The following is a 56,662-nucleotide window of genomic DNA, read 5'->3' on the forward strand; positions in this document are numbered from 1 at the left end:
CGCACCACAAGTTCGAACCCTACGTCTATTTTCCTGGAGACGGGTTCCTCACCACGGATCAGCGTGAGCAGCATCTCGACCGCCTTCGCCGCGATTTCCGCCCTCGGCGGACGGATCGTGCTGATCGTCGGCACGCTTTGAGAGGAAAAAGGCAGATCGCCAAAGCCGCAGAGTTTGAGATCGCCCGGCACTCGGATGCCGCGTCGTTGACATTCGAAGAGCCCTCCGAGGGCCAACGCATCGTTTGAAAAGAACACCGCCTCCGTGTCCGGCTGAAGCCGCAACACTTCGCTAAGGCCTTCGGCACCACCTTCCGGGCTCGCGCGCCCGTTGGCCGTCACATCCAAAACGCCCGTCATTCGGAGTTCCAGTGCCGCTTGCCTGAAGGCGCTCGTCCTTTTTCCCGCGCGTGGATCGATATCGGCCGCGGAACCGACAACGGCCACCTTACGACACCCGATTCCGAAGAAATACCGCGCCACCTTTTCGCCGACCTCGCGATGGGAAAAGCCGACGGCACAGTCAATCGAGGCGTCTCGTTCCCAGGTCTCTATGACCGGGATATTGGCTGTCAGAAGTGAGGTTATGGTGGGCCGTGAATGCTGGTTTCCAACTAGGATCACGCCAGCAGGAGACCAGGACAGGAAGTTGACGACGATCCGTTCCTCTTCCGTGGAAGAATAATTGCTATGGCCGATGAGGGTATAGTAGCCTTGCCGGCTCAAGAGCTCCGTCACTTCCTCGACCATGACTGCAAACGCGGTGTTCCGCACTGAGGGAATAATAAGCCCAATGATCCGGCTCTGCGTTGCGGAGAGACCGCCGGCAAAAAAGTTCGGCACGTACGACAGCCGCTCCATGGCGGCGGCGACACGCTCCCGCACATCCTGCGAGACCATTTCGGGATTACGCAACACCCTAGAGACAGTCGTATTGGAAACGCCGGCCAGTTTGGCAACGTCAGCCATCTTGGCCCTAGTATTTTTCTGTTCTTGCCGCTTCCGCTGCACCTGACGGCTCCATCTGAATTCGAGCCGGATGATAGAGAGATCGCACGGGCAGGAAAAGCCAATACGTTCGACATACTTGGAAATCGCTTCCATCCGGACGAAGCCGTTTTATAGTCGGCAGCCTGCGAGTAAATTTGCCGACAATGTGAAAACGCTATCATTGGAGCGAGATATGAATATCCTGCAACTGTCACCCCTTCCTGAGACGGCGGAAGATGCCCTGCGGCGGCAGTTCAATGTCATCGGGCCCGCCTCCTGGCGCTCCCAGCCGAAAGACAGTATCGATGAAACCGTGTTCGGCATTGCCTCGAATGCAAAAGGGACGATCGACAAGGACCTCATGGACCGGCTTCCCAATCTTCGGGTCATCGCCTGTTTCGGCGCCGCCACCGACTATGTTGACAAGACCGAGGCAAACCGGCGGGGGATTCGGGTCTCGAATACGTCGAGGGCGCTGGCCGACGACGTTGCGGATTTCGCGATCGGCCAGATGCTCGGACTTGTTCGAGGAATCGCCGCTGGTCACCAACATGTGGCCAGCGGATCCTGGATGACGTCCCCTATGCGGATGACGCGCTCGCTGACCGGCCTCAACCTTGGCATCGTCGGCCTCGGTGCGATCGGCCTCGAGATATCGAGCCGTGCTTCCGCTTTCAAGATGCAGATCGGCTACCATAACCGGCGTCCCGCTGTCAGGACCGATGCCCGCTATTTCGGTTCTGTCCTCGAACTCGCTACCTGGGCCGATATCCTCGTCCTGTCCTGCCCGGGTGGTGCGGAGACGCAGGGCCTGGTCGACGGGACCATCCTCCAGGCACTCGGCCCGCGGGGTTTTCTCGTCAATATCGCAAGAGGCAGCGTGGTCAAGCAGACGGCACTTTTTCAAGCCTTGCAGTCTGGAGCCATTGCCGGCGCCGCGCTGGACGTGTTCGAAACCGAACCTTTCGCGCCGACGAAAGAGTTGCCGAATCTTCTTCTGACGCCGCACGCGGCAAGCAGCACCGAAGAATCGCGGCAGCGCATGGCCAACATGATGATCCAGTCGCTTATAGACGTCACCGAACAGATCCGTGGTTGAGCGCTATCGCGTAAAAGAAGACGGGCTCAATCCTGAACGTATCGAGCCCGTTGTGCAGAAGAACCGAACGCGTAACCGTCCTATTCTTCCTCCTCGAACGTCTCCTCGCGCTTGCGGCGCACCGAAGGCAGCACGATCACCAGGATGACCGAGAGCGTGACGATCAGCAGTCCAAGACTGATCGGGCGCTGCAGGAAGATCGACGGATCGCCGCGCGACATCAGCATGGCCCGACGCAGGTTTTCCTCGAAAAGCGGGCCAAGAATGAAGCCCAGCGCCAGCGGCGCCGGCTCGAACTGAAGTCGATAAAGGATATAGCCGAGCACGACGAAGAAGGCCGTCGTATAAAGGTCGAAGGTCGCATTCGAAATACTGAAAACACCGATCGCGCAGATGAGAAGGATTGCCGGGAACATCACGCGGTAAGGTACCCTTAGCAGCGACACCCACATCCCTATGAGGGGCAGGTTGATGACCAGCAGCATCAGGTTACCGATCCACATGGAGGCGATGAGGCCCCAAAACAGTTCCGGCTGCTGTGTAATGACCCGTGGGCCTGGAATGACGCCATGGATGGTTAGCGCTCCAATCATGACCGCCATGACAGCATTCGACGGAAGCCCAAGCGTCAACATCGGAATGAACGACGTCTGTGCCGCAGCGTTATTGGCGGCCTCCGGGCCTGCAACGCCAGCCGGCGCCCCGTGGCCAAAACGGCCCGGATTGCGCGACAGCTTCTTCTCGATCGCATAGGATGCATAAGAGGCCAAAACCCCGCCGCCACCCGGAAGCACGCCAAGGAGCGATCCGATCAGGGTGCCGCGCAAGGCCGGCATGGTCGACTCCTTGACCTCCTGCCGGTTCGGCAGCAGGCTGCCGATCTTGGCGATCGATCCGTGCTTCTCTTCGCCATCGAGATTGCGAATGATCTGCGAGATCCCGAACACGCCCATCGCGATCGGCACGAAACCCATTCCGTCAAAAAGTTCTGGAAGCCCGAAGGTGAAGCGCAGCACGGCCGTGCTGGTGTCGGTGCCAACCATGCCGAAGAGCATTCCAAGAAGGATCATGCCGATCGCGCGCAGGATCGAGCCATGCGCAAGAATGATCGCGCCGACCAAGCCAAGAAGAAGAAGTGAAAAATATTCCGGCGCTTGAAAGCGGATAGCGAGCGTTGCGAGTGGCGGGCTTGCGTAGGCTATCAAAATCGTGGCGATCGTGCCGGCAACGAAAGACGATATTGCCGCGATCGCCAGCGCAGCACCGGCACGTCCGAGCTGGGCCATCTTGTGTCCGTCGAGACATGTGACGACGGACGAAGACTCTCCGGGAATGTTGACCAGAATGGCCGTCGTGGAACCGCCGTACTGCGCACCGTAATAAATGCCCGCCAGCATGATGAGTGCCGCTTCAGGCGTCAGGTGGAAGGTGATGGGCAAAAGCATTGCCAGCGTCGCGACTGGTCCGAGGCCTGGTAGAACGCCGATCAGTGTTCCGATTAGGCAGCCGATCAGGCAAAACAGGATATTGTAGGGGGTGACCGCGACGGAAAGCCCTAGCCACAGATTGTCAATGATACTCATTAGAGGATCCAGTCAGGCAGAAGATGCATAGGCAGTCCCAGGCCGAGAATGAAGATCACGTAGGCGGCTGCTGTGAAACACACAGAGAGAATGGCTACTTCCCTGAGCCGGAAGTCACGTCCGCCGGCCGCAGCCAGGAATACGAGCACGACGCTAGCGACGATCAACCCGCCATGGGTGAGAAGCAACCCGAACGCGATCAGTGCAAACGGAAAGAGGATCAGTGGACGCCAGTTTATGGCGCCCAAAGAGTCGACTGCGGCGTTCGCACTCGTCACCATGATGAGAGTGCCGACAATAATCAGACCGCCACACAGCAGAAGGGGAAAATACGCTGGACCCATCCGTGCCGCCGTCCCGATCGGATAGGTGCTGGCGATGACTGCACCTGCCGCCCCGATGCAGAAAAGCAATAATCCAGACAAGGTCTCCCGATTGACCAACCTACTTGGCACAAGCCCCTCCATAAATTTCCTTGCCAAACCTGGAATCTGTGCTGATTACTCGCTCTTGGCGCCGCTCTCGACAATCAGCTTGTCCCAGTAGGTGATGCTGTCTTGCAGCTCCTTGTCGAAGGCGGCCGCGCTTTCGGTGCTGGAGATGAACCCGACCGCCGCAAGCTTGTCCCTGACGTCGGGCTCCATGACGATCTCGCTGATATCCTTGTTAAGCTTTTGCACGATATCGGCCGGCATTGCCTTCGGCCCCCAAAAGCCGAAGACCTGATTGGCTTCGAAGTCCTTGATACCTGCTTCGGCCATGGTCGGAGCATCAGGAAAATCCTTCAATCGCTGTCCGCTGGTGACGCCGATGGCCCGCAGCTGGCCACCCTCGATGAACGGCTTGACCAGCGGCACAGGCGCGATGAACATCGCGATATCGCCAGCCAGCAACGCGTTGACCGCCGGCGGCCCGCCAGTAAAGGTGACATGGATCATGTCGGCGCCGGTCTTGTACTTGAAGGCAGCACCAAAGATATGGCCGCCGCTTCCGATCCCTGCCGAACCGTAGCTGGCGGTGCCCTTGTTGTCCTTCGTCCATTTGACAAACTCGGCCACCGTTTTTGCCGGCGTGTTCGCGTTGATCGCCAGGATGGACGGCGCATCGGCGACCTTGGCGATCGTCGTCATGTCAGCGGGAAAGTTGAAGGGCGCCGTCTTCATCGCCGCGTTGAAAACCAGCGAGCTGCCGAGAAACAGGATGGTGTAACCGTCCGGCTTTGCCTGAACGACGTATTGCGCGCCGACATTGCCGCTTGCGCCCGGCCGGTTCACCACAGCGACGGTCTGGCCGTAACGCTGCTGCAACTTGTCTGCCACAAGTCTCGCCGGAATATCGTTCGAGCCGCCAGGCGGCTGGGCGACAATCATTTCAATGGTTTTGCTTGGGTAGGCTTGCTGAGCCAAAGCAGATGCCCCAGCGGCAAGTACTGCGATGGACGCAAGGGCGAAAGTGATCCCAATCTTCATCAGGCGGCTCCTCCAAACTATGATGATGATGCATTGGTAGCGTTTTCAGATGCTCTGTCAATCTTTTTCGCGAACCGCCCACTGAGGGCAGAATGGCCTATTAATGCCTTGTGGTAACGTTTTCATCAGATTACAAACTGCTGACGCGGACGGCGGGGCTGCACCCGCGAAAACTGGAATATTCAAGATTGAGGACGTGCGGATGACTTCAAAAAGCGAAACCTCCGGCAAGCCAAATGTGCTTCTGGTGACAGTCGATCAATGGGCCGGACACGCGCTTGGCTGCGCAGGACATCCAGTGATCGAGACACCGACACTCGATTTCCTGGCTCGCATCGGCCGCAGGTTCGAAATGGCGTTTGCAGAGTGCCCAGTCTGCATACCGAGCCGGCGCTCGCTGATGCTTGGTGCGACGTCGCGGGCCCATGGCGACAGAACATTCCAGCCGTCGCTTGAAATGCCATCTTCGATGCCCACCGTCGCCGACTGCTTTCGCGAAGCCGGTTATCAGAGTGCGGCCATTGGCAAGCTGCACGTCTATCCAAAGCGTGATCGCATCGGCTTTGACGAAGCGCTGATTGCCGAGGAAGGGCGCGGTAATCTCGGCGGGGACGATGACTACGAGATCTTCCTGACCGACAATGGCCATCCCGGCGAACAGTTTATGCACGGCATGGGCAATAACGAGTTCCTGACCCGGCCCTGGCATCTGCCGGAACGATTGCACGTCACCAACTGGATCACGCAGGCAGCCTGCCGGACGATCAAGCGACGCGATACCCGCAAGCCCGGCTTCTGGTATGTCTCATACACGCATCCCCACCCGCCGCTCGCACCACTTCAAGCATATTACGACCGCTATCCGGCCGATGCCATCGATATGCCGGCGACTGCGGATTGGGCGGACGCGGCAGATGCGCCCTTTGCCGTCAGGGCGAGTCGAAATCTTTTCAAGGATCTTGGTCCGAAACAGGTGCGCGACGCGAGGCGAGCCGCCTATGCGCTGTCGACCCATATCGACCACCAGATCCGGCTTTTGATCGGAACGCTACGTGAGGAACAGCTTCTGGCGAACACAATCATTCTGTTCTGTAGCGACCACGGCGACATGCTGGGCGATTTCGGCATGTTCGCGAAACGCCTCATGTATCGATCCTCAGTCTCTGTTCCAATGATCCTTGTTGGCCCGCAAACATCCTCAAGGGTGGAGCCTGGGGTCGATAGAAATCGACTTGTTGGCCTGCAGGACGTCATGCCCACGTTGCTCGACCTCGCCGGTATCCCTCTGCCGGAGACATGCGATGGTCTCTCGATGGTTGGAGACGCCAAACGGGATCTCTTCTACGGCGAGATCGGCGACAACGCCCGTGCTTCACGGATGATCGTCGACGGAAAATACAAGCTTATTTGGTACCCGGCCGGCAACAGACTTCAACTTTTTGACCTCGAAAACGATCCTAGGGAGCAGGCCGATCTTTCCGAAGCGCCCGACCTCATCGATACCCGATCGAAACTGGAAGCCGACCTCATCGATCGCCTTTATGGTATAGACCTGGACTGGCTGGAAGACGGCAAGCTCAAGGGCTTTGATGCGCCGCTCCATCTGCCGGAACCGGGACGCGGACTTTCAGGCCAACGGGGACTCCACTATCCGCAGATCCCGCAAACCGATCCGAGCATTGTCGTAGGGGCCGCGGCAGATTAGTCCACCGGGTTCACCGCGATGCGAAGGCTCGCCAAGAGGCGGTTCCGGACCTCAATCGCGCTGTCCCACAGATTTTCCGTCTCCAGCGGGTCGTTTTCGAGGTCGAAGAGCAAGCCGTTCTCGAAGACATCTGGCGTCAAGGTGCCAAATTGCAGGCTTTCCTGGAATATGTCGGTGCGAAACCCAACGAGCAGCTTGTATCGTCCGTCGGTGATTGCCCGCCAGCCCCCCAGTCCGGATGTGACCGTCCTGCCCCTCAACGGCTCCGCGCCATTCATGATACCGGTCAGATCGGAACCTTCATAGTCACTGGGGACGGCGAGGCCTGCCAAGGAAAGAAATGTTGCTGGCAAATCAAGGAGGTTTCCTAGCAGGTCAGGCTCATGTCCCCGCGCCGTTACTGCAGGCCCTGCGAGCACCAGAGGGATGCGCACCGACGGTTCGTACGGAACCTGCTTCTTCCACAGATTTCGGTCGCCCAGCATTTCGCCGTGATCGCTGGCGAAAACAATCAGCGTCTCGTCCAACTGTCCGAGTTCTCGCAAGGTCTCGACATAGACGCCGAGCCATCGATCAATGTTTTCCAGCATCGCGGCATAGCGACGGCGGATATTCTGCTGCAGTTCCGCATCTTCGTTATTGCGCAAGCAAGGAAGCGGAAAGATGACGTCCTTCCAGCGCTCCGCCATGTCGGCCGTCACGTCCATCGGCTCGTGCGGACCCGGGAAATTCACGATCAGGAACCATGGCTTCGATGGATCGAAATCGCGAATGATCCGATCTGCTGCCTGCCCGACGAAATTGTCGTTATAGGCACCTTCCGGCAAGTTGACCGGCGCCACATTGGCATAGGTGTCCGGTGGACGCTGAATGCGGCCTTCCATCCAGTCCGTCATCGGCGGCTTTTCCTTGCCGACCGAGCGATGGGCATAGTCGGCCATGAACCGGTCGATCAAGCCGCGGTGTTTCAACATATTGGTATAGGGTTCTGGAAACCCGTCGGCATAAGCCTTTTCCGCGGCCTTCTTGCCGGCACTATCGAAACCGTGGCTGAAGCCAAGTTGTGCAAGCTGATCGATGCCGTTGACTCTGTGGCGACCATCCACACCCCAGCTATGGGCGCCTTTCAAAAGGTCCGACTTTCCCGCATTGGCGACCTGATACCCGCCATCGCGCAGCCGCCCATAAAACGTTGGCGTGCTTGGCGGGTTGTCCATGAGGTTGTTGCCTACGGGCGCGCGGCCATACCCTTTGCCGGTGGCGAAGCAGGATCGTGCCGGTGCGCAAAGCGGGCTCGGTGTCCAGGCGCGGCCAAAGGAAATTCCTCGCGCGATGAGCGCGTCGATATTCGGGGTTCGAAGCGGGAGATGGCCGAACGCGCCGAGCCAGTCGGCGCGCCATTGGTCAGGGAAAAGCATCAGGATGTTCGGACGCATGAATCTCGCTTTCTCCGACGCTTCACGACTTCAGATCGCTGGTTTGTTACCCGGCATCACATCGTAGGCGATGCGGAAGCCGGTATTGCTGGATGCGCTATCGGGAGACAGACCCATGCGGGCTGCAATACGGTAACGGTAGCAATAGCTTTTGTGGCAGAGAAACGAACCGCCTTTCAGCACCTTGTCGGCATTCTTCTTGGCTTGTTCGTTGCGTATCTTCGCCTGGCGTGAAAGAGAGCGGATTCGGAAAGCGTCGCTCGTCCATTCCCAGACATTCCCGGAGAGATTGTAGAAACCATTTTCCGTCGGCTCAAAGCTACGCGCCGGTGAGGTGCCAAGGAAACCATCCGCCAGAGTGTTCTGATGCGGAAAGCGGCCCTGCCAGATATTGCAAAAAACCTCGTCATCGGTGGGTTCCGCCTCACCCCAGGGATAACGCCGGCGACGATTGCCGCCCCGAGCGGCATGCTCCCATTCGGTTTCCGTCGGCAGGCGCCCACCCACCCAGGTCGCAAAGGCCACCGCGTCGTTCCAGGAAACCTGGGTCACGGGATAGTCCATCCGGCTCTCGATCGAACTCCCCGGACCTTCCGGCATGGCCCAGACCGCGCCGTCGATGCGTGCCCACCACGGTGTGCGCGCGACATTTTCGGCGGCGAGCCCCTTGTCTTCTAGCAGGCCGAAGAACACGGCTGCACAGCCAAACTTTTCAGCTTCGCTGACATAACCGGTCGCGGCGACGAATTCCGCAAAGCGGGCGACCGTCACCGTTTCCGCTTCGAGGAAGAAGTCACTCACATTAACTTTGCGCTCCGGCCCCTCACCATCGGCGACCAGGACCGGTTCATGGGTCCCGACGAACGTCTCGCCGCCCTTGACCGCGACGACCTCGCCGGCCTTGCCGTGCGACGTCGTCTTCGCAGTTTCGGCCGGTCCTTCAGTTTCATTGTTTCGGCTGACCGCCGAACAGCATCCGCTCATCGTATCTTCCCGAAATCCTTATTGCCCACGGGCGCACCTTCAGGAACCTACCTGCCGCTGTCGAAAAGCATTTCGAGCTGGAACTTGTGTGATGCGCCTCGTGACGTTGGTGAAAGCGCCCCGCTCTCGCGCAACTCTTTTCGCGGCAGGCGATCGTGTGTCGCAGGTTCAATGCACAACACGTTTATCCCTTCCTGGGCGTTGCGCAAGGTCTGCAGAAAAGGCAATTTCCGTCCGTCATACTTCAGCAGGAACCGCGCGCCCGCATCGGCGCCGGCTGCCAGTTCGACTTCCGCCACGGCAGCGCCGGACGGACGCACTTTGATCGCGTTTTCGGACAGGCAATCCCGAGAAATATCGGCACCGTTGAGGTTCAAGGTACTCTTCGGCGTCACGGCCGGAAAACCGAGATTGATATGGTACATCGCCATGACCGGGAGGTCGCCGGAAAGGACTGTGGCGCGGTCGGAAACGACGAGCGAACGACCACCGAGCGGCACGTAGATATGCCGCTGCAGCCGGATGGCGCCATAGTTCAGGTTGAACTGCGTCACTTCCGCCTTCACCCGGAAGAGGCATTCGTCGCCGTCCCAGACCGTGTCGGTGGCGATGATCTTCGCCGGCATGTGCATCATATTGCCGTGCAGGGGAAAGGCGCAGCCCTCGTCGGTTTCCGGCTGGCGGATATGGTCGAAGCCGCAGGTCGCCATCAGACCAGATAGGGCGGTATTCGCACCAATCGCATGGGGTGCAGAGGTTCCCATCGGACTGATCCAGCCGAAGGGGATATTGTCGCACCAGACCTGGCCGATATCGCAGCAGCGATCCGGCAGCAGATCGACGCGCAGCCCGCCGCCGCTTTCTATCTGAAGGAGGCGCATGCCGCGGCCGGCGCCGTCATCAACCGTCAGCGACTTGAAGCCCGCCACATGCATGAGATCGGGAAAAACTCGTCCGAGCTCCTGCTTTGTGAAAGCCTGGCCGAACAACATCACCATCTCGACACCTCGCACATTTTTGTTCGGATCCTCATCCTGCCAGGAGACTGTCACCGCTGCGGGCATCGAACACATGCCAGCGGTCGGCAACCGGCCTGACCCGCAGGACGTCACCCGCCGCCGGCGCTGCCGCCATGCCCTCGGGCACGCGCACGCCGATTGGACCGAAGGACGACTGGCCGAAAATGAAGATCTCGTGCCCCAGCCATTCGGTGACATTGACCTTGATCTCCAGGGCACCGGCCGTCTCCGCCGGACCGATCTCGAAATGCTCCGGCCTAATGCCTACCTTCACCGGCCCGCCGGGTTTCATCGCCGCCGCGAGCCTGGACTGACGCTCCTGAGAAGCCTGCAGATGCATGCCGTCAGCGCCGCCAAGCCGGAAACCGCGGTCGGTAATGTCCACCTGACCTGGGAGGAGGTTCATTTCCGGCGTACCGATGAAGGTCGCGACAAACGTGTTCCTCGGGCGCAGATAAAGGTCCTGGGGCGACCCGATCTGCTGAAGCTTGCCGTCCTTCAATAGCGCAATGCGATCCGCCATCGTCATCGCCTCGACTTGATCGTGGGTGACGAAGATCGAGGTCGCATTTAGTCGTTCGTGCAGCCGGCGGATCTCGATACGAGTCTGCGCGCGAAGTTTGGCATCGAGGTTGGAGAGCGGCTCGTCGAACAGGAAGAGTTTTGGATTGCGCACGACGCAGCGTCCCATGGCGACACGCTGGCGCTGACCGCCGGACAATTGCCCTGGCTTGCGGTTTTCCAGCCCGCCGAGATCGAGCATGATAACCGCCTCCTTGACGCGCCGATCAATTTCCGCCGGATCCTCGCCGCGCATTCTCAGCGCAAAGGACATGTTGTCCTTGACTGTCATATGCGGGTAGAGCGCATAGGACTGGAAAACCATGGCCAGATCGCGCGCCGACGGGTCGAGATGGGTAATGTCTTCACCGTCAACGAGGATCTTGCCCGAGGTTGTTTCCTCGAGGCCGGCGATCATCTTGAGCAGGGTCGATTTGCCGCTGCCGGAAGGCCCGACCAGAACAAGGAATTCGCCGGAATTGATCTCGAAGTCGATGCCGGGGATGACCTCGACCGCGCCGTAGGATTTGCCGACTTTCTGAAGCTGCAAGTGTGCCATTGGTTTTCCTATTTGACGGCGCCGGCCAGCAGGCCACGCACGACGAAACGCTGCCCGAACATGATGAACGCCAGTGCCGGGATCATTGAGAGCATGGATGCTGCGGCCATCTGGCCATAGAGGATCTGGTGCTCCTGGGCGAAGGTCGCAATGGCGACGGGAGCAGTCATCGTATCCTTATTGGAGAGGTTAAGGGCGATCGCAAAGTCGCTCCAGGCGGAGATGAAGGACAGCGCACCAGCCGCCGCCATTCCCCCAAGCGAAAGCGGCAGAATGAGATGGCGGAACACCTGCGCATAGGTGCAACCGTCCAGGCGCGCCGCCTGAACGAGTTCCTTCGGGATATTCATCACGAAGCCGATCATCAGGAAAAGTGCCATTGGCAGTCCCTGCACCACCTGTGCCAGGATCAGGGCGGTATAGGTGCCGTGCAATCCAACCTGTGTGAACATCACATACCAGGAACCCACAAATGTCAGGGTCGGCAGCATATGGAAGACCAGCGCCCAGCCGAGAAGAATAAAGGTCACCCAGCGCGGCGGTTGTAACCGCGCTACCGTGAAGGCGGCGACCGTTGCTATGGCCAGCACCAGCAGCGTCGAAACGACCGACACGACGGCGCTGTTCCAGAGGTTCCACAGGAAGTGGGATTGCCGGGAATTAATGATCAGTTGATAGTTCACGAGGGTGAACGGCGCGATAGTCGTGCCCATCAGGATATCGATCTGCCGCTTGAACGAGTTGGACAGGATCCACACCATCGGACCGAGAATGATCAGGGCGTAGCCCCAGGCCATCAGGTTACCGCCGATACTGCCGAGGTTTCGTTTGGCGTTCATGCGGTTTCCCTCTGTTTGCGCCTGCGGCGGACGACGGTGTTCGCCAGAATGATCAACAGGGCGATACCGAATATCGTGACGAGCGACATGGCGGATCCCATCCCCACCCGGTCCTGCGCAAAGAAGACGCGATTGATCGAGAAATTGATGACTTCAGTCGCCGTCCCGGGGCCACCACCCGTCAGCAAGAAGACCTCGTCGAAGACCTTGAACGACAGAATCATGCGGAATGCCAGTGTGATGAGAATAGTCGGCATCATTAGCGGGATCGTCACGTAACGCAGTTCCTGCCAATTGCTTTTCACATCCAGTTTCGCTGCGTCGAACACTTCCTGATCGAGAGATTCAAGACCGGCAAGCGTCAGCAGGAAAACGAACGGCGTCCAGTGCCAGACGTCGACGATGATGACCGACATCAGCGCGAACCTCGGATCGCCGAGCCAGTCGACTTGCGGCAGGCTCAAGAACGAAAGCAGCGAATTGACGATGCCGAAATCGCGACCCAGGAGAAGCCGCCACATAGCGCCGATAACGATCGGCGGAATGACGATCGGCAACAGGAAGATCGCCGTCAGCATGCTGCGGCCGATCTTCGAGGCGCGGCGCACAGCCAGCGCCATGGTGAAGCCGAAAACCATCTGCAGGGATACGGCGCAGATCGCAAAAACGATGGTGTTACGCACGCCGGCCCAATAAACGGCTTCGCCCGTAAAAAGCTCGTGGAAATTCTGCAGCCCGACGAAGTCAACCACGGCCACGCCGGACACCCACTTGACGTCCGCGAGGCTCAGATAGGCGAGGTTGAAGACCGGCCAGATGGATAGAAGCGCCAGAACGATGATGGCTGGCGCAAGAGAACCGATTCTCCACCAGAGATTAGCGCGCTCGATTCTCGCCGCGTCTAGGGAACGTAACGCCATTGTAAGAGATTACTCCATGGATGGGGATGCCCGGGGCATTTGCCCCGGGCATCGTGCGGCTCACAGCATCTTGGGAGGAGTGAGTTTATAGCCGGCCGCTGTCAGGATCTGGTTCATCTCGGTCGCCGCTCCGTTCAGGGCGTCCTTGGCAGAGATCTCGCCGATGAGCGCCCGATTGAGGTAGAGCGAGATGACTTCCTTCAATCGCACGCCTTCCTTCAGCGGAGTGTTCATCTTGGCGACATCGGCATTGTCGGAAAACGCCTTGATGAAGCGATAGGCCGGATCGCCGGCAAGTTTGGTGTCGCCGAGATCCTTGCGGATCGGGATGCCCCCCGCTTCGGTGTAAGCGATCTGTGTATCCTTCTGCAGGAACCACTTGAGGAATTTCAGCGCTGCCTTCTGGTTGGGCTCCGGCACGTTCTTCGGGATGCCGGCCATCCAGTGCCCGGCGACGGAGGCGTGCTTGCCGCCCGGTCCGGCCGGCAGCAATGTGGTTTCGATCGTGTCTGTGACGATCGACTTGTTCGGATCCTGAAGATCGGCAACGGCGGCGATGACTGCCGTCCCTTGGGCTGCCTTCCCGGTGGAAAGAAGCTGGATCAGTTCCGCCTGCTCGAGCGCGCCGGCATTGCCAGCGCCAACTTCCTTGTTCAGCTTGATGAACATCTCCAGAGCCTGCAACCCCTGCGGGCTGTTGAGCGTAACCGAGTAGTCGCCATTCTCCGGATTGGCAAAGAAACTTCCGCCGTAGCTGAAGAGGGCCGGCGAGAAATCGAACAGGATCGACTCGCGGGTGCCGCGCGAGATAAAGCCGTAAGTCTTGGGCGGGTTGTGAAGTTTTTTGGCATTCGCCATCAGGTCGTCCCAAGTCTGCGGCACTTTCAGCCCGGCCTGCTTGTAGAGGTCGCTCCGGTAATACAACACCAGCACGTTGCCATTCGTCGGAACCCCATAGAACTCACCCTTGGGGTCGAAGCTGCTCGTCTTGGCATTCCAGTTTGTCGAACCGCCGAAATCCAGGACGCCTTCCGGCAGCGTGAAACTCGGATCGATCTCCTTCAGCGGCCGCAGGAAACCGCCGGCATACATCTCTGCCAGCCCCTGCGCGTTGATATTGATGAGATCGTAGGAGCCTTGCTGGGCCCGCACCGAATTGCGCATCTTATCGACCATGCCGCCGAAAGGAGTCACGTCAAGCTGAAACTTGGTGCCGGTTTCCTTCTGGTATTGATCGACCAGCGATACGAACGAGTTGAGCCACGGCGACTGGCTGATCAGGATCCTGATCGACGGAGTTTCCTGCGCGAATGCCGGAACCGCCAGGCTCGCCGCCAAGGACAGACCAACCAGCAACCGGCCGAAAGCTCTTCTGCTAAATCTACCAATTTTTCTATCGGGCATTTCAGTTTCTCCTCCCTGAATTGAAGTCTCGCTTACGAATTTTCTAACCCCATCCAGTCGAAGAATTCCGGCGTCGCGGAATGCCGCCTGAGGATCGTCGATATGGCGCCCTTGAGGCGCTCTTCCACGTCGGGCGCGTCCAGAGGGTTCAACTGGAACGGATCCGCCACATTATCGTAGAGCGCCGTCTTGAAGCTCTTGAAATGCCCGCGGTCGCCGCCAGGCGGGCGGCGGGCATCATTCAGCGCCCGGATGCTCAGCACCGGCACTCCCTTGGTGAAGGCCAACGGCTCGTGAAGTTCCGCCGTCTTCAACTCCTTGAGGTCGAAGAAATGATGCAGGTGCGTCGGCATCAGGGTGTATTCCCTGAGATTTTCATCGTCGAGGTCGGGCGGATAGAGGAAGCAGCTATGCCTGCCGTCCGTGACGCCGATCGCACCCCCGAACATCCCGAATATGACCGATCGATCCTGCACGTCGTTTTCGACCAGGTCGAGAATGGAGGTCCCCTGCACTTCCGGCGGAATTTCCTGACCGAACAGTTTGAGGATCGTAGGCATGAGGTCGGGTGTCTGCGTCACGACATTCGTACGGGTCCCCTTGCGCGCGCCAAGATCGGGGTGATGCACGATGAGAGGAATATGGGAAATTTCCTCGTAGTACGGCATCACGTTCTTGGCCCACCAGTCGTGCTCGGATAGCAGGTAACCGTGGTCCGTCGTGAGGATGATGCAGGTATCCTCCCAGAGATTGTTGGCATCGAAATAATCCAGCAGCTTGCCGAAATATTCGTCACACATCGCTACCAGCGCCGCATAGTTGGCGCGGATCTCGGCGATCTCGTCCTCGCTTTCGCTCACCGGCGCATATTTTGGCCAGTCGATGATCGGACCGTCGTAATTCGTCTTTAGCCCCTGGCGGAACCGCTCCGGCGTATAGAAGGGCTCGTGCGGATCGAAACATTCGAGATGCAGCATCCAGTTGTCGGCACCGCGATTGTTGTCGAGGAATTCGAATGCGCGTTCGAAACATTGAACGGCCGGGAAATCTTTCTCCTGCCTGATGAATTCCCTGTTGACCTGATGCTGCAGACGGTTCGCCTGGTTCGGTCCGTTATAATGCTGGCTGGAATATTCTTTCCTGAATTTTTCCAGCGGCGGCTGCACAAGCGCCTTCCAGGTGTCGTATTCCTGCCCCCGGACAAAGTCCCAGGTGGAATAGCGGGAATGATAGGTCGCGCCGCCATCCTCGAAATAATGGAAATGATCGGTCAGCAGATGCGTATAGACGCCGCCCTTCTTCAGCAGCTCCGGCATGGAGTTGTCGAAGGGCTCAAGTGGTCCCCAGGAGCGATGCATGAAATTGAGGCGACCCGTATGAAGGTCACGCCGCGCCGGCATGCACGGAAGGCTGCCGACATAGTGATTATCGAATGTCAAAGAACGGGCAGCGAACCGATCGAAATTCGGCGTGGGTACGGTCGTCCCGCCGTAACAGCCCAAAGCATGCCTGTTCAAAGAATCGAACAGCATAAAAACTGCGCGCATCAGCAATCCTCCATAAGCGGAAACTAGCGGCAGTCTCTGGGTTACGCTAATACCTCTCACATCAATGTCGATAACCGGGGGATATCGCAGATGTCGATGCACCATATATGGCGACTGCATCATTTCCTGAGTGTTGCAGATCATGGCAGCTTTCATGCGGCGGCCCGCGCGATCAATGTCAGCCAGCCGGCGCTCACCAAATCGATCCGTCTCCTTGAACAGGATCTCGGCTGCCCGCTGTTCCTACGGCTGCCTGGCGGCGTGCGCCTGACGGAGGCAGGCGAACTGTTCCGACATCGGGCGAGGGAAATCGAAGCAGCCTGGAATGCGTCGCTCGTCGAGTTGAAGGTTCAGACGAAGGGGCTCGGCGGCGAAATGCGGATTGGCGGCGGCCCGGTCTATTCGGCCGTTTATTTCCCCAACATGCTGGCTGACCTGCGCTCGAATTTCCCGAACCTGCGCATCTCGGTGTCGACCGGCGTGGGTGCCGACCTGATGCCGTTCCTGCAACGCGGCGATCTTAGGGCCTATGCGGGCGGCATTCCAACCGAGGTCGATGGCCTTGGGCGCGATTTCATCACCGACATCCTGTACGATCAGGATAATTCGATTTTCGCGTCCTATCAGCATCCGCTGTTTGCGGAAGGTGATGTCACTCCGCAGAGGCTCCTGGATTTCCCCTGGTTAAGCCTGTTCAGCGGCGGATTGGCGAATGGCAAGATTGACCGGTTTTTTGAAAGCAAGGGCCTTCCCGCCCCTCAGCTCGCACTTGAATCCCATTCACTCCAGATCGCCCTGAAAATGCTGGTGGAGCACAATTTCATCGCCTGCATGCCGGTGCCGCTCGCCCAGAGTTATTCGACCTTGCAGCTGAGGGAAATCAGGCTCGACGGATTCCGCTGGAGCATTCCGACCGGCATTACCTATCACAAGTCCTCCAAAGACTTTGCACCGATCAAGCTCATGTTGAAATCCCTGGAGAAGGCAACGGCGCTTTTCGCCGCCGCGGCCGGCTGAGTTCATAAAGAAAAGGCCCCGCATTCGGGGCCTTTCGGTATCATTGCGAAAGCCCGTACCAGCGGTAGACTTCCTGAGGCGTATCGTGCGCCCGGAGTTCCGCAATCAGCAATTCGACGAGGCGTGCCTGCTGGTCGGTATCTTGACGCTCTTTCTGCTGCTTCGGATCGTCCATGACATTATAGAGCCGTGTGCCGAGATCCTCGAAACCCTTCCCGTCATTGCCGGGCGGTCGGGGAGCTCCTCTCAGCGCGTCGAAAGCGAGGAGCGGCACGCCCTTGGTAAAGTCGAAGGGTGGTACCAGGCGGGCGGTGCGGAGTTCATTCACGTTGAAAGGCACGGTCATATGTGCAGGCGCCAGCGTGTATTCCGCCAGGCCTTCCGCCAGAACATCCGGTGGGTAATGATAGAGAACCCACTCCCCGTCGGTCACGCCGATCGGCCCTGAATACACGCCGAACACTGCCGCCTCGCGCTTCTTGACATCCTTCTCCATCAGCGGCAGCAGACTGTGCGACCTAACCTCAGCGGGAATAGGCAAGCCGTGCAGCTCCATGAAGGTCGGCATCAGGTCGCCGGCCTGTGTCAGGCTTTTCCGACGCTCACCTGCCCGATCCGTGAAGGCCGGGTGATGGATCATCAGCGGGATATGCGAGATTTCCTCAAAATACGGCATCCTGATCTTGCCCCACCAGCCATGTTCCGACAGCAAGAAACCATGGTCCGTCGAGAGCACGATGCAGGTATCCTCCCACATGCCATGCTCATCCATATAATCGAGCAGCTTGCCGAAATACTCGTCGCACATGGTGACGAGCGCCGCATAATTGGCTCGGATCTCCGCCATTTCCTCCGGGTTCTCGGCGACCCTGTCATAGTGCGGCCAGTCCAGAATACCCCCGTCGTAACCCGTTCTGTACATCTCCTTGAAGCGATCAGGCGCATGGAAAGGCTCATGCGGATCGAAACATTCCAGCATCAGGAACCAGTTATCCGCCTTGTTGTTCTTGTCGAGGAAATCGAAAGCCGAGGCAAAGCAGCGCGGGCCGGGCATGTCCCGCTCCTCGGTCATCTGCGTTCTGTTGATTGCGTGCTGCAGCCGCTTGTTCGGCTTCTTGACGTTATAGTGCCGCTGGTCGAATTGCGCGGCAATCGCCGCCAGCGGCGGATCGACCAAGGGAACCCAGGGATCGTATTCCTGGCCGCGAATATAGTCGTAGCTTGAGAACTTCGTATGGAAGCCATGACCGCCATCTTCGAAATAATGCAGATGGTCGGTTATCAGATGGGTGTAGACGCCATTCTGCTTCATCAGCTGGGCGAAAGAGTTGTCGTACGGCTCGAGCGGCCCCCAGGACCGATGCATGAAATTTAACCGTCCGGTGTGCAAATCGCGACGGGCCGGCATACAGGGAAGCGATCCTGCATAGTGCCGGTCGAACGTGACGCAACGCTGCGCAAACCGATCAAAATTCGGCGTCTCGATTCCGGTTCCGCCATAACAGCCGAGCGCATCGCGATTGAGCGAGTCGAAAAGAACAAAGATCGTTTTCATGGGGCCTCCGTTACGATGTTGTAGAGGCTCATGTTGCCAACGGATAATCGATCCGAGTTCGGGAGAGATAACAAAAAGTAATCGGCAATGACCACTCCGAGGTGGTTCCTTGCGCCTACCACGTCCATTCCAATTTCGAGCTGGCAGTTGCTACTTCAAAGAATGTCCGAAGTCGCGTCGATGATCTGCGTTGGCGACGAAGGTATTTGCCCACCTAATCGGCGGCACGTTCCATACGCGGCTCTTGAAGGGAGCCGAACCGGCGGCTGGCTTAAGTCTTTGTAAGGACTCGCTTCGAGGCGTAATGCCAATTTATGGAACCGAGGTTTTTTGGTTGACACACAACAGCAGCTTTCCGTTCGCGAGTAGCGCAGCCGCGGTAGCCGCTGAATTATCTATCGCTGAACGACAGCTGGTAGGGTCTTGGGCGACATGGAGCGATGGATATGCCTTAGCCCGAACAATAGGTTCTTAGCGGGCGTTTCCAAAGCGGTTGCGATGATGGCTCGTTAGTGAATGTCGCGCCAGCACCCCATCCCTGTACGATCGGGTGCTTCCTGATTGCCCCAGAGTTGTGCCGCAATTAACCTCTCAAGCGAAATGATCATGACCTCGCCCTAGTCGCCCTCCGCGAAAATAAGTTCCCGCCGCTTGCGGACGGACGAAAGTGCCGGCGCGGCAAGGAGCACAAGCGCGATCAGTAGCATTGTGGCGCTTATAGGCCGCTCAACGAAGACCGTCATGCTACCCCGTGAGAGCAACAGCGCACGACGAAGGTGTTCCTCCATCATCGGCCCGAGGATAAATCCGAGCAGCATCGGCGCAGGCTCGCACCGCAGCTTGACCAGAATGTATCCCATCATGCTGAAGAGCAGCAGCATCCAGACATCGAACATCGAATTGTTAAAGCTGAAGACGCCGATGCAGGTGATCACCACGATCGCCGGAAAGAGAAGATGATATGGAAAGGTGAGAAGCTTGACCCAGAGGCCGACCAAGGGAAGGTTGAGCACAACGAGCATCGTATTGCCAATCCACATGGAAGCTATCAATCCCCAGAACAAGGCTGGTTGCTCGGAAATAACGTTCGGCCCCGGCTGGATACCGTGGATCATCAAGGCCCCGATCATCAGCGCCATAACCGGATTGGATGGCAGCCCGAGGGTCAGCATAGGAATAAAGGAAGTTTGGGCTCCTGCGTTGTTAGCGGATTCAGGCCCGGCCAGTCCCTGCAAGACGCCGGTCCCAAACTTTTCAGGATGCCGTGAAATCTTCTTTTCGATGGCGTAGGAAGCGAACGAGGAGAGGGTCGCACCGCCGCCCGGCAAGATGCCGAGAACAGAGCCGATCGCGGTGCCGCGAAGGATTGACCCCAGCGCCTCCCAAAAACGCGACAGCCCCGCAGCGAGGCCGGTGACCTGGGTCACAGTCGTCTGCTGCTCGGATTGATCTTCAAGATTACGCAGCACTTCAGCGACGGAGAATAGCCCCATAGCGATTGCGACGATTGCGATCCCGTCATAAAGTTTCAGGGCGCCGAACGTATATCGTTGGACGCCCGACGTGACGTCGGTGCCAACCAGCCCGAGCAGCAGACCGAGAACGGCCATCGCAACCGCCTTGAGGACTGAACCATTCGCGAGCGCAATCGCTGCTATCAAGCCCAGCACCATAAGAGAGAAGTATTCTGCTGGACCAAACAAAAGCGCAGCCCTGGCGAGTGGTGGCGCGAGCAAAGCGATGATAATTGTTGCGATAGTGCCCGCGATAAACGAGCCCACTGCGGCCATCGCCAGGGCTTCGCCCGCCCTACCCTTCCGAGCCATCTGATAGCCATCGAGTGCTGTCACGACGGAAGAGGACTCGCCCGGGGTGTTGATCAAGATTGCTGTCGTCGAGCCACCATACTGCGCGCCATAGAATATGCCGGACAACATGATGAAGCCCGATACTGGTGGCAGCCCGAACGACAGCGGCAGAAGCATCGCCACAGTCGGTGCAGGGCCTAAGCCCGGCAGGACACCGATCAACGTCCCGATCAGCACACCCGCAAAACAGTAGAAGAGATTGATAGGCGAAAGGGCGGTTTCAAAACCTAGTGCCAGATGCGAGAGAAGCTCCATCTCAACCTCCAAACCAATAGCCGACGGCGTAGAACGGCAATCCGAGGCCGACACGGAAGATCAGATCGGAAAAGATAGTGGTGCCGACTGCAAGCAACACTGCTGATGTCCACCGGAATTTCGGGCTTGCGGATGCGGTGAGAACGACGACGACAGGCAGGATGAGGTAGCTGCCAACCGGCTGCATGAACCCTGCAAATATGGCGATAGCCGCGAGCACGCGTGTCATCGGCCCGAGCTTCGGCATGTGGAAACTATCGTCCGAGAGAAAGCTCCTGACGAATATTGCCACGCCGAAACCGATCAGTACTCCAGAGAGAATAACGGGAAAGAAGCCCGGGCCGATCCTCAACATCGACCCAAACCCGAAATCGAGCCCAAGCCACAGGAATGCAGCTCCCAGCACGATAAATGTCAGCCCAGCCAGCCGATCGATGCCAATTGAAATGCTCATTTCACATAAACTCCAAATCTGTCGCCTGGAATGCCGCCAAGGATTAAACACCGCCCACAATGACGGAGGGATCCTGCAGCGGCGGTGCGGGGAAATGGAGCCCGCGCTGGCCGGACAATCCCCGATTAGGAGCTACGGTGGTGACCGGAACTGGAAACCCAATGAAGTCTTGATCGTCTACGGCCTGTAAATCTTCGCCGTAAAGCTCCTCGCGCAGGCGCCGCTTCAAAATCGATAGGACATCGCCATAGGAGCTGTCATCACTCCGATCGACCATCTCCCTCGGGTCGGCTACCAGGTCAAACAGCTGGAAGCGGCTGCCAGCCGGATACCAGATGAGCTTGTGGCGGCCGTCATGCACCATGCGCATCGCCTTTGGTCCAAGCAGTGCTTCGCCATAGAGAAATTCGCGGCGTTCGTCAGACACCATGGATTTACCCTCGCAAGTTTCCGGAACCGGCAGCCCTGAAAGGGTCAATAGTGTCGGCATGATATCCTGCAAACCGACCAATCGGTTGTCTACGCGTCCGATCTGCACGCGGCTGTCGGACGCCGTTCCGACAAGGATCATCGGCACATTCGCCGATCCTTCGTACATCAATCGTTTTGCATAGAAGCCGTGGTTGCCGAGCATATCGCCATGGTCGCTGGTGATCAGGATGATCGTATTGTCGAGAACTTGCTCCTCGCGCAAGGTGCCGATCAGGATGCGGATCTGGTGGTCGATGTGGGTGCAGAGCGCATAGAACGCGCGACGCATATCAGCGAGTTGTTCGGGAGGCAGCTTCGCCCAATAGTCGCGCGTCAATTCCAAAGGATGGGGAAGCGCAGCATCGGCCCCAGCCCATGAACCTGTATATGGCGCATCCATCGTCCTCGCTCGGTACCGCTCCAGATAACCCGCTAGAGGAATGAGCGGCGGATGCGGCGGGGTGTAAGAGACATGCCATAAACCCGGTTTGGTTGGGTCACGACGCTTCATGCTGCGAGCGGCAGCCCAGGTAGTCCAGTTGGTCACGTGCAGTTCTTCCGGCAGGTGCCAGGTCCGCCAACTGTACTCATTGTTGCTCATGCCGTGCATGAACTGCTGGCCCGGATATCCCTTGTCGGCCAGGAACATCTCGTAATCGTCGGTCCCGCCGAGGGCTCCCCGCCCCTCCTCCGCAAGCAAAGCATCATCGAACCCGATCCGGTCCCTCTGCGGGTAAACGTGGAGCTTGCCGATCGCCTGCGTCTGGTACCCGTGGCGACCGAAGGTATCGGCCAACGTCGGAAGGTCCGGCGGCATCCTCAACGCGGGCTGGAACACCCGGTCGCCATGCCGGCGCGGGCTTGTGCCGGTCATGATGGTCCGCCTGGCGGGAATGCAGATCGGGCATTCCGAGTAGGCACGCGAAAACCGCGTTCCAACGGACGCGAGATGATCGAGCGTCGGTGTTTCGATCACCGGATGTCCTGCGCTTCCCAAGAGGCTGCCGGGCCATTGATCGACGGTGATGAAAAGAACATTCGGACGCGCGGCTTCGCCGCCAGGCAGTTTGTGCTTCATGGATGCTACTCGATCAATCCTGAGTGGCACCGGACGAAGCCACCAGATCCTTCATCTTTGCGTTTTCAGAGGCGATAAACTGCGCGAACTTGGCGGGGGAGCCACCCGCGACGCCGATATTGAGATCCGAGAATTTGTTCTTCACCTCGTCCTGGTGGATGATCTCGTCGACTGCCGCATTGACCTTGCTGACGATGTCATCGGGCACGCCCGCAGGATAGAAGATCCCGTGCCAGGAGTTGAAGGAGTAATCTTTCACCCCTGCTTCTGCCATGGTCGGCACGTCAGGCAGGGCTTTCGCGCGTTCGCTCCCGGTGACGGCGAGAGCTCGCAGGTTGCCGCTCTTCACCTGAGGAACGGCGGTTCCGTCGATCATCATCTGGACGTGGCCGCCAACGACGTCGGTCAGGGCTGGAGCAGAACCGTTGTAGGGGATGTGGACGGGTTTGATGCCAGCGAGCTTCTTGAAATACTCGAATGCCAGATGCTGCGGTGAACCGTTGCCGGACGAGGCGTAAGAGAGGCTGTCCGGTTGCGCCCTGGCGAGCGCAATCAGTTCTGCGACCGAATTGGCTTTGACTTGAGGGTTGACGACCAGAAGCAGGGGGACAGACGTGATCTGGATGACCGGCTTGAAGTCCTTGATCGAGTCATATGTCAGCTTCTTGTAGACATAAGGGCTGATCGCATGAGTGCTGATGTCACCAATCTGCATCGTATAGCCGTCGGCTGCGGCTGTTGCCAGTTGCGTCGTCGCGAGTGTCCCACCGGCCCCAGGCCGATTTTCGATAATGACGGATTTGCCCAGCTTTTCACCTAGCTTCGGCGCAATCGTGCGAGCGAGCAAGTCCGTATTGCCGCCCGGCGCGAATGGAACGATTAGAGTGATCGGCTTAGCGGGCCAGCCGTCTTGGGCAAAAGAGACGGATGTATGCAGGCCCAACGCGACAATGGCCGCGACAGCGGTGGATAAAATGGTTTTCATGATGCCTCCCTAGGATCGTGCGACCCTCCTCAAGAGCCGCATTGCATGGCTGTGCCACGCGTGGGATATAAGCTAGCGTACGAATACCTGATTTAGAAATTAGAGGTGCTAATAAGATCAAAATGGATCAACGGCTTCTCAATTCCTTTGTCGTGCTTGCTGAAGAGCTCCATTTCATTCGCGCCTCGGAGCGGTTGCGGATAACGCAATCGGCGCTCAGCCAGCAGATAGCGAAACTGGAACACGAGTTGGATGTCCAGTTGTTCGACCGCACCCGTCGACGTGTCGCGTTGACTGACGCCGGCCAAAGTCTACTTGAAGAAGGTAGCGTCGCCCTCAAACAACTGACTCTCGCCGTCGATATGGCGAAAAGAGCAGCACAGGGCCGTGTCGGACGGCTGACGATCGGTTTTGCCGATGCTGCGGCGCTGAACGTTCTGCCCACACTGACGTCAGAATTTGCGCGGCTTTTTCCGGAGGTCAACATCATCCTCCATGAAATGATATCGGCCGATCAGGTCGAGGCTCTTCGAGCGGGCAGGATTCAGATCGCCTTCCTTCGCCCCGTCTTCGACGAAGAGGACTTTGAGACCGCTTTGCTGCTGCGTGAGCCCTACGTGGTTGCCATTTCGGCGACCCATAGACTGGCGGCGTCAAAGGCTATCAGGCTTGCGGACTTGTGTGACGAGGGCTTGATCACAACTCAACGGATCAAGGCAAGATATGTGCAGGGCAATTTTCAGCCCTACCTGAAGAGGGCAGGAATACACCTGAAGACAGTTCAGGAAGTAAATGAGCTTCATGCGATTCTCGGGCTTGTCGCCGGTGGTCTGGGGATCGCCTTCTTCCCCCGATCGATCACGAAACTGCAGCTCGAAGGCGTGGTCTACAAGGCGCTTCACCTCGACGAAACGCCAATGGCGGAAATGCTCATCGCCAAACGATCGGATGATCGGACAGCGACGGCATTGCGCTTCATGGAGATGGCAAAGAAATTCTACCGGCCGCCGCGATAACACTCACGGTGACGCGCCACCATTAGCGAAGACGCTTGCCCGTATCCTTGTCGAAGAACAATGTCTTGTCAGCTTGCGGCTTGATTTTCAGGACGTCACGCTGCCGCGCCCCGATCCTGCCCTTAAAGACGCAAACACCGCCCTGCCCCCCAGGCTTGCCCCAAACTGCGTCTCCAACGCGGTCCGACTAGAGTCCGCCGCGCAACTTTGGCCGCGATGGGAACCGATTGCATGCGTGGGACCGCTGCTAAAACCGCTTCTCCCTTCGTCGAAACGTTCGACCTAACTCCTAGTGAACCTTTGTTAGGGACAGATTTGAGAGCTTTTCCGGATTGCGTACCACGAAGATATCGGTGACCTCGCCATCGGCGTTGTAAGCAAACGTCAGTGCGCCAACGGGCTTCCCAGCATCTAGAAGGATCAGCCCCGGTGAACCGTTGATGTCTTCGACAGCGAGCTCATACGAAGACCACCATTGACTGAGATTGTCCGTAACAAAGGATAGGACGTCTTGCCCGATCAATATCTCATTGAGGGTCACAACCTTGCCGCCACCATCCGCTGTGAGCCGGACGTCTCTTGCCAGAAGGTGAGCCAGGGGTGTCGGGTGCCCCGTTCGAACAGCAGCTTGGAACGCGGCGAGGAGTTCTTCCTGCCTCTCCACGGTCGGGTTGTACCGTCGGTGATCGTCGCCGATGCGGCTCTTGGCGCGGGAGACGAGCTTGCGGCAATTCGTTTCATTCATGTCGAGTGACGCCGCAACATCGGCATAAGACATCTCGAAGATCTCGTAGAGCAGGAAAGCCGCCCGCTCTCTCGGGCTCAGTCGTTCCAGCATCAGCAAAAAGGCTGTAGAAAGGGAAGACGCTAGATCCATTTGTCTCTCGGCCTCGTTCTCAGTGACGGCGTGCAGTGGTTCAGGGAGCCAATTGCCGACATAGTCGACCCTGCGGCGGTATGATGCTCTCAGGAGGTCCACGGAGATGCGGGTACAGACCGTCGTCAACCAGGCTCCCGGCGAAGCGACATCTGCCTTGTCCGCAGCTCGCCAGCGCAGGTATGTGTCCTGGACGGCGTCCTCAGCCTCCGCGCGCGAGCCGAGGATCCGGTACGCGATCCCCAGAAGTCGGGGCCGCATGGTTGCAAAGACCACCGTGTGTTCTTCATTGCAGCAGGCCGACGCGAGATCCTCGCGCCGACCCGAACTTTGCTCACTCACTTGCAAGACCTTTCATCCACTTCGGGGTCGCCGAGCGGAACTCTGACGGTCCCGCAAGCAGTGCCGCCGTTTCCCGCTCATATTCCGGGTACCATGGCTGTTGAGTAAAGTCGCGACCACTCGTCTGATCGGCGTAGAGCTGGAACACGACGATAACGTCAGGATCCTTGTCATCGAAGCAGTAGAAATAGGCCGGTTGTTGGCTGTTAGCCGCCACATAATCACGGACGTATCTTTCCCAGATTTCCTGGACTTCGCTACGCTTGCCAGGCTTGGCAGTATGCCTCACGAAAAGGGCTGTCTTACACATGCTTTTCTCCTAAGTTTTCATGCTTTGCTGAGGGTGACGGAAAGGGTGAATGGGCCAAACGCTCTGTCTGCGCGGTTAGTCTGTCTGCGGGATCAACAATTGCTTCTGGCGTGTCGAAGGACTCGTTGGACCACCAGCAAGGCGATCAGCGGTGCTAGCGAAAAGCCAAGGAACAGCGCTCTTGCTGCCGAAGAGGCGCCAGTTATGCCGCCCGGATCGATCAACCCACCCAGGTTGGCGGTCATACCGGCGATGGCTACGCCGAGCGCGGTCGCGGAAAGCTGCACGGTCGTCACACCACCCGCGGCCAAATCCCGTTCCGACGGGGGCGCGTTCTTGAAAACACTCGTTACCAGATGAGGCCAGACCAAGCCGATACCGAAGCCCACGAGAACAAGACCAAAAGAAATCGGAGCCAGGATGATGATTTGCCCTTGGCTGCTCAGGGGAAGCGTGGCGCACAGGATCAGCAGGCCGATGAAGACCGTCAGCGGACCGATGATTAGCAGGCGCGATGTGGATTTGTTTTCGACCGTGCCAGAGCTGACTATCGATGCTGCTGTCCAGCCCATTGCCATCAACGCGGCAAGATAGCCGGCGGCTAGCGGCGATTGCCCGTGAAGGATCTGCAGAAAATAGGGGACAAAGACATCCGGCTGCATGCTGATGACGAGAAAGGCGACCGTCGCGTAGAGGGCGGCGAGAGGACTGGAACTCGCGAGAGTTCCGGTCGGCAGGAGCCGTACGCTCGCGATGCGCTCTATCCTGAAAAGCAGACCGATGAGAAGCCCGGCAACGAGCAGCCCGGCGATGTTGATGCCGAGAATGGTGCTCGTGCTGGCGGCCGAAACACTAAGCACGGCAACAGTGAGCAGAAGGAGTTGCCGGCCAGGCAAGGCCGAGCTGTCACCTTCTGCCCCAGCCTTGCGGCCAGGAAGAACAAGCCAGGCGATCATTCCAAATATCCCGATGATTGGCACCAGCGACCAGAAAGCGGCGCGCCACGCGCCCGATTCCGCGAATGCACCGCCGACGGCCGGGCCGATGAGAGTGGAGACGCCCCACATGGCGGAGATCAATCCGATCGCGCGAGACCACAGATGCTGTGGGTAGACCTCCCGGATGACGGAGTAGGCGAGCGCGTAGAGGCACCCTCCTCCCAGACCCTGTACTACCCGCCCACCGAGAAGGATCGGCATGCTTAGAGCGAAAGAGCAGACCGTAGTGCCTATTCCGAAAAGAATCGCTGCCGCCGCGTACGCGCCGCGAGCCCCGGTTTTACGGAGCAGTCGGACCGAGAGAGCGGAGCCGAGGATTGAGGCGACGACGAAGAGCGTCGTGCTCCAGGCGTAGTAGTCGAGTCCTCCGATCTCGGCGACAACCGAAGGCATGACCGTGGTAACGATGTAGATGTTTATTGCATGAAGGGTGACACCACCAGCAAGTGCAAGCGAAAAGACCCCGTTTCGTCCGCGGAGAAGCTGTGCCCAGCCACCGGAAATGAGCGGAGAGGAGATGTTGGTTGTCATAGTGCCTCCAAAGGGTCTGCCATCCATCTGGAGGCAGCAACAGGTTACTTTGCTGGCATGACGAATGGACTTGGAGGTTTGTGACGCACCCAGAAGGTTTTTTTGGCCAACTTGGCCGTAAGTCATCCGGCGCCAGACTCTCTTGTTAGTCTCCCCGGAGATGAGCCTTGGTTCTGTGATCACCTGCGCAAATCCGCACGAGATCGGCAAGGATCGTGCGAAGCTCCGGCCACGGCGCTTCCTGGAGGGCAGAGCGTGGATCCTCCATTTTCAGGAGGGAATGCAGCTTCACCGCGACGCCGGCGACAGATCGAGGCACCGCGCTCCACAATTCCTTTGCCAACGCCTCCTCGACATCTGCGATTTCCTTCTCGGCTTTTTTCGCCCTGGTATATCCGACCCGCTTGTCCGCCGTCTTCCATTCGCGCCGGCGGGCCGCCAATGCGGTCCTTGCTTGCCGCCGCATTTCATCTTGATCAGCGTTCGGCAAAAGGCGGTCGATCTCCCGACCGCAATAGGCCCAGATGAAACCACAGTCTTCGGAGAGCGGGACTTTGGCGCGGGGGAAACTACCGAATTCTCGAAGCAACTCCGTCTCGAGCTTTTGCTGCCGACGGCAGGCTTCCCCGCAGAGCCTGTGGGCAACCAGCCAATCTCTCCAAAGTGATACCACCGGATCGTCTTGCTCCGAACTCTCCGTCCGCCCAGATCCACCTGCGCGGGCGGGCGCGGCTGCGATCGAAGCCGCAACGCGTGCAAGGAGGTTTCTGCGCGTAGCCCCAGAAGAGACATCCTTATTCCGGGAAGAGGCCATTGGGACCGCCTCCGACCACAACGAGGTCCGTGAGCATCGCTTCCAGTTCGGCCCACGGTAATTTTCGGCGGGTGATTGCAGACAAAGTTCTGCTATTCTCAGAATCAGCCATGATCCAAGCTCCAGAAGCCAGATTGTGGTTGAGCCTCACGCTAAGGAACGAAGGCTGGATTAATTCGTAACAGGGATACGATAACGGCAGATGATTTGTGTTTCAACAAAAAATCGTAGCGGTGGTACGAATTGAAGCCGATCCAGTGCAAAATGGCTCGGACAGCTTTAGGCTGGGGCACGCGTGATTTGGCCAGGAACGCCGGGGTTTCCCCAGACACGATTGCGAGACTCGAACGAGGTGAGAACTTGCGCGCCTCGACAATTTCTGCTGTCCAGAGCGCCATCGAAGCTGCCGGTATCGAATTCATTCCGGAAAATGGCGGCGGCGTAGGCGTACGTTTCGCGCGGGCGACCGAGCACGAGAAGTAGCGCCACTCTTCGAGACGCCCCGACGGCAGGTAGATCCCGCCACGAACAAGAGCCGGGCCTTTCGGTCTCTTCCCTATCTTGCCCCGTGAAGCGGGGTCGCCCTATAACGGCGCAATGACCTCTGACTCAAAGATTTTTGTGAGCCTGCGGCCAATCCGCAAAAGCCAGCCCAAACATCAGGAACCAGATGGGCCAAAGTGCCAGTGGGACGGATGCGAAAAGAGCGGCACGCACCGTGCGCCGGTGGGGCGTGAAGCAGAAGGGCTATTTCTGCTGTTCTGTCCCACGCATTTGGCGGCATATACCAAGGGCTACAACTTCTCACCGAGCCTGTCCGATCCCGTGACTGCCCGTTATCAGCGAGAGGCCGCCAGCGGTCTTCGGGCAACCATTGGCGTAAAGGTCAATCGAGTTACAGAACCCCCTCTCCCATCCAAGGCCCGATCAGGCTCAGCAAAAGCGATCAATGCGCGAAAGAGTGCAGCCGAGCGGCACGCACCGTGCGCCGCGAAGCGGGTTCGCAAGCTCAAGGTTCTTGAAGCAAAAGCATTCAAGACGCTCGGCATTTCACCCGACGCGACACCTGAAGAGATCAGGAGGCGCTACAAGGAGAAACTCAAGATGCACCACCCGGACGCCAATCAAGGCGATCGCAATTCGGAAGACGAGCTCCGGGCGGCCATAGAAGCTTATAAAATCCTCAAGCTCAACGGCTTCTGTTGAAACTGGCGAGGGTGCTTTCTTCTGCTGACGCCCCGGATCCCGGGCACTCCGTTTGTCCGCGACGTCACATAAACCACCTGGCTTTCAAGGTGAAAGACAACCTATTCTCCAAACGGAAGTTCAACTTCTTCGCGAATTTTTTTTGCCCCCTCGATCAGGACGGTCTTAAGCCGCTCGGCGTCTTGTGCCGGCAGCATCCCAGCCCCGGCTCGAATGCCTTCCTGCCATGCAGGCCCGCGTTCCCACGCTTCGTTGTAGACGAGTGCCAGGTCGGCGGACCGCCGCGTCTGCAGCAGGGCCTCAAAAAGCAGCGCAGCTTGGCGGACGTCCTTCTCTCGTTTCGCTGCCCCCTGCCCGTCAATGTGCCGGCGGCTGGCGACGATGAGCTTGTGGATCGCGTACCGGGACGGATCTGGGACAACGACCGGGACACCGCTCCGGTGGAGCAGCATTGTCCTGACCGGTTCCCTGATGAGGAAGTCGAGAAAGCGTAGTGGATCCGCGCTGGCGCCACCAAGGGCGGGCATCTTCGCCGGCTGGTCGATGTAGTCATCCGAACCACGGTTCGACGTGAGGAATTCGACCCGGTAGCCGTCAGCATTTTGGAACGCCGACGAGGCCGCAGATCCCGATCGATGGGGAACCGGCCGGAAGCTGGCGTCGACGCCCTGCAGCAACTCGACGATCGGAGGCAGGCTGTCTTCAACCTCCCGGCTGATGGCATAATCCTGGGCGATGTCCGCATCGCCGGTCAGGATCGCAGCCATGGGAAGGCGCACGCCCAGCAGTCCTGAATAGCACTGAAAAGCCACTGTGCCGATGAGAACAGCCCGGAGCCGAAAGAGACCGCCGTCTGCAAGGGCCTCGACGATGTCGCCCGACATGGCGTCAGGGGCGATCATCCCACCGTCGCGGGTCAAAGTGTTGACCAAGCGCCTGCGAGCGCGGAGATCGTCCTTGTCCCGCTTGTGATCGGCTACGCGCTGCGCGATATCCGGATCGTCGGCAGAGCCGACATAGCGACGTTTTGTACCGCCCTGTCCATCGGGTATATCGAAGTACCAGTACTTGCGCCCCTTGATGTTCGCCGGGGTGAACCGGCCTTCCGGAGGGAAGTCGGCCGTCCAGGCGGCATCGAGCGAGCGCTGGCCCAACTCGGCGAGCATCGTCTGGTACATGAGGTCGATGGACTTCATAGGCTCGACTTTGGCGTTATACTGTTTTTCAAAAACAGTATAACCATCGAGAGGATGCCGCAAGATGGGATCCTAGCTCTAGCGCCTATGCCCGGTTTGAACCAAAGACCAGCTCTTAGATTGAATATCAATGAAAATTCCTGCTCTTCACCTTCAGCGTATCGATATGAAGATCAGGCACTTATCCCGAGCCGGATACTATGCCGAGCCCATTCCCCAAAGCCCGAGATTTCCGGTAAACCAAGCTCAATGGCTCGGCATAATATCTCGCACTGAAAGGCAGGATTCGGCCCTAACCGGCCATGGGGTACGCCAGCGTTTAGCGCTTTCTCTTTCGTGCATTTGGAGTGTCCCACTCCCAAAGAAACTTTGCGCGCAGCGCCTCCAAGCAATCGTCCCATGTCTCGCACTCACAAGCCGCGACGGCGGTTTGCAGATAGTCCAAGAGGATTTCGTGCGAGTACGAATGGATACGTAGGATCTTCGTCTCACCGCTTTTGGAAGGCACCCTGTTCGGGGTCACGACCCTGACTGAAAAAGTTTCTGTCCAGTCGGCATCCTTGGGTCCGATTGCCAATTGAAGCCAGATGTCGGCGTCATCTGACGACACGCTTGCAAGAGTTTCACTCCCGTCCATTTCAATATCGAAGGTCTCGCCAGCAGAAATCGCCACGATTATGTCAGCCTTTAATTCCAACATAGCCTTACCCTGTCTTTAGCATTAATCGCGGCTGTACCATTTATCAGCGCGCGGGCGGTTGAGGTTGTGTGCCCACGCCTTGTTAGCTTGGCGCACATGAACCCGCAACGACTGCTATTGGCGCATTCTTGCCATCGATGCTGCAGCGGTGTCCTGAAGATCAGTCACATCCTACGTCCTCCAGCCTCGGAAGCGTGCCTGCGGGTTCACTGACATCGCGGCCGTGGCCGCGATGTTGCTGGCCAATAGAGGTCAAAGCTTCTCCAGGAAGGAGATCAGGTCGTCTCCGGCCCTGAACCGACCTGGTGAACAATCATGGAAAGGCTCGATCTTCGCGAGCGCGGCCTCCTTGATAGCCAGATGCGCGTGTAGATATGGCTGTGTCGACTTGGTGGATTCGTGGCCGAGCCACAAGGAGATAACCGTGCTGTCGACGCCCGCATCGAGCAGTGCCATCGCCGCACTGTGTCGAAGAACGTGGGGCGATATTCTCTTTGCGCGAAGCGAGGTGCAGGTCTTCGACGCAGCCAGGACATACTTCGCCAAAAGGTATTGGACTGCATCCGGGCTCATCCGGCCACCGTGAATGGTCGGAAACATGATCATTCCATTTGCGATGGGCGGCTCATCCAACCACCTTGTGAGTGCGGCATTCAGGACTTTGGTGATCGGGGTGCATCGCTCCTTACGACCCTTCCCAAAGCAACGGATATATCCCGCTGTCCCGACCGTGATCGCAGCCCTGTCAAGCCCGACCAGCTCGGACAGGCGCATTCCTGTTTGCACGGCGGTCAGCAGCAGGAGGTGGTCTCTGCGACCGAGCCAGGTCTTCCGGTCTGGGGCGGCGAGAATTGCGTCGATCTCTGTCCTCGTGAGAAACTGGACCTCGCGCTTCGCTCCGATCTTGCCTGGTATCGCGAGGACACGCTGGATTTGGCCGCTATAGGCAGGCTCCTCGAACGCCAGGAAGCGGAAGAAGCACCGGATTGCCGTCAGCCGAAGGTTGAAGGTCGCCGGACTGGCATGGCGCTCCAGGTCCAACTCGTCGAGGAACGCTACCACCAGCTCCGCATCGAAGTCATCCAATTGCAGATTGGACGGATACCTGCCGGTTCGACGATGGGCGAACTTCAGGAAGAGTTTGAATGTATCCCGATAGGAGGCGATTGTGTGTGGGCTGACATTACGTTGGCGGGCAAGACGCTGGGTAAAAAAGCGTTCGATCAGCCTTGGGAGAGGATTTGTCATTGGACGGCCTCCCACTTGGCTTCCAGTCGACGCTTCGCTTCATCCAGGAGATCGGGATGGGCGCTCAGATACCAGTAGGTCGCGTCGGAATGATTGTGCCCGAGATAAGTCGATAGCTCCGGCAAGCGTCGGTCGATGTCTTCGCCTGCCTGATACCAGGTGAGCAATGTCCGAACGGCGAAGGTGTGCCGAAGGTCATGTATACGGGGGCCGCTACGCTCGTCCGCTTGTCGCAGGCCCGCCCGACGCGTCCATAGGATGAAAGAGAAGTGCGGGTTAGCATGGATCAGAGCTTTCCCGCGATCTCCGACGAAAAAGTAGTCGCTCGCCCGTCTGATCGGCTGTTCGTCTCGGATCAACGCATATCGCCGAAGCGCTAACGTCGTGCTCGGGTGCAACGGGACAATACGGGTCTTCCCGAACTTCGTCGCACGGATCGTCAATGTCCCCGTTTCCAGATCGGCGTCCGCCCGGAGCAACCGTGCCGCCTCGGAGAATCGCAGCCCGGTCGATGCCAGCAAGCCGAAGAAATAGTGATAGGTCGGCCCTCGGAAGCTTCCGGGATGAAGGTCGATCATTGACTTCATCAGATCAGCGATCTGTTCGTCAGAATAGACGAATGGGCGAGGCCTTCGTTGTGGGGGAAAGATTTGAGAGGGCGGTATCTCTGTCAGGGGGTCGACCACCTGAACATGGCGGGCAAATGATCTGACGGTAGACAGGCGCGATGACCACGTCGCAGGTCCACACTGGTGGCCTGCCCAATCGACGGCAATCTTTGCGGTGATCCGCTGCTCCCCATGAGCTGCCGCATATCGCACGAAATTGCGAAGTCGGCTTTCCTGGCTCTGGAGCTTGAACCCAAGCGAGCGTCGCAGGGTCAGGTATTGTTCAAGGGCTTCGGCCATCTCCATCATAGGACTTCTCCTACCCATGGCCGTGAAAGAGATCGAAGGCGCTCGATATCGAACTTGGCATATATCCGTGTGGTGCTAGGGTCCTTGTGGCGAAGGAGCTGAGCAAGTTCGGTCATGCCCACACCCGACCTAACGGCAACCGTTGCAAAGGTGTGCCGGAAGATATGGGCATGGTGAGACCTGGTGCCCGTAACCCCCGCCCGCTTTAGGGACCTGCGAGCGATCAGAATGACCGGCGTCGCCGTCGCGAACGGCGTGCACGGGGTTACAACCCTATGAAATATCGTCCGAGACCCGGATATCGGCCGCCCGTTCAGGATGTAATCCGCGATTGCCGCTCCGACATCACTCGGTAAAGGCATGGTCGCAACCCTGCCGCCCTTGCCGTGAACCCGAAGGAGCCCTGACTGCCAATCGATGTCATCGAGCAACAAAAGGGCCACCTCGCTTGCACGCAACCCAAGCCTCGATAATAGCAGGAGAACGGCATGGTCTCTGCGTCCAGATACAGTGGAAAGATCGCAGTTCTTCAAAACGGCATCGAGTTGCGCGACGCTCATATATGCAGGCAACGCCGAGAAACGAAGGTTTCTCGGGCTCGGCACTGCTGGAGATAGGTTTTGTTCGATGTGTCCTGAAGTGTGCAAGAAGCGAAGCAAAACCCGGATGTGCCCGAACCAAGTTCCGAGGCTGTTGCTTGAGCAGCCCGCGAAGCTTTTGGTCAGATAGGCCCGCACTTCGATGTGGGTGAGCCCGAAAATACCTGAATAATCGTCCCAGACACCCAGAAGAAAGCGACGGGCACACCAAATATGTCCGGAAATCGATTGCTTGGAATAGCCTCTTCGACGGAGTTCCGCGCCGTAAAGCGTCAAGACGGCCTCAGCCTGGTGGACTGGCTCAGTCATTGGGCATAGGGCACCAGCAGCGACAAGCTCGACCTGCAGCCGTCGCAGCGTCGCTCGATTGCCATTCTGAAGTTTGCCGTCGGCCGCTCGTCTGGTGATGAAACGCCCGAAGTCGGCAGGCTCGATCCTTCCAGGCTCTGCCTTGTGATGATCGATCTGGAACTTGATGAAAGCGCCAACAAGCCGGACGGATCGAATGATGGACTGCTGAGTGTAGCCCTTGTCGATCATATATAGGACCAGGGAATCCACACTTTGCCGATGCGGCCAATCCTCGATCAGCTTCCAGCACTGCATCCCCGCGAAAGAAGGTACGGTCATTTATGTCGTCTCCGCTAAGTTGAAGTTGCGGAGACAAGCTACTATGCCGAGCCATTGAGCTTGGTTTACCGGAAATCTCGGGCTTTAGGGAATGGGCTCGGCATAGTATTGGGCTCGGGATAAGTGCCTTTATGCCGAATTCGGCATAAAGGCACGAACATGTCGCGCGCGGCTATAACCGGCTTCGGTTGATCCCGCGGATCCGGCCCACCTCCCCGCGCAAATTCATCACCACGGCCGGCCGGCAGCTTGAACTCTTCGTCACGATCGGCAAGGCCCACAAGGTCGCCTGACAGATCGAACAACTGCTGGGCGACAAGATGCACGACCTCCCCTTCCCTTTGGATCCGCCCATTGATCGCCATCATCGAGGATCCGAGAACGACCCGCCGGCGTTTTTCGAACAGCGTCGGCCAGACGACGAGGTTAGCAGGCCCGGTCTCGTCCTCGATGGTGATGAACATGACGCCCTTGGCCGATCCCGGCTTTTGCCGAACCAGGACAAGTCCGGCAGTGTAGACCCATCGCCCGTCCTTCGAATTCATCGCCTCGGCACAGGTGATGATGTTGCGCACTGATAAATCCTTGCGCAGGAAGGCGATCGGATGCTGCCGCAATGTCAGCCCGGTATGACTGTAGTCCTCAATGACGTTATGCCCGTCCGTCATCTGCCGAAGTGCCACCTCCGGCTCCTGCTGCTCGGCGATTGCAGCCATTTCCCGGTGGGCCGCAGCGGCAAACAACGGCAGGGGTTCGTCGCGCAGCGCCTTGATCGCCCAGAGCGCATCCCGGCGCTCAAGCTTCAGCGACGGCAGAAAGGCATCCGCCTTGGCGAGCTGGACGAGCGCCTCCGATGGCACGCCGGATCGGCGCCACATATCGTCAACCGAGGCAAAGGCATTGCCCATGCGCGCGGCGACGATCCGCGCGGCGTCAGCGACCGCCAATCCCTTCACCTGCCGAAACCCGAGCCGGACAGCATGCCGATCACTGCTCCCGATCCGCTCCAGGGTGCAGTCCCATCGGGACCGATTGATGCAGACCGGCCGCACCTCGACGCCGTGGGCTCTCGCGTCGCCGACAATCTGCGCCGGCGCGTAAAAACCCATCGGCTGCGAATTGATGAGCGCCGCGCAGAAGGCTTCCGGATAATGGCATTTGATATAGCTCGACGCATAGGCGATCAGCGCGAACGACGCCGCATGGCTCTCCGGGAAACCATAGGAGCCAAAGCCTTCGAGCTGGGAGAAGGTCTTTTCGGCAAATTCCGGCGTGTAGCCGTTCCTCACCATGCCGGACACGAGCTTGTCCTTGAACCGCGAGACGCCGCCGGTGAACTTGAAGGTCGCCATCGATTTGCGCAGCTGGTCGGCCTCGCCGCCGGTAAAGCCGGCGCAGACCATCGCCACCCTCATCGCCGACTCCTGAAACAGCGGCACGCCGAGCGTCTTGCCGAGCACCGCTTCCAGCTCGGGCGTCGGATATTCGACTGCCTCCTTGCCTTCGCGGCGGCGAAGATAGGGATGCACCATGTCCCCCTGGATCGGACCGGGCCGGACAATGGCCACCTGCACCACGAGGTCATAGAAGGTTCGGGGTTTCAGCCGCGGCAGCATCGCCATCTGGGCGCGGCTTTCGATCTGGAACGTGCCGAGCGTATCGGCCTTGCGGATCATCGCATAGGTCGCAGGATCCTCCTGCTCGATTTTCGAGAGATCGAGATCCCGATCCTTGTGCTCGCGGATCAGATCGAAGGCCTTGGCCATGCAGGTGAGCATTCCAAGCGCCAGGATATCCACCTTCATGAATTTCAGGGCTTCGACGTCGTCCTTGTCCCATTCGATGATCTGACGGTCCTTCATCGTTGCCGGCTCGATCGGCACGAGATCGTCGAGCCTGTCATGGGTGAGGACGAACCCGCCCGGATGCTGGCCGAGATGCCGTGGCGCGCCCATCAATTGCTGTGCGAGCTTCAAAGTCAGCACAAGACGCCGGTCGTCTGGATTGAGATTGAGCTCGCGGACATTGCGATCGCAGACCTCCTCCGACCAGGACCACATGCCAGACGACAGCGCCTTGATCACGTCCTCCGGCAAACCAAGTGCCTTGCCGACATCGCGGATCGCGCCGCGCGCCCGATAGCGGGTCACGGTGGCGCAGAGCGCTGCCTTTTCTCTGGTATAAGTGCGGTAAATCCACTGGATCACCTCTTCGCGCCGCTCGTGCTCGAAATCGACATCGATATCAGGCGGTTCGTCACGCTCCTGCGATACGAAGCGTTCGAACAGAAGATCATTCGTCGAGGGATCGATGCTGGTGATGCCGAGAATGTAGCAGACGGCGCTGTTGGCGGCAGAACCCCTCCCCTGGCAAAGAATACCTTCAGACCGCGCATAGCGCACGATCGAGAAGACGGTCAGGAAATACGGGGCGTATTCCATCGTCTTGATCAGATCGAGCTCGTGCCGCACTGTCTTCAGAACGTCAGGCGGCAGGCCTTCGGGATAGCGATCGGGCACGCATTGCCAGACATAGTGCTCCAGCGATCCTTGAGCATCCTTGCCCGGTACGATCGCCTCCTCCGGATATTGGTAGGTGAGCTCCTCGAGCGAGAAAGTGCAGCGACGGACGATCTCCATCGTCCGTGCGAGCGCCTCCCCGTAGCGCGGAAATAGGCGCTCCATTTCTTCCGGCGGCTTCAGGTATCGGTCGGCGTGGCGCTCGCGCTCGAAACCAACCTCGTCGATTGTGGTGCGGGTACGGATGCAGGTGACAATGTCCTGCAACTGCCGGCGACCTGGTTCGTGGAAAAGGACATCATTGGTGACGACCGTCCGCACCTTGAACCGCGCCGCAAGATTGGAAATCTCATGCAGCCGCAGCTGGTCGTTCTGCCGACGCCGCAGACAAAGCGACACATAGGCGCGATCACCAAACACCTCGGCCATCTTGCGCAGCTGGGTCCCGCAGGTGTCATCCGGCAGGTCCGGCACAAGAATGCCGATCATGCCGTCATTGTATGCGACGACGTCGTCCCAGTGCAGGATACAGTTGTTCTTGCCGCCGCGCGACTTGCCAAGCGTGATCAGGCGGGTCAGCCGGGCATAGGCAAGGCGATCCGTCGGATAGACCAGCACCGACATGCCGTCGGCCAGATCGAGCCGGCAACCGACAACGAGGCGTAATCCCGTGGCGCGCGATGCTTCAAGCGCCCGGACAATTCCGGCAAGCGAATTGCGGTCGACAACGCCGAGGGCTTCGATGCCGAGAGCCTTGGCGGTCTCGAACAGTTCCTGCGCCGAACTGGCACCGCGCAGGAAGGAAAAATGGGTCGTGACCTGCAGCTCGGCATAACTCATGCGAAGATCCCATGGCAGAACCAGCGGTGGCTTCCGGTTTCAGGATCGATTCCATCACCGGAGCGAAACACCCAGAGACGCTCGCCGGCCTCGTCTTCGATGACGAAATAGTCCCGCACCGCCTCCATCTCAGCGCCGCGCTGCCACCACTCGCCAAAAATCCTCTCAGGACCATCGGCCCGCTTGACCTTCCGCCGCTTGCCGCGCCAGGTGATCGAGACCGGCGGGCGGTCCGGCAGCAAGGCGATGGCCTCGATCAGCTCCGGACGCGCCAGCAGCCGAACCGGCCGGCGCCAATGACTGACCCAGGTGACCTCTACCGGATCGGCAGCAGGACCGATCCGCTGGACGGAGCGCTCCGGCACGTCGGAGGCAACGGGTGCTACCCGATACACACGCTGGCCGCGGTTGCCGTAGATATCGATCAGCGGTGTGACGTCCTTCACTTCCTCCTCGACCAGCGAGGAGGATTTCTGGCGCTCCTCCAGCGGCTCGGCCATGACGGCGGCCAGGGTCAGCTTCTCGATCCCGAAGCCGGGCTCGATCTTTTCCGTCCGGTCGCGGAACAGCTTCGTCAGCCAGGCGACATCGCGCACCGCCTTCACCGTTCCGGCGCGGATTGCCTGCCGCGAACCGTCAACTTTTTCGACGATCAGGTCGGCGCGCCGAACACCAAGGCCGCGCCTTTGCAGCTCCTCGATCAGTTGCACGACCAGCCGGCCGACATATTTGTTGATGGTTTCGGCAGCACCGATCGGCTCGGCGAAGGCGCGGCTCACCTCGATGAGCTCAGGGGTACGGATCGGATCGATCTGCTCGCAGACGCGGCCGAACATCTGGTCGAGCCGCCGGCCAATCTCCGGACCGAAACGAAGCGTCAGCGGCGCGCGCGGCGTATTGGCCAATTCGCCGATGGTCTGGAATCCAAGCGTGCGCAGATCGCTGACGACTTTCCCGGGAAGGCGCAGCAACGATATCGGCAGCTTTTCGACGGCACGCGCGGTCTCACCAATCGGCACGATAACCGTCTCGCGGCTGATGGCACGGGCGCAGGCATGCGCTGCACCCCAGGTGTCGGCGATCGCGACACGGGCGGTGAGTTTTTTTGCCAGGAACTGATTGGCGATCTTCGTCACCATTGCGAGCTCGCCGCCCTGCAGGTGGTCGGCACCCTCTGTGTCCATGATGATCCCGTCGATCCCATCGACCGCGACGATCGGCGAATAGAGCGTCAGCGCCCAAAGGGTAATGCGCTCAAGCGCTGCGGCATCCTTTACAGGATCCGCATCGACCAGCATCAGGCCGCGGAACAGCGCCTGTGCTTTCGCCGCCGGCATGCCGACATGCACGCCGGCTTTTCGGGCGGCGGCGTCGGCGGCCGACACCCAGCGTTTCGAGCCGCTCCTGGCGATCACGGCGATTGCCTGTTCAGGAGGAGTAGACGGATCGGCGCGACGAATGCGATCCGTCGGCAGATCCGGAAGATAGATCGAGACAACCCTTGTCATCGCACGCCCTCACGAGAAACTCAGCACATTCACCCGCTTTCACGCGCATCAGTTCCAGCAACCATTGGGCCCTCCCAACGCCCGGCACCGGCAATTCCTCCGACGGCATCACGCTGACCCGCCACCGCGTGGTCGATGCCGTCGGCTGCCCGAAATCATTGGCCTCCGTCTGCCGTCGCCAGCGTCGGACGGCAAGCGCCATGGTGCCTGTCCGCTCAGCCGCCAGCTGCAGGCGGCGCGAGCTGACCATCGGCAGGCGAACGAGTTCACCGACGACGGCGCCGAGCCCACCAAAGGACAGCCCCTCCTCCATGTTGGCGAGCACGTCTTCTTCTTTGTCGGACTCGACGAAGATCACCCTGTCAGCATGCAGTCCGACCTGGGCGAGTGCAGGAAAAAAGAGATCGGGACGCGTCAGGCACCAGACGATCGGACCTTTGGTCCGCGCTGCTATCCCCGCCGCAAACAGGGCCACCGCCGCACCATCCACCGTGCCCGACCCGCCGCCGGCTAATTCGTGCAACGCGCCATAAGCCAGACCACCTCCCGGCAGGACCGCATCGATTTCCGGCACGCCGAAGGACAGACAGCCAGCCTTTCTGGCTGACACGCCCTCCAGCGAAGTGATGCGTTCGCGCAGGTCGGAAATCACCCTTTCACGGGCAGCAGTCATCGTTCACGGCTCCCTTCAAGGCCGTGTTGGCGGCCGACGTCATGTCAGACAGAATGCAGATGTTCTCTTTCTGTTCCGACCCAACGGAGGAGTCAAGCAACCGGAGGGATGGGAATATTATCCTGAACATTAGGAATCAGCAGAATACCGAAGGGAATCAGCCCGATAGCGGCCCGCGGATTTTTTTCCGAGTGTTTGCGGGCGCTAATCCCTTTGTGTGAATTGCGGGGACAAGTCGGCATCGTCACAGTGTTTTTAAGATTTTTCTGCTGAACTGTCGGCATGCCGAAGCCTCCGAGATCAAAACCCCTCCTTCGTGACGCCGAGGCCCCGATCCGTTCCCGGCCGCGAGGCAAGCGAAATCCGGCCCAACCACAGCTGCTGTTCGATCCCATGCCTGAGCGCGTCGAGCCTGCGCTGGCGCAATTGAAGTCCCATCCCCCAAAGGGCAATGAGTGGAGCTGGGAGCTGAAATGGGATGGCTATCGCCTTGCCGTTCACATCGAGCCGCAAGGAATCCGGATCCTTACGCGTGGCGGCCATGACTGGACGCACCGGTTTCCGGCCATAGAGCAAGCGGCCCGAGCGCTCGGGCCGGCGACGATGATCATCGATGGCGAAGCCGTGGTGCTCGACGATGAGGGGCGGCCGGATTTCGGGCTGCTGCAACAATCGCTGGGGGCATCCGGCAAACAAGCTGGCAACCGTGCGTCCGACGCCGTCCTCTACGCTTTCGATCTTATCTACCTTGATGGCCACGATTTGCGCGGTGTCGAATACCGGTCTCGCCGACACCTTCTCGAGGACACGTTGAACGACCCAAACAATGACCAGGTCGGCGCCGTTCGGCTATCGGAAACACTCGATGCTGAACCCGCTGTCCTGCTTGAGCATGTCTGCCGCCTCGGGCTGGAAGGCATCGTCGGCAAGCACCTCGATCGGCCCTATCGCTCGGGCCGGACCGGGGATTGGGTGAAAATCAAATGCATCCAGAGCGAGGCCTTCTTCATTGTCGGTTATGAGAAGTCGTCAGCATCACCTGCCGGCTTCGGCTCGTTGGTGCTCGCCGCCTACCGCGATGGCGATCTCCTCCACGTTGGAAGCGTCGGGACGGGCTTCAAGGAAGCTGAGGCGATCAGGTTACGGAAGATGCTGGACACGCTGCGATGGAAGCGAAAGCAACCGCCCCTGCCCTATTCCGGAAGCGCCGATATTGTCTGGGTCGAGCCGACCCTGATTGCTGAGATCGAGTTTCGCGCCTGGACATCGGACGGCAAACTCCGTCATCCATCCTACAAGGGCTTGCGAGAACGCCAGGATAATGCCGACGTCTTCCGGCTCGACTAGCGAATTCAGTACCATCCGCTAGATTGGTCACCATTCGAGCTCGGCGGAGTGGATATCCAGCATGTGCAACTTGTATCGCATGGAAGACAAGGACTGGGTCGCGAAATGGGCCCAGGACGCTGAAAGCCTGATCAACCTGATGCCGGCCTACCAGATGAACCCTGATCAGATGGGGCCGATCGTCCGCAACACCGCCGACGGCAAGAAGCAGTTGGTCCATGCGCGCTGGGGACTGCCCTCGCCGCGCTTCGCGCTTGAGAAGGCGGCCAAAGCCAAGGCCGAGAAACTTGCGGCCAAGGGCAAGCCATTCGATCTTGAAGAGCTGATCCGCATGGAAGCTGACCGCGGCACGACCAACGTGCGCAAGCTCAGTTTTCCGCACTGGAAGCGATGGTTCGGTGTCGAAAACAGATGTCTCGTCCCGGTCACCAGTTTCGCGGAACCGGATCCAGCCAGCCAGGTGGTTGGCGGCAACGTGCCCAACGCCTGGTTTGCCCGCGATGAAAGTAAGCCGCTGATGTTCTTTGCCGGTCTCCATGTGCCGCAATGGCAGAGTGTCCGAAAGATCAGGGACGGCCTGACCACTGACGATCTCTATGGGTTTTTGACCACGGATCCCAACGACCTGGTGAAGCCGATCCATGAAAAGGCGATGCCTGTCCTGTTGCTGACCAAGGAAGAGACAGACACCTGGATGCGGGCGCCCTGGGAAGAGGCCAAGGAGCTGGCCGGTCCGTTACCGAATGATGCGCTGATCATCTCGTCCCGCGAACCGTACGGCTCCACGATCGTATCGAAATCCGGAGAGCCGGTGGAACAGGGCATTCTGCTTTGACAGCTGAACTCAAAGCTTGAATGGATCGGAAAACGAAAAAGCCTGCCGCGGGAGGAGGTGCGGCAGGCTTTTCCAAAAGATCGAACAACGGCTGGGAGGGGGAGCGCCGCTGTTCCGTCAGGCTCCCCTTGGGAGGAGAAGTGGGTCGCCTGAAACACGAAGCTCTGCGGGAGGAGGTGCATTGCTTCGTTGATTTGAAGATACCAGAGGCTGCCCCGACCGCCAGCGCTCAGACCGCAGTGCAGCCATGCGCTTGCTGCAATGCACCATGAAAATCGCGCTTGTCTTCGGCCATTATGGTCGAGGTGCCACCTTCTCTCTGCTGGGCTCGAAACCGAGAACAAATTCGATCACCTTGGCGGAGGACATTTCGTACGGCTTCAGTGTCGGCCCCGATCCCGCCAATCGATAGAGGTTGAAGCTGACGATCCCGGTTCCGCCAAGTTCCTCGCCATAAAGCCATGTTCGTTTGCCATCCTCCGACCGCTTGACGGTAACGCCCCACGATCGATTAGCAAAATATCCGTCGACATAGCCCTCCGGCAATTTCGCCAGCGCGTCTTCGAATGTCGCCTGAACCGATGGAGGTCTTTTGCCGCCGGCGGTCATGGTGCCAGGCATTCGTCGCATATGCCGCAGCCATCGTCATCCATGCTCGAAGCCGGACGTAACCTTCGACAGCACGGACATGTCGTTGCATCCGGTGCACACGTTTCATCGCGGTCCGGCGGAAGAATTTCAATATAGGATTCCGACAGCGTTTCGGTCGCGCTTCGATCCATAACGATGCTCCAGTTCGGGGTTATGCCAGAGATAGTGAGCTTCGACGGCTGCACAAGCGCGCCGCTGCTTTGAGGTGGCAATGAACTCTTCGCGGGGTGAGGTGAAGACTCCCGGACGGTAAATTTGTCGGGCATTGGCAGACTTCGAATTCGGTTGGTCGTGCAGCCGAGCCCGAAGCATGAAGCGGGAGAAGTTGGGCGCGGCGAGTATGACTTACCCATATGCACGTCAGCTGGTGCACCACGAAAAGCTGAGATCGGTGCCGGAAACGAGCGCCAGCATCGACATTCCAGCCCGGCACCTGAAACATGCCAACGACGTGCTGCAATGCGCGCTTACGACCACCGCGTCGGTGATCTTCTTCACCAGCCTGACTTTAATCCAGCTTCTCGAAGAGCCGCCACCGCGTTAGCCGGTTAAAGCAGAGCGACATCCAGCGGCACATGTTCGAGACGACGGGCGGGCTGCCTCTGCTAACTCCTCATCAAGCCAGCCGCATGCCGTCAAAGGCAGCCGGCAAAAAGCCGGCTTGCGCGCATCAATCTATAATAACGTCAATACCCTCGGCCAGCCGCGCCAAGTCAGCGCCTTCGCCATACGACACTTCGGCGCAAAGACCACTTGGATCTCTGGATACTGCTCAGCAATTTGTTTTGCCAGCTCCGCTCCCTTCACTAGGCATGGTTGTGCCGACGAGAGGCATCAGCTGGCCTTGGCTCGGCCGCACCATGTCGCCCGAAGAGAGTTGAAAATCTCCTGGAGCCGTGCCGTGAAAAGGACAGCAATTCCGCAACGCGCAGCGCAATTCCGAAAGGTCCCGGGTTCTCGCGCTTGGGTAAGACATCTCCCGTGGATACATCAAACACGGAGAAAATCATGACCGGAAATTCTTTCTCGGATTCATCGAATACAAGCGAGCATCTTTTCGCGCCACCGCATGCGTTCCGGCGCAGCGTGCTGATTGCAGGTCTTTCCGCCTCGGTTCTGGCGGCTATGCCCGCCGCCGCCGCGGGCCGAACCGCCGCCTCCAAAAGCAATCAACCCAACAAGGAAAGCAGTGACATGAACTACGTAATCACTTCCGATGGCGTTGAGATCTTTTACAAGGACTGGGGCCCGAAGACCGCTCAGCCGCTCGTCTTTCATCATGGCTGGCCGCTTTCCGCCGACGACTGGGACACCCAGATGCTCTTCTTCCTCAGCAAGGGATATCGCGTGATCGCTCACGACCGGCGGGGCCACGGCCGCTCCAGCCAGGTCGGCGACGGCCACGATATGGATCATTATGCGGCAGATTTTGTTGCAGTCGCCAAGCACCTCGATCTTCGAAACGCCATTCATATCGGGCACTCGACCGGCGGCGGCGAGGCGGCACATTATGTCGCCAAGCACGGCCAGCCTGACGGACGCGTCGCAAAGCTGGTGCTAATCGGCGCTGTGCCGCCGGTCATGGTCAAGACCAAGGCGAATCCCGGCGGATTGCCAATCGAAGTCTTCGACGGCCTGCGTGCACAGCTTGCTGCAAACCGCGCCCAATTTTACTATGATCTCGCAAGCGGCCCCTTCTATGGGTTCAATCGGGAAGGCACCAAAAAGATCGAAACGGTCGTCCAGAATTGGTGGCGCCAGTCGATGATGGGTGGCGCCAACGCGCAATATCTCGGCATCAGGGCGTTCTCGGAAACGGACTTCACTGAAGATCTCAAGAAGATCACCGTGCCGACGCTTGTGATGCATGGCGATGACGACCAGATCGTGCCGGTCGCCGACTCCGCGCCGCTCTCGGCCAAGCTTCTAAAGGACTCCACCCTTAAGCTCTATCCCAACCTGCCGCACGGAATGTGCACGACGCATGCCGAAATCATCAACGCCGACCTGCTCGCCTTTATCGAGCGGTAGTCGGTTGGGAAGCGGCGCTATCCGCCGCCAGCGCCGCTTCCCGGCTCTTTTTTTGACATTTCAAAAGTAGCGGCCAGCCACTCAATTCGGTTGCGAAAGCTATCCCTGAGCACAGGATGTTTCCTCAGATAGTCGGCGTTGAACACGGCAATTGCCAAGAACGGTCCATTCGCCGGAACAGATCGGCATACTCCAGCGGGCAATATCGTCACCGGTCACAGCATCCTATCGTCCTTTCACGTTCTCGATGACGAGTTCGCTGGAGGGATTGAAGCAATGGCTCCTTTCAAATTTCAGGCGGTTCCTCCTGATGTGATGGCAAATGCCAGGCCGCAGGAGGGACATGTGTCACCGGACCGCGAAATGGAGCGCGTCCTGCGTACCGCCCCGGTGGAATGCTTCCGTATCGACGATCCCTTTGATACCCGGCTCGCCCGATGGAAACACAACCCGTTCCACGACGTCGTGCATCCAATGTCGGATCACGTGATCATGACCTATCTCGGAGCTATGCAGCGGCTGGAGCGCCGCTCCGGAAAGGCATACGCGGCAGGTATGGGACGCCAAGGCAGCATAACCTTCATCCCGGCAGGATCGACCTCACGCTGGGATATTCATGGCCCGATGGACATCGTGCAACTCTATCTCTCGCCGGATCTCCTTGATCGGGTGGCCCGCGAATGCCCTGGGGAAGGTCGATCCTTGATCGAAAGTACGGCGCAGCAGGACAACGTGATGGCGACCCTGCTTAGGATGGCGCACCAGTCGTCTAGCGGCATCACCAGCTTGGACGGGCTCTATCGTCAGCAGCTTGCAAGCCTGATCGCCATCCATCTCGTGAAAACCCATGTAGGCGTTTGCGAGGCGTTAGAAAAAGCCTCGGGCGGCCTTGCGCCGGGGATTTTGCGGATGTCCCTCGAGCGGCTGTCGTCTGAAAAGGAGACGGATCTTTCGCTCGGCGCGCTCGCTGAAGCGGCCAACCTTTCCCGCTTTCATTTCTGCCGCGCGTTCAAGAAAAGCACCGGGATGACGCCCTACGAATGGTTGCGCCGTAGGCGGATGGAACAGGCCATGGCCATGCTGCGGGACCCCATGATGCAGATCACGGATATCGCAGGCGTGCTCGGTTACGGGACCCTCACCGCCTTCTGTGTGGCCTTCAAGCGCCATACAGGCCTGACCCCCGGCGAATGGCGACGGGCGGCAGGATAGACCGCAATCCCTCAACATTCCGAGCAACTCTGAAATGTCATCGACATCTCCTTTGCAGTATTTTTTGAGTATCAACAACCACACCTCAGGAGATCCGATGATGAACCGACAGTAATTAACCCTACCTATCATCTAGATTCACCGACATTCCATTCGTGATGGTGTTCAGCTCAGGAAGCAGTCCAGCACTACTTTCAGAGCCGATGTGCACGCTACGATAAGCGATGGACTCCGTCACTCGAATACGGATGTAAACTCAAAAGGAGAATGACATGCTGAGAGAAGCCACTCTCTACGCTCTGTCCGGACTGCTCGTTTCGTCGGTCCTCGTCGGAACGCCCGTCGATTTCGGCAAGGGGCATCGTGAACCGTCTGGCCGGTCGGCACTCACGACTGCTGCAGTCGCTGCCAGCTCAGGAAAACCCGCCGCAGTTCGTCCTCATACGTCTCGCGACAATCGAAAGCCGGGCGACGAAGGCATCAACTAACTCCGTATCGCAGCTCATGCAATCCACCGAAACATTCCGCAGGTGAGGTCGCAACCTAGCACCTCGGACGACTCTGAAGGAGATCAACCATGCCAACCCTCAAAACCACTTTCGCTCTCGTACTGATTGCCGCAGCAGGCTTCGCCAGTGTTACTTACGCAGAGGGAGATTATTACGAAGGCGCCCAGAAGAATGCCGTCAGGCAACAGCGCCGCCCGCCGGTCGACCGGAACTATACCGGTTCGGTGTCGCACACAGCTCCCGTTTACGGCCGTCTCCCGGACGAGAAGACCATCGATAGCGGCGATTACTATGAAGGAGTTCAGCGTCCAAACTGAGGAACTCTAATCGCCCTGAGCAGCCAACCCCAGGGGTTGGCTGCTTCAATCCTTCAGGCCACCGTCATGCCGCCATCGACATGCAATTCGACACCGTTGACGAAACTTCCCGCTGCCGAAGCGAGGAACAGGGCCGCGCGGGCGACTTCCTCCGGACGCCCCATCCGCCCCGCAGGGATATGGGGATGCCATGTAGTCCTCGAACGCCGGGCGATCGGCTTTTGAAATGCCCAACTTGCCGAAGATGGCGGTTTCTACCGGTCCCGGACTCAGCACATTCACGCGGATCTTCCGTTGCTTGAGCTCGATCGCCTGACCGATCGTTTCATCAATCTGGTTCGGGAGGACTACGATGTCGTCCTGCGCGCCGGCGCGCCGATGCAGGAGGACCTGATTGTCCGCCGCCTGGTGGATCTACCAATGGCGATCGTCGCCTCCCCGGCTTTTCTTGAAGTGACCAGGCGATCAGTAGAAGACCTCCCCGACCTGCCTTTTGCGCGCTACACCATGAATGGTGCGGTGCAGCCTGTCCGACTTGCGGACGGCACGATTTTCATTCCAAGGGGACGGGTCGATTGCGACACAGGCTGGGCCTTGATCCATGCTGCATTGAGCGGGCTCGGCGCTGCCTATCTTCTGCGATGCCTCGTTGTGGACGAGTTGCGAGCCGGAACGCTGGTCGATCTCGCACCGGAAATCGCACTTCCAAAGCTGCCGCTTAGCCTACTGCATGCTTATGGGCGGACTGTTCCGGCGCGTGTAAGACTATTTGGGGATTATATAGCCGGTGAAGCCAGAGCCCTCGCCAACCTGTAATTTGGGCGGGAGATAACCGCTGTCCTGCCCGGTCCTTCGTCGCCGTGCTAGATGGGCGTAGTGCCGTTCTGCACCGGGCCGCAAGAATGCCAGTCACTCGTCGAAGGGAGCAGCTGCAACGAGATCGACCGAGGAAGGAATCGTATAGCCGGGAACGAAACGCTCACCGAAGTCCCGCACGAAATTGTCATAGGTGGTTTCCGGCTGCGTTTTCGCGATGTGGCAGAAACAAGAGGTCATTTTTCGCTTCATTCCGAGCCGCGGGAATTCGGCAACGATCGCCCGCACGTCAGATGATGGGATGAAGCTATATTTCAGGCCGACCACATCAAAACAGATGCCGGTAGTACAAAGGCCCACTTCGGCCTCCTTGTAGAGCCCGATCGAAGGCGTCGAGTTGAGCGCAACGCTGTCCCAGATCAACTGGGCGCGCCGTCCGTCGAGCCCCGCGTCCGTCGCAAAATCTCGGGCAAGATCGGCTGCCTCCACTTCGAAGCGGCGAGGCCCCGCAAATCGATCGTTGAGGGTGATGTCATGCAGCAGCGTGCCCACGGCGAGCACTTCGGCGTCATGGGCGACGTTCTGCAGTTCAGCGAGCTTTACCGCAAAAAGCCACGAGCGCATGACATGATTGAAGAGATAGGGCTCGTAGGCATGGTGCGCGTGCTCTATCGCGCGCTCTACTAGCCGGCTGTGAGGAACTGAAATACCGGCGACTATGCGCGTTTCCATCGCAGTCATGTCATCACCCTTTCTGCAACTTTCGCGGTAGTATTGATGATCGCGCCGTGCACGCATCCGTTGATGCGATATTGCGACGGAACGCTGCATGCGATCTTCTGAATGTCAGATCGCATGCAGTCGCCGATAGGCCGTCAGTAGTCCCAGAAAACCGGAACCCAACGGAAGGCGTCGCCGTCGACGGCGACATGCCCGACCGACGGGAATGGCATATGGGTGGCTACCAGCAGTTCGCCGGTCGCCGCAAGCTCCCGCAAAAGCCGAACGCGAACGCGAGCAGCTTCCTCGGGGTCATGCTCAAAGCCATTGAACCAGCCGGGGTGCTCGAATCCGACCGCAAAGACGGCATCGCCTGCAAACATCAGCCGGTCTTTCCCGGAAGCGACGCGGACCACGCTATGCCCCGGCGTGTGGCCACCGGTGCGGGAGACGACGACGCCCGGAGCCACCTCTTGTTCCTCATCGAAAAGGCGCAGCTGGTTGTGGTATTCCTTGGCGAACCGTTTGGCCGTCGCCCGAAGCGCATCCGGGAAGCCGGGAGGCATGTTTACGCGCGAGAAATCAGGTGCTTCCCAGAATTTAACCTCGGCTGCGGCAACGTGAATCCGCAGGTCGGGACGTAGCCGCTCCTTCACGCCATCGACGAGCAGCCCGCCGACGTGATCCATGTGCATGTGGGTCAAAACCACGTCGGTCACCGACCCGAGATCGATGCCGGCGCTTTCCAGTCGCTTGACCAGCTGCCCGGCCCGCGGGAGGTTCAATTCGGGATCCAGCCCCAGGCCGGCGTCGATGAGGATGACCTGTGTGCCGCTGCGCACGACAACCGCATTCAGCGCCCAGTCGAAAGCTTCCTGCGGCAGGAACATACTGTCCAGCCAGACAGCGCGTTCTGCGGCGTCGGCATTGTGGCCCAACATCTTGGTCGGAAGGGGCAGCACGCCATCGCTGATTACCAGCACTTCTATCTCGCCAATGTTCACCGCATAACGCGACGGAACAAGTTCTTCAGTTGCCGGCCTGCCGGAGCGTGAAGTGTTCTCTATATTCATTTTTGTCTCCGGCCGATCCATCATGGGGGGATTTGCTTCTGCCTGCGTCATAGCGCGCTCCTGTTGTGCGGGATTGGAACGTGGGGGGCACGAACCATGCGAAGGAGTGTATTGGGGCGCTTCATGGCGGTCGATTGAGCCTAGGGAGAGGGAGGGCTACACCCAAGAACAGGGTATGCTCTCCCGTTCGTCTATGAGAGCGAGGATTAAGTTATGGCTTCGCCGTCATGAGGATCAAGACGCAGATGTTGTGAGGACAGAAGTTGAACGAGCGGTAATCGCTGATTTAACAAACAGACGCTCCAAGCCGATGCCTGGGCCAATCGGACCGGCCACGTCCACGGTAAGACAGCCGTGATCTCGTGACCAGAAAAACGATGGAAACCCCAGCCCTCAGCCCTGCCGCTCGCCCAGCGCGTCACGAACGGCAGCAAGCAGAGCATGTCCATCAAAGGGTTTTCGCAGAAAACCGCCAATGCCTCTGGCTCGGTCTCTGTCCGTTATCTCGTGCCGCCCGGTGATCAGGAATACGGGAAGTTGCGGGTTCTCCCGCCTGGCAAGGTCGCGCAGTTCGAACCCATCGGGACCGGGCATGCCGATATCGGTGATCAACACATCCACCCCCTTAAGACCGGAAGCGAGCAATGCCTCTCCCGATATGAAGCTGCGGATTTCATATCCGGCCGACTCCAGGAGTTCCACCAATGAAGCAAGCACCCTTGGGTCGTCGTCGACGATCGCTACCACAGGCTTGTTCATATCGTCTTACCTCCTGTGCCGGCTACTGGGTCATGGCATCTTCGCCACGTCGAGCGGCAGTGTGAAAACGATTTTCGCGCCGTGCGGTTCATTCTTTTCCGCCCATAACTGCCCGCCATGCGCTTCGACGATCGAGCGGGAAATTGCGAGGCCCATGCCCATGCCCTGGTCCTTGGTCGTAAAGAAGGGCTCGAAGATCTTGTCAGGGAACTGGATACCCCGGCCCCTGTCGCTGACCTCTATCCGCACCATATCGCCCGCGCGAAAAGCGCGGATCTGAAGGACACGTTCGTTTGGCACGGAAGCCATCGCATCCATGCCGTTACGCATCAGATTGACCAACACCTGCTGGATCTGCACCCGGTCGAACGGAACGAGCCGAAGACCACTCTCGCCTTCGATATCCATGCGGACGCGCCGCCGCGCTGCCTCCTCCGCAAGCAGGTCACGCGCCTGTCTGACGACGGCGCCGAGCTCAGTGCTATCCCGTTTGTCCGTCGATTGCTTGAAGAGAGCGCGAATGCGGCTGACGACATCGGCCGCGGAATTGGCACTATGGACGATGCGATCCAGCGTTTTCTGGGCACGCTCGATATTCGGCGGCTCGGCCGTGAGCCAGCGCTGGCAGGCGCTGGAATAATTCATGACGGCTGCAAGCGGCTGATTCACCTCATGCGCAATAGACGCCGACAACTCCGCTAAGCTTGCCGCCTGACTGGAGCGGGCGAGATTTTCCTGGGCACGGCTAAGCTCCTCCTGCGCACGCACCTGATCCTCAATATCGAGGCAAATGCCATTCCATTGCACAATCTCGCCGTCGCCGTTGCGCATGGCTGAGGCCCGGGTCTCCACCCACCGATACACACCGTCGAAGCGCTTCAGCCGATGCCTCAGCAAATACGGATCGCCGGTAGCAAGCGAATGAGCATACTGCTCCTTCACGGACGCAAGGTCATCAGGATGGATAACAGCGTCGAGCGTCCCGTCCAGCCGGGATTTTCCCAGATCATCCGTGTCTTCGAGGTTGAAGCCGAGATATTGGCGAAGACGCTGGCTGCGATAGATCGGCTTGCCATTTGGCAGAGCGCAATAAATCAGCGCAGGCAGCGTTTCGACCAGCTGTTGGAGGTGCTGCTCGCTTTCGCGCAACGCCTCCTGGCTGGTTATGAGATCATGGATATCGGAACTCACACCATACCATTGGATGATCGTGCCTGCTTCATCGCGCGATGGTTCCGCCCGCGTTTCAGTCCAGCGATAGGTGCCGCCGGCTCGGCGTTGGCGGTATCGCCTAATGTATGGGATGCCTGTTCTCACCGAATGCAGAAAGGCCTCGCGGGCCGCCGCCCTATCATCGGGATGCACAACGCCAAGCGAAGCCGAGCCATCCGGTGCCGTCATGTCTTCAAGCCTAGCCCCTGTCACCTCCGTGAAGCGCTTGTTCACAAAGGCTGGCGTTCCATCCGCCATCGTACTCCAGATCAATGCCGGCACGGTGTCGATGAGCTGCTGCAACTGCCGTTCGCGTTCTCGGAGTGCCGCCTCGGTTTTTTTATACACGTCAATATCCAATGCTGTTCCATACCATCCGGTGATACGCCCTTGCCCATCGCGCGTCGGGCGGGCCGCGGCCCGATGCCAGACAAAGGCGCCGTTGGCGCGCAGGACCCTATATTCGAAATTCCAGTGCTCGCCCGTCTTGAGCGCGCGGCGCAGCGTTTCTCCTGCCCTTTCGCTGTCGTCGGGATGCGCGCCGCGCTGCCAGCCTTGCCTACCGCCTTCGAGGAAAGGCTTTCCGTCCAGGAGAACGTTGAGGTCCTCAAGCGTCATCGCGATCGAGGTCTGGGCCGTGGGGGTTGCGTAGGTGAATTGCCCGATGGTGTCGATCGCCCAGGCACCACCATAGAGTTTCTCGATGGCAAGCGCGGCTTGAACCGCGTCGCCCGTCTCGCCGAACGAGCTTGCCATCGTCCATGGCTCGTCTTGCCGCGCTACTGCCGGGTCGACATCGACGCTGATGCTGTAGTCCGGCTCCACGAGGAATTCGATCCAGCGGTAGCTGCCATCCTCCTGGAGCTGCCGATAACTGCTAACCTGAGGAATGCCGTGAAAGAAGGCTCGCGCCGCTGCCTGCTCCACGGCTGGCCTGTCGTGTGGATGAACCGCGTCCATTGATAGACGTGGATCCTGCGCGGGTTGATCGGCAAGTCGGTCGTCGCAGTCGTTCGGGCGCGACGGGACGGCTATATCGATCACCGTGCCGTACCATCCGGCTACCGAACCATCCCTGTCGCGTACCGGCTGTCCCGTGCTGCGCGCCCAGCCATACACACCAGTCGCCCGCAGCATCCGGTGCTCGACGTTGTAATGCTCCCCCGTCCGCAAGCAACGGCGCCATGTCGCAGCTGCCGCATCGTAGTCTTCAGGATGGATCACATGTTTCCAGCCAAGCGTATGTTCTTCCGGCTGCGCATTGAGGCTTTCCAGGCTCGTGCCGAAAAAGGCGAGTGCCGCCGGCGTCACATAGATAAAATTGCCGCCGGCATCGGTTGCCCAGGCATTGCCGGTGATCCGCTCGACGATCTTTGCCGCCTGTACGGCATCGATATCGGGGGAACTTGCCGATCCCCCACTTCTACCCATCCCCGAAGCTCCGGCGGACTTCGACATGTCTCAACCCGATCCCATTTCATTTGAGATCACCATGGTTCGCTTGACACTATGCCACGGCCTCTCCACCAGGGACGGTATATGGGAGCTTGCAACAAAAACACCTGTTCCGAAGGATAGGGCGAAGATCCGCAGGCCGATTCAGCTTACGATTGTGGCTAAGCATACCGTAACTGCCAGCAGATATCCGATCCAAGTGCGGCGCAAAGAGGCAATGCCGGGATCTTGCGGCCCGCCGTGCTCTCCATATTCAGCTGCTGAAGATCGTCCGAATTGACTTCAGAAAAGCGGTGGCAGTCCGCTCGTGTTTCTCTTCTGCAAGCCGTAGATCGCCGACGTCGCCAGAACCCGAGGATAGCATTGCCGCGATCTCCTCGGCTATTGCCGGTCGTTCGGCGATCAGCTGCGCAAAACTCTTCTGGTCGATCTCGTAAGCAGTGACGCGCGTCAGGGCCTGCAGCGTGTAGGCCTCCTCCGTTCCCACCAGAAGGCCGGTTTCCCCAAAGAAATCGCCCGAGGAAAGGCGTCTTTTTTCCTGCTCCTCGTGCTGCATCGATACGACGCCGGTGCGGATGATCATCATCCAAGGTAGCGCCTGTTCCTGGGCGACGATGACGTCACCCTCCCGATATTCGCGCTCGATTCCCGACTGAGCCAATTTCTCTCTTTCGGATCGCGTCAGCCTGGAGAGGATCGGATTTTCATCGACAACCTCCTGCAGTATCGCTTCAGGAGGTTCAGAGATTTCCTGCAAGTAAGTTCCGTCCATGATGGCGATCGCCGAGGGCGGCATCGCAAGATGCAGCCCGGACGATCGGCAATGACGGTAGACTCGATCGATCACCTCGTTTTGAGCCCTTATTCTCAGAAGTGGATTGCTCACGCGGAAAAAAAGACGGATTTCCAGCGCGGTGGCATCGAGGCCGCCGAACGAGACCAGTGGCGGTGGCTCGCGGATGATTGAATTGCAGCCGGCCAGAACCGTCAACATGGCCTCCTCGACAATTGAGGGTGCGTGCGTCGGGACCAGCCGTACTGTCATCTTTAGGAGATGCGTTTCATCGGGCCGGCTGACATTGGTCAGCTTCAGCTTGGCAAGGACACTGTTAGGCACCACGACGATGTTGTTGGCGCCCGTCAGAATTTGCGTCGAGCGCCAGGTGCTTGCTGTAACTCGTCCTTCCGTGCCGTCTTCAAGGAGAATCCAGTCGCCTAGCGCAAAGGTACGCCCGAGATTAAGGGCGACACCGGAAAAGACGTCGCCGAGTGTATTCTGAAGGGCAAGACCAAGCGCAATGGCGATGACGCCGGACGTCGCGATCAGCGTTCCGACAGGAGCGCCGAAAACAAAAGCCAGGGCGGCAAGCGTGACACACATGTAGACGACGCCGACGACAATGTCCTGCAGCAGGCGGGCCTCGCGGGGCCGACCTTCCAATACAAGATAGATGCGCACGAACCCGATGACGGCCCAGGAGAGATGGAGCCACCACAGCAATTGGCCGAAAACGATGAACACGGCACGCTCGTCGCCGATCCGCAGGCCTTGGGATTCACCGAGCGGAATATCTTCGAGAAAGAGGACGGAGGTCATGGCCGTGAAAAAGACGATCTGCACCACGAGCCGCAGGTTGGAGTGCAACGGACCGATGAGCTTCCAAACGGCCATCCCGGTCAAACCTAGAATGATCAGCCATGCGAGCGGCGCGGCGGCGATTTCACCCACATATGCCTGAAGCATGATGATCGTCCCGTATTCGGAGGTCAGTAGCCGATGCCGGCGATGTAATTCGCCAGCATATGTTCCTGCAACTGCTCCTGCTCGAAGAGAACTTTCAGGGCGTCGCGGATATCGAGAACGCCGAGCGGCTTTGCGTCTGCGCCAAGGATCGGCATGTTCTGGATGCGGTTTTCCACCATGACCTGCCATGTCGCCTGTAGTTCATCTGCCGGGCTGCAGGAAATGATGTTGCGGCTCATCAGCGCCTCGACGCTTGCATTCGGCTCGCGGTCGGCAAGATGGCGAATAAGATCGGATTTGCTGAGTACCCCAGCTGCCTTTCCGTGTCCCTCGCTGACCACCACAAGTCCAATCCCCGGGTTGGAAAGCGTCAGGGCGGCAGCCTGCAGTGTGGCGGCGACATCGATCACCATCAGGCGGGCCGATGTCATGGGATAGAGCTTTTCGATGCGCATGATTTCCTCCTGACGGCGCTCGCGGGCACAGCCGGACATGTCGGTATCAACTGTAATCGGAACCGGAATGGCGCCGGCTAGGGGCGCCATTCCGTCATTTATTCAGGCGAGAACCGCCTTTCCCGTTCGAGTTTACTTTTCGTAGGTCGTCAGATTGGTTTCGTTCGTGTCGACGACGAACACGGCAAGGAGGCGAGCACGCTCCGTCTTGCTTGCATTTTCGCTAACGGCGTGATGGTCGCCGGGAAACTCGGAAAAGTTCTCGCCGGCATGGTAGACCGTCACCGGCCCACCATTGACCCTGCTGGTTATCGCTCCTTCCAGAACCGTCGCGTAAATGAAGGCGGACTTGGGATGCGTGTGAGCGGGCGAGGAGCCGCCGGGCGCATATTCGACAAGCACGCCCTTCATGCTCTTACCGGGCACGTTGGGCAGTGGCTGGTCGTAGACCACCGTTACCTTCTCATCGCTGTGGTCATCATCCGCCGAAACCGCAGCCGCGGAGGCAAATACGAGAGCCGTCGCGCAAAGAAATGTCCTGATCATCTTCGTCTCCTGGGAAATGAGGCTTGCCGGCCCTGAGAGACCGGTGAAGCCGGGAGGAATTTGCGAGTGAGCCGCTTACTTTTTCTGGGCGGCAGGGGACTGGAGCCAGTCCTCGAAGCGAATCGCGCCAAGGCGGGCGCCGGCATCCGGAACCAGTGTCCGGTCGTCGATCTCGACCTCGAAATAGCGGGCATGCGGATCGGCGAGGATGGTTCTCGGATCATTGGTGGCCTTGAGGTAGCGCTCAATGAATTGATTC

General features: G+C 58.9%; 52 protein-coding genes and 2 pseudogenes (2 of these 54 only partly in view). 14 read left to right on the forward strand and 40 right to left on the reverse strand.

Going from position 1 to position 56,662, the window contains the following annotated elements; all coding sequences use genetic code 11:
- A protein-coding gene (locus tag ACSQ3G_RS30545) for a LacI family DNA-binding transcriptional regulator (protein WP_436113003.1) crosses the window boundary here: on the reverse strand, positions 1–1,103 show its 5' portion. Its footprint begins 13 nt before the window's first position; the window shows 1,103 of its 1,116 coding nt (coding positions 1–1,103); its start codon is at positions 1,101–1,103; its stop codon lies beyond the left edge, outside the window.
- A 79-nt stretch (positions 1,104–1,182) separates the two neighbouring features.
- On the opposite strand from ACSQ3G_RS30545, the gene ACSQ3G_RS30550 reads away from it, so the two are divergent.
- Positions 1,183–2,088 (forward strand): 2-hydroxyacid dehydrogenase, encoded by a 906-nt coding sequence (locus ACSQ3G_RS30550; protein ID WP_436113004.1) that lies wholly within the window; start codon positions 1,183–1,185, stop codon positions 2,086–2,088.
- Between the two features lie 80 nt (positions 2,089–2,168).
- Here ACSQ3G_RS30550 and ACSQ3G_RS30555 read toward each other — a convergent pair whose 3' ends face one another.
- The 3 genes from ACSQ3G_RS30555 to ACSQ3G_RS30565 form a co-directional block, all read right to left on the reverse strand.
- Positions 2,169–3,671, reverse strand: a complete 1,503-nt coding sequence (locus ACSQ3G_RS30555) for a tripartite tricarboxylate transporter permease (RefSeq protein ID WP_436113005.1) — start codon at positions 3,669–3,671, stop codon at positions 2,169–2,171.
- On the reverse strand, positions 3,671–4,096 hold the full coding sequence (locus ACSQ3G_RS30560) for a tripartite tricarboxylate transporter TctB family protein (protein ID WP_436113006.1): 426 nt from the start codon (positions 4,094–4,096) through the stop codon (positions 3,671–3,673). The genes ACSQ3G_RS30555 and ACSQ3G_RS30560 overlap by 1 nt, the downstream gene beginning before the upstream one ends.
- A 75-nt stretch (positions 4,097–4,171) precedes the next feature.
- Positions 4,172–5,140 carry a Bug family tripartite tricarboxylate transporter substrate binding protein gene (locus ACSQ3G_RS30565; protein ID WP_436113007.1) on the reverse strand — a complete coding sequence of 323 codons (969 nt, stop codon included), beginning with the start codon at positions 5,138–5,140 and terminating at the stop codon, positions 4,172–4,174.
- 202 nt (positions 5,141–5,342) lie between these two features.
- Between ACSQ3G_RS30565 and ACSQ3G_RS30570 the strand changes: the two genes are divergently transcribed.
- Complete coding sequence (locus ACSQ3G_RS30570) at positions 5,343–6,845, forward strand: sulfatase-like hydrolase/transferase (protein WP_436113008.1); 1,503 nt, start codon at positions 5,343–5,345, stop codon at positions 6,843–6,845.
- Here ACSQ3G_RS30570 and ACSQ3G_RS30575 read toward each other — a convergent pair.
- From ACSQ3G_RS30575 to ACSQ3G_RS30610, 8 genes are read right to left on the reverse strand one after another with little or no spacing between them, the layout of a single operon-like run.
- Positions 6,842–8,281 carry a sulfatase family protein gene (locus tag ACSQ3G_RS30575; RefSeq protein WP_436113009.1) on the reverse strand — a complete coding sequence of 480 codons (1,440 nt, stop codon included), beginning with the start codon at positions 8,279–8,281 and terminating at the stop codon, positions 6,842–6,844. The two genes, ACSQ3G_RS30570 and ACSQ3G_RS30575, sit on opposite strands and share 4 nt — an antisense overlap.
- 30 nt (positions 8,282–8,311) lie before the next feature.
- On the reverse strand, positions 8,312–9,265 hold the full coding sequence (locus tag ACSQ3G_RS30580; RefSeq protein WP_436113010.1) for an SUMF1/EgtB/PvdO family nonheme iron enzyme: 954 nt from the start codon (positions 9,263–9,265) through the stop codon (positions 8,312–8,314).
- A gap of 47 nt (positions 9,266–9,312) precedes the next feature.
- Positions 9,313–10,329, reverse strand: coding sequence for a DUF4432 family protein (locus ACSQ3G_RS30585; protein ID WP_436113011.1), 1,017 nt, complete (start codon positions 10,327–10,329; stop codon positions 9,313–9,315).
- Complete coding sequence (locus tag ACSQ3G_RS30590) at positions 10,295–11,404, reverse strand: ABC transporter ATP-binding protein (protein WP_436113012.1); 1,110 nt, start codon at positions 11,402–11,404, stop codon at positions 10,295–10,297. The genes ACSQ3G_RS30585 and ACSQ3G_RS30590 overlap by 35 nt, the downstream gene beginning before the upstream one ends.
- 8 nt (positions 11,405–11,412) lie before the next feature.
- Entirely contained in the window at positions 11,413–12,243 is an 831-nt protein-coding gene (locus tag ACSQ3G_RS30595) for a carbohydrate ABC transporter permease (protein WP_436113013.1), read from the reverse strand.
- On the reverse strand, positions 12,240–13,163 hold the full coding sequence (locus tag ACSQ3G_RS30600; protein ID WP_436113014.1) for a carbohydrate ABC transporter permease: 924 nt from the start codon (positions 13,161–13,163) through the stop codon (positions 12,240–12,242). The genes ACSQ3G_RS30595 and ACSQ3G_RS30600 overlap by 4 nt, the downstream gene beginning before the upstream one ends.
- 60 nt (positions 13,164–13,223) lie before the next feature.
- Positions 13,224–14,567 carry an ABC transporter substrate-binding protein gene (locus ACSQ3G_RS30605; protein ID WP_436113015.1) on the reverse strand — a complete coding sequence of 448 codons (1,344 nt, stop codon included), beginning with the start codon at positions 14,565–14,567 and terminating at the stop codon, positions 13,224–13,226.
- Positions 14,568–14,599: 32 nt separating this feature from the next.
- Positions 14,600–16,114, reverse strand: a complete 1,515-nt coding sequence (locus ACSQ3G_RS30610; RefSeq protein WP_436113016.1) for a sulfatase — start codon at positions 16,112–16,114, stop codon at positions 14,600–14,602.
- Between the two features lie 90 nt (positions 16,115–16,204).
- On the opposite strand from ACSQ3G_RS30610, the gene ACSQ3G_RS30615 reads away from it, so the two are divergent.
- Positions 16,205–17,131: a LysR family transcriptional regulator gene (locus ACSQ3G_RS30615; protein WP_436113017.1), complete on the forward strand. Its 927-nt coding sequence runs from the start codon at positions 16,205–16,207 to the stop codon at positions 17,129–17,131.
- Positions 17,132–17,171: 40 nt separating this feature from the next.
- Here ACSQ3G_RS30615 and ACSQ3G_RS30620 read toward each other — a convergent pair whose 3' ends face one another.
- The 5 genes from ACSQ3G_RS30620 to ACSQ3G_RS30640 all read right to left on the reverse strand — a co-directional run bounded on the left by ACSQ3G_RS30620 (position 17,172) and on the right by ACSQ3G_RS30640 (position 23,797).
- On the reverse strand, positions 17,172–18,686 hold the full coding sequence (locus ACSQ3G_RS30620) for a sulfatase (RefSeq protein ID WP_436113018.1): 1,515 nt from the start codon (positions 18,684–18,686) through the stop codon (positions 17,172–17,174).
- A 617-nt stretch (positions 18,687–19,303) separates the two neighbouring features.
- A complete protein-coding gene (locus ACSQ3G_RS30625) occupies positions 19,304–20,809 on the reverse strand; it encodes a tripartite tricarboxylate transporter permease (RefSeq protein WP_436113019.1) in 1,506 nt (501 codons plus the stop codon).
- 1 nt (position 20,810) lies between these two features.
- Positions 20,811–21,263 carry a tripartite tricarboxylate transporter TctB family protein gene (locus tag ACSQ3G_RS30630; RefSeq protein ID WP_105405250.1) on the reverse strand — a complete coding sequence of 151 codons (453 nt, stop codon included), beginning with the start codon at positions 21,261–21,263 and terminating at the stop codon, positions 20,811–20,813.
- 43 nt (positions 21,264–21,306) lie between these two features.
- Positions 21,307–22,812, reverse strand: coding sequence for a sulfatase-like hydrolase/transferase (locus ACSQ3G_RS30635; RefSeq protein WP_436113020.1), 1,506 nt, complete (start codon positions 22,810–22,812; stop codon positions 21,307–21,309).
- 13 nt (positions 22,813–22,825) lie between these two features.
- Positions 22,826–23,797 carry a Bug family tripartite tricarboxylate transporter substrate binding protein gene (locus tag ACSQ3G_RS30640; RefSeq protein ID WP_436113021.1) on the reverse strand — a complete coding sequence of 324 codons (972 nt, stop codon included), beginning with the start codon at positions 23,795–23,797 and terminating at the stop codon, positions 22,826–22,828.
- Between the two features lie 122 nt (positions 23,798–23,919).
- On the opposite strand from ACSQ3G_RS30640, the gene ACSQ3G_RS30645 reads away from it, so the two are divergent.
- Positions 23,920–24,813 (forward strand): LysR family transcriptional regulator, encoded by an 894-nt coding sequence (locus ACSQ3G_RS30645; RefSeq protein ID WP_436113022.1) that lies wholly within the window; start codon positions 23,920–23,922, stop codon positions 24,811–24,813.
- Between the two features lie 289 nt (positions 24,814–25,102).
- On the opposite strand, the gene sigJ is transcribed toward ACSQ3G_RS30645, so the two are convergent.
- The 4 genes from sigJ to ACSQ3G_RS30665 all read right to left on the reverse strand — a co-directional run bounded on the left by sigJ (position 25,103) and on the right by ACSQ3G_RS30665 (position 28,685).
- Positions 25,103–26,032 (reverse strand): RNA polymerase sigma factor SigJ, encoded by a 930-nt coding sequence (gene sigJ, locus ACSQ3G_RS30650; protein ID WP_436113239.1) that lies wholly within the window; start codon positions 26,030–26,032, stop codon positions 25,103–25,105.
- Positions 26,025–26,342, reverse strand: coding sequence for a putative quinol monooxygenase (locus ACSQ3G_RS30655; protein WP_436113023.1), 318 nt, complete (start codon positions 26,340–26,342; stop codon positions 26,025–26,027). The genes sigJ and ACSQ3G_RS30655 overlap by 8 nt, the downstream gene beginning before the upstream one ends.
- Positions 26,343–26,434: 92 nt before the next feature.
- Complete coding sequence (locus tag ACSQ3G_RS30660; protein ID WP_436113024.1) at positions 26,435–27,871, reverse strand: MFS transporter; 1,437 nt, start codon at positions 27,869–27,871, stop codon at positions 26,435–26,437.
- A 145-nt stretch (positions 27,872–28,016) separates the two neighbouring features.
- Positions 28,017–28,685: a hypothetical protein gene (locus ACSQ3G_RS30665; protein ID WP_436113025.1), complete on the reverse strand. Its 669-nt coding sequence runs from the start codon at positions 28,683–28,685 to the stop codon at positions 28,017–28,019.
- Between the two features lie 264 nt (positions 28,686–28,949).
- Between ACSQ3G_RS30665 and ACSQ3G_RS30670 the strand changes: the two genes are divergently transcribed.
- Both ACSQ3G_RS30670 and ACSQ3G_RS30675 read left to right on the forward strand, forming a co-directional pair.
- Entirely contained in the window at positions 28,950–29,168 is a 219-nt protein-coding gene (locus ACSQ3G_RS30670) for a helix-turn-helix domain-containing protein (RefSeq protein ID WP_037085034.1), read from the forward strand.
- Positions 29,169–29,282: 114 nt separating this feature from the next.
- Complete coding sequence (locus ACSQ3G_RS30675; RefSeq protein ID WP_436113026.1) at positions 29,283–29,891, forward strand: J domain-containing protein; 609 nt, start codon at positions 29,283–29,285, stop codon at positions 29,889–29,891.
- Positions 29,892–29,992: 101 nt separating this feature from the next.
- Here ACSQ3G_RS30675 and ACSQ3G_RS30680 read toward each other — a convergent pair whose 3' ends face one another.
- The 9 genes from ACSQ3G_RS30680 to ACSQ3G_RS30720 all read right to left on the reverse strand — a co-directional run bounded on the left by ACSQ3G_RS30680 (position 29,993) and on the right by ACSQ3G_RS30720 (position 41,005).
- Positions 29,993–31,087: a nucleotidyltransferase family protein gene (locus ACSQ3G_RS30680; protein ID WP_436113240.1), complete on the reverse strand. Its 1,095-nt coding sequence runs from the start codon at positions 31,085–31,087 to the stop codon at positions 29,993–29,995.
- Between the two features lie 319 nt (positions 31,088–31,406).
- A complete protein-coding gene (locus tag ACSQ3G_RS30685; RefSeq protein WP_436113027.1) occupies positions 31,407–31,787 on the reverse strand; it encodes an Imm8 family immunity protein in 381 nt (126 codons plus the stop codon).
- A gap of 252 nt (positions 31,788–32,039) precedes the next feature.
- Entirely contained in the window at positions 32,040–33,035 is a 996-nt protein-coding gene (locus ACSQ3G_RS30690) for a tyrosine-type recombinase/integrase (RefSeq protein WP_436113028.1), read from the reverse strand.
- Positions 33,032–33,952: a tyrosine-type recombinase/integrase gene (locus ACSQ3G_RS30695; RefSeq protein WP_436113029.1), complete on the reverse strand. Its 921-nt coding sequence runs from the start codon at positions 33,950–33,952 to the stop codon at positions 33,032–33,034. The genes ACSQ3G_RS30690 and ACSQ3G_RS30695 overlap by 4 nt, the downstream gene beginning before the upstream one ends.
- On the reverse strand, positions 33,949–35,181 hold the full coding sequence (locus ACSQ3G_RS30700) for a tyrosine-type recombinase/integrase (RefSeq protein WP_436113030.1): 1,233 nt from the start codon (positions 35,179–35,181) through the stop codon (positions 33,949–33,951). Before ACSQ3G_RS30700 ends, ACSQ3G_RS30695 begins: the two co-directional genes overlap by 4 nt.
- Positions 35,182–35,246: 65 nt before the next feature.
- Positions 35,247–38,540, reverse strand: coding sequence for an error-prone DNA polymerase (locus ACSQ3G_RS30705; protein ID WP_436113031.1), 3,294 nt, complete (start codon positions 38,538–38,540; stop codon positions 35,247–35,249).
- Positions 38,537–40,048: a Y-family DNA polymerase gene (locus ACSQ3G_RS30710; protein WP_436113032.1), complete on the reverse strand. Its 1,512-nt coding sequence runs from the start codon at positions 40,046–40,048 to the stop codon at positions 38,537–38,539. The genes ACSQ3G_RS30705 and ACSQ3G_RS30710 overlap by 4 nt, the downstream gene beginning before the upstream one ends.
- Complete coding sequence (locus tag ACSQ3G_RS30715; RefSeq protein WP_436113033.1) at positions 39,969–40,721, reverse strand: ImuA family protein; 753 nt, start codon at positions 40,719–40,721, stop codon at positions 39,969–39,971. The genes ACSQ3G_RS30710 and ACSQ3G_RS30715 overlap by 80 nt, the downstream gene beginning before the upstream one ends.
- Positions 40,722–40,813: 92 nt before the next feature.
- A complete protein-coding gene (locus tag ACSQ3G_RS30720; protein ID WP_436113034.1) occupies positions 40,814–41,005 on the reverse strand; it encodes a hypothetical protein in 192 nt (63 codons plus the stop codon).
- On the opposite strand from ACSQ3G_RS30720, the gene ligD reads away from it, so the two are divergent.
- Entirely contained in the window at positions 41,004–42,068 is a 1,065-nt protein-coding gene (gene ligD, locus ACSQ3G_RS30725; RefSeq protein WP_436113035.1) for a non-homologous end-joining DNA ligase, read from the forward strand. The two genes, ACSQ3G_RS30720 and ligD, sit on opposite strands and share 2 nt — an antisense overlap.
- A 61-nt stretch (positions 42,069–42,129) precedes the next feature.
- Entirely contained in the window at positions 42,130–42,903 is a 774-nt protein-coding gene (locus ACSQ3G_RS30730) for an SOS response-associated peptidase family protein (RefSeq protein WP_436113036.1), read from the forward strand.
- Positions 42,904–43,197: 294 nt separating this feature from the next.
- Here the strand turns inward: ACSQ3G_RS30730 and ACSQ3G_RS30735 are convergent, their stop codons facing one another.
- Positions 43,198–43,524, reverse strand: a complete 327-nt coding sequence (locus tag ACSQ3G_RS30735) for a hypothetical protein (RefSeq protein ID WP_436113037.1) — start codon at positions 43,522–43,524, stop codon at positions 43,198–43,200.
- A 370-nt stretch (positions 43,525–43,894) separates the two neighbouring features.
- Between ACSQ3G_RS30735 and ACSQ3G_RS30740 the strand changes: the two genes are divergently transcribed.
- The 5 genes from ACSQ3G_RS30740 (at position 43,895) to ACSQ3G_RS30760 (ending at position 47,623) form a co-directional block, all read left to right on the forward strand.
- Positions 43,895–44,098, forward strand: a complete 204-nt coding sequence (locus ACSQ3G_RS30740; protein WP_436113038.1) for a hypothetical protein — start codon at positions 43,895–43,897, stop codon at positions 44,096–44,098.
- Positions 44,099–44,748: 650 nt separating this feature from the next.
- Positions 44,749–45,585, forward strand: coding sequence for an alpha/beta fold hydrolase (locus ACSQ3G_RS30745; RefSeq protein ID WP_046632741.1), 837 nt, complete (start codon positions 44,749–44,751; stop codon positions 45,583–45,585).
- 138 nt (positions 45,586–45,723) lie between these two features.
- Positions 45,724–46,797, forward strand: coding sequence for an AraC family transcriptional regulator (locus ACSQ3G_RS30750; RefSeq protein ID WP_436113039.1), 1,074 nt, complete (start codon positions 45,724–45,726; stop codon positions 46,795–46,797).
- A gap of 272 nt (positions 46,798–47,069) precedes the next feature.
- On the forward strand, positions 47,070–47,285 hold the full coding sequence (locus ACSQ3G_RS30755; protein WP_436113040.1) for a hypothetical protein: 216 nt from the start codon (positions 47,070–47,072) through the stop codon (positions 47,283–47,285).
- An 89-nt stretch (positions 47,286–47,374) separates the two neighbouring features.
- A complete protein-coding gene (locus ACSQ3G_RS30760; RefSeq protein WP_046627764.1) occupies positions 47,375–47,623 on the forward strand; it encodes a hypothetical protein in 249 nt (82 codons plus the stop codon).
- A 53-nt stretch (positions 47,624–47,676) separates the two neighbouring features.
- Here ACSQ3G_RS30760 and ACSQ3G_RS30765 read toward each other — a convergent pair.
- Positions 47,677–47,935 (reverse strand): annotated as a pseudogene (locus ACSQ3G_RS30765) (SDR family oxidoreductase); the annotation flags it as partial.
- On the opposite strand from ACSQ3G_RS30765, the pseudogene ACSQ3G_RS30770 reads away from it, so the two are divergent.
- Positions 47,906–48,439: pseudogene (locus tag ACSQ3G_RS30770) on the forward strand (substrate binding domain-containing protein); the annotation flags it as partial. The pseudogenes ACSQ3G_RS30765 and ACSQ3G_RS30770 overlap by 30 nt on opposite strands.
- A gap of 93 nt (positions 48,440–48,532) precedes the next feature.
- Here ACSQ3G_RS30770 and ACSQ3G_RS30775 read toward each other — a convergent pair.
- From ACSQ3G_RS30775 to ACSQ3G_RS30810, 8 genes are all read right to left on the reverse strand, one after another.
- Entirely contained in the window at positions 48,533–49,270 is a 738-nt protein-coding gene (locus ACSQ3G_RS30775; protein ID WP_436113041.1) for a hypothetical protein, read from the reverse strand.
- A 44-nt stretch (positions 49,271–49,314) separates the two neighbouring features.
- Entirely contained in the window at positions 49,315–50,283 is a 969-nt protein-coding gene (locus ACSQ3G_RS30780) for an MBL fold metallo-hydrolase (protein ID WP_436113042.1), read from the reverse strand.
- Positions 50,284–50,625: 342 nt separating this feature from the next.
- On the reverse strand, positions 50,626–50,991 hold the full coding sequence (locus ACSQ3G_RS30785) for a response regulator transcription factor (RefSeq protein ID WP_046632222.1): 366 nt from the start codon (positions 50,989–50,991) through the stop codon (positions 50,626–50,628).
- A 30-nt stretch (positions 50,992–51,021) separates the two neighbouring features.
- Entirely contained in the window at positions 51,022–53,661 is a 2,640-nt protein-coding gene (locus tag ACSQ3G_RS30790) for a PAS domain-containing protein (RefSeq protein ID WP_436113043.1), read from the reverse strand.
- A 250-nt stretch (positions 53,662–53,911) separates the two neighbouring features.
- A complete protein-coding gene (locus ACSQ3G_RS30795; protein ID WP_436113241.1) occupies positions 53,912–55,402 on the reverse strand; it encodes a mechanosensitive ion channel family protein in 1,491 nt (496 codons plus the stop codon).
- A 23-nt stretch (positions 55,403–55,425) separates the two neighbouring features.
- A complete protein-coding gene (locus ACSQ3G_RS30800) occupies positions 55,426–55,947 on the reverse strand; it encodes a CBS domain-containing protein (RefSeq protein ID WP_436113044.1) in 522 nt (173 codons plus the stop codon).
- A gap of 42 nt (positions 55,948–55,989) precedes the next feature.
- The gene (locus ACSQ3G_RS30805; protein WP_046627748.1) at positions 55,990–56,403 is read right to left on the reverse strand and encodes a cupin domain-containing protein; all 414 of its coding nucleotides are present in this window, start codon (positions 56,401–56,403) and stop codon (positions 55,990–55,992) included.
- A 75-nt stretch (positions 56,404–56,478) separates the two neighbouring features.
- Positions 56,479–56,662, reverse strand: partial view of an SDR family oxidoreductase gene (locus ACSQ3G_RS30810; RefSeq protein WP_436113045.1) — the end only. Its footprint extends 575 nt past the window's final position; the window shows 184 of its 759 coding nt (coding positions 576–759); its start codon lies beyond the right edge, outside the window; the stop codon is at positions 56,479–56,481.

The sequence above is a fragment of the Neorhizobium tomejilense genome (genome assembly GCF_964254135.1).
Taxonomy (GTDB): domain Bacteria; phylum Pseudomonadota; class Alphaproteobacteria; order Rhizobiales; family Rhizobiaceae; genus Neorhizobium; species Neorhizobium tomejilense.

Excerpts from the sequence above, each read along its gene's own strand:
- ACSQ3G_RS30550 (WP_436113004.1), top strand. The coding sequence starts at position 1,183 with ATGAATATCCTGCAACTGTCACCCCTTCCTGAGACGGCGGAAGATGCC.
- ACSQ3G_RS30555 (WP_436113005.1), bottom strand. The coding sequence starts at position 3,671 with ATGAGTATCATTGACAATCTGTGGCTAGGGCTTTCCGTCGCGGTCACC.
- ACSQ3G_RS30565 (WP_436113007.1), bottom strand. The coding sequence starts at position 5,140 with ATGAAGATTGGGATCACTTTCGCCCTTGCGTCCATCGCAGTACTTGCC.
- ACSQ3G_RS30570 (WP_436113008.1), top strand. The coding sequence starts at position 5,343 with ATGACTTCAAAAAGCGAAACCTCCGGCAAGCCAAATGTGCTTCTGGTG.
- ACSQ3G_RS30575 (WP_436113009.1), bottom strand. The coding sequence starts at position 8,281 with ATGCGTCCGAACATCCTGATGCTTTTCCCTGACCAATGGCGCGCCGAC.
- ACSQ3G_RS30580 (WP_436113010.1), bottom strand. The coding sequence starts at position 9,265 with ATGAGCGGATGCTGTTCGGCGGTCAGCCGAAACAATGAAACTGAAGGA.
- ACSQ3G_RS30585 (WP_436113011.1), bottom strand. The coding sequence starts at position 10,329 with ATGCCCGCAGCGGTGACAGTCTCCTGGCAGGATGAGGATCCGAACAAA.
- ACSQ3G_RS30590 (WP_436113012.1), bottom strand. The coding sequence starts at position 11,404 with ATGGCACACTTGCAGCTTCAGAAAGTCGGCAAATCCTACGGCGCGGTC.
- ACSQ3G_RS30595 (WP_436113013.1), bottom strand. The coding sequence starts at position 12,243 with ATGAACGCCAAACGAAACCTCGGCAGTATCGGCGGTAACCTGATGGCC.
- ACSQ3G_RS30600 (WP_436113014.1), bottom strand. The coding sequence starts at position 13,163 with ATGGCGTTACGTTCCCTAGACGCGGCGAGAATCGAGCGCGCTAATCTC.
- ACSQ3G_RS30605 (WP_436113015.1), bottom strand. The coding sequence starts at position 14,567 with ATGCCCGATAGAAAAATTGGTAGATTTAGCAGAAGAGCTTTCGGCCGG.
- ACSQ3G_RS30610 (WP_436113016.1), bottom strand. The coding sequence starts at position 16,114 with ATGCGCGCAGTTTTTATGCTGTTCGATTCTTTGAACAGGCATGCTTTG.
- ACSQ3G_RS30615 (WP_436113017.1), top strand. The coding sequence starts at position 16,205 with ATGTCGATGCACCATATATGGCGACTGCATCATTTCCTGAGTGTTGCA.
- ACSQ3G_RS30620 (WP_436113018.1), bottom strand. The coding sequence starts at position 18,686 with ATGAAAACGATCTTTGTTCTTTTCGACTCGCTCAATCGCGATGCGCTC.
- ACSQ3G_RS30625 (WP_436113019.1), bottom strand. The coding sequence starts at position 20,809 with ATGGAGCTTCTCTCGCATCTGGCACTAGGTTTTGAAACCGCCCTTTCG.
- ACSQ3G_RS30630 (WP_105405250.1), bottom strand. The coding sequence starts at position 21,263 with ATGAGCATTTCAATTGGCATCGATCGGCTGGCTGGGCTGACATTTATC.
- ACSQ3G_RS30635 (WP_436113020.1), bottom strand. The coding sequence starts at position 22,812 with ATGAAGCACAAACTGCCTGGCGGCGAAGCCGCGCGTCCGAATGTTCTT.
- ACSQ3G_RS30640 (WP_436113021.1), bottom strand. The coding sequence starts at position 23,797 with ATGAAAACCATTTTATCCACCGCTGTCGCGGCCATTGTCGCGTTGGGC.
- ACSQ3G_RS30645 (WP_436113022.1), top strand. The coding sequence starts at position 23,920 with ATGGATCAACGGCTTCTCAATTCCTTTGTCGTGCTTGCTGAAGAGCTC.
- ACSQ3G_RS30655 (WP_436113023.1), bottom strand. The coding sequence starts at position 26,342 with ATGTGTAAGACAGCCCTTTTCGTGAGGCATACTGCCAAGCCTGGCAAG.
- ACSQ3G_RS30660 (WP_436113024.1), bottom strand. The coding sequence starts at position 27,871 with ATGACAACCAACATCTCCTCTCCGCTCATTTCCGGTGGCTGGGCACAG.
- ACSQ3G_RS30665 (WP_436113025.1), bottom strand. The coding sequence starts at position 28,685 with ATGGCCTCTTCCCGGAATAAGGATGTCTCTTCTGGGGCTACGCGCAGA.
- ACSQ3G_RS30670 (WP_037085034.1), top strand. The coding sequence starts at position 28,950 with ATGGCTCGGACAGCTTTAGGCTGGGGCACGCGTGATTTGGCCAGGAAC.
- ACSQ3G_RS30675 (WP_436113026.1), top strand. The coding sequence starts at position 29,283 with ATGACCTCTGACTCAAAGATTTTTGTGAGCCTGCGGCCAATCCGCAAA.
- ACSQ3G_RS30680 (WP_436113240.1), bottom strand. The coding sequence starts at position 31,087 with ATGAAGTCCATCGACCTCATGTACCAGACGATGCTCGCCGAGTTGGGC.
- ACSQ3G_RS30685 (WP_436113027.1), bottom strand. The coding sequence starts at position 31,787 with ATGTTGGAATTAAAGGCTGACATAATCGTGGCGATTTCTGCTGGCGAG.
- ACSQ3G_RS30690 (WP_436113028.1), bottom strand. The coding sequence starts at position 33,035 with ATGACAAATCCTCTCCCAAGGCTGATCGAACGCTTTTTTACCCAGCGT.
- ACSQ3G_RS30695 (WP_436113029.1), bottom strand. The coding sequence starts at position 33,952 with ATGATGGAGATGGCCGAAGCCCTTGAACAATACCTGACCCTGCGACGC.
- ACSQ3G_RS30700 (WP_436113030.1), bottom strand. The coding sequence starts at position 35,181 with ATGACCGTACCTTCTTTCGCGGGGATGCAGTGCTGGAAGCTGATCGAG.
- ACSQ3G_RS30705 (WP_436113031.1), bottom strand. The coding sequence starts at position 38,540 with ATGAGTTATGCCGAGCTGCAGGTCACGACCCATTTTTCCTTCCTGCGC.
- ACSQ3G_RS30710 (WP_436113032.1), bottom strand. The coding sequence starts at position 40,048 with ATGACAAGGGTTGTCTCGATCTATCTTCCGGATCTGCCGACGGATCGC.
- ACSQ3G_RS30715 (WP_436113033.1), bottom strand. The coding sequence starts at position 40,721 with ATGACTGCTGCCCGTGAAAGGGTGATTTCCGACCTGCGCGAACGCATC.
- ligD (WP_436113035.1), top strand. The coding sequence starts at position 41,004 with ATGCCGAAGCCTCCGAGATCAAAACCCCTCCTTCGTGACGCCGAGGCC.
- ACSQ3G_RS30720 (WP_436113034.1), bottom strand. The coding sequence starts at position 41,005 with ATGCCGACAGTTCAGCAGAAAAATCTTAAAAACACTGTGACGATGCCG.
- ACSQ3G_RS30730 (WP_436113036.1), top strand. The coding sequence starts at position 42,130 with ATGTGCAACTTGTATCGCATGGAAGACAAGGACTGGGTCGCGAAATGG.
- ACSQ3G_RS30735 (WP_436113037.1), bottom strand. The coding sequence starts at position 43,524 with ATGCCTGGCACCATGACCGCCGGCGGCAAAAGACCTCCATCGGTTCAG.
- ACSQ3G_RS30740 (WP_436113038.1), top strand. The coding sequence starts at position 43,895 with ATGACTTACCCATATGCACGTCAGCTGGTGCACCACGAAAAGCTGAGA.
- ACSQ3G_RS30745 (WP_046632741.1), top strand. The coding sequence starts at position 44,749 with ATGAACTACGTAATCACTTCCGATGGCGTTGAGATCTTTTACAAGGAC.
- ACSQ3G_RS30755 (WP_436113040.1), top strand. The coding sequence starts at position 47,070 with ATGCTGAGAGAAGCCACTCTCTACGCTCTGTCCGGACTGCTCGTTTCG.
- ACSQ3G_RS30760 (WP_046627764.1), top strand. The coding sequence starts at position 47,375 with ATGCCAACCCTCAAAACCACTTTCGCTCTCGTACTGATTGCCGCAGCA.
- ACSQ3G_RS30775 (WP_436113041.1), bottom strand. The coding sequence starts at position 49,270 with ATGCAGCGTTCCGTCGCAATATCGCATCAACGGATGCGTGCACGGCGC.
- ACSQ3G_RS30780 (WP_436113042.1), bottom strand. The coding sequence starts at position 50,283 with ATGACGCAGGCAGAAGCAAATCCCCCCATGATGGATCGGCCGGAGACA.
- ACSQ3G_RS30785 (WP_046632222.1), bottom strand. The coding sequence starts at position 50,991 with ATGAACAAGCCTGTGGTAGCGATCGTCGACGACGACCCAAGGGTGCTT.
- ACSQ3G_RS30790 (WP_436113043.1), bottom strand. The coding sequence starts at position 53,661 with ATGTCGAAGTCCGCCGGAGCTTCGGGGATGGGTAGAAGTGGGGGATCG.
- ACSQ3G_RS30795 (WP_436113241.1), bottom strand. The coding sequence starts at position 55,402 with ATGCTTCAGGCATATGTGGGTGAAATCGCCGCCGCGCCGCTCGCATGG.
- ACSQ3G_RS30800 (WP_436113044.1), bottom strand. The coding sequence starts at position 55,947 with ATGGCGCCCCTAGCCGGCGCCATTCCGGTTCCGATTACAGTTGATACC.
- ACSQ3G_RS30805 (WP_046627748.1), bottom strand. The coding sequence starts at position 56,403 with ATGATCAGGACATTTCTTTGCGCGACGGCTCTCGTATTTGCCTCCGCG.